The sequence below is a fragment of the Arthrobacter sp. B2060 genome, assembly GCF_059090445.1.
This window is the reverse complement of record NZ_JBNHFR010000008.1, coordinates 55,689-111,246: the sequence shown is the minus strand read 5'-3', so window position 1 is coordinate 111,246 and position 55,558 is coordinate 55,689. Positions and strand designations below refer to the sequence as shown.

General features: G+C 66.6%; 56 protein-coding genes (2 of these 56 only partly in view). 33 read left to right on the top strand and 23 right to left on the bottom strand.

What is annotated here, in order from left to right:
- Window positions 1-933 carry the start of an acetate--CoA ligase gene (acs, locus tag AC5RUM_RS14840; protein WP_494035733.1) on the bottom strand. 1,107 nt of this gene lie to the left of the window's left edge, so 933 of the gene's 2,040 nt are visible here — the first part of the coding sequence; it begins with the start codon at window positions 931-933; the stop codon falls past the left edge of the window.
- Between the two features lie 411 nt (window positions 934-1,344).
- Between acs and AC5RUM_RS14835 the strand changes: the two genes are divergently transcribed.
- The 3 genes from AC5RUM_RS14835 to AC5RUM_RS14825 are packed head-to-tail and all read left to right on the top strand — an operon-like array spanning window position 1,345 to window position 4,532.
- Window positions 1,345-2,868, top strand: a complete 1,524-nt coding sequence (locus tag AC5RUM_RS14835; protein WP_494035636.1) for a hypothetical protein — start codon at window positions 1,345-1,347, stop codon at window positions 2,866-2,868.
- Between the two features lie 9 nt (window positions 2,869-2,877).
- A complete protein-coding gene (nth, locus tag AC5RUM_RS14830; protein ID WP_494035635.1) occupies window positions 2,878-3,858 on the top strand; it encodes an endonuclease III in 981 nt (326 codons plus the stop codon).
- Window positions 3,855-4,532: an NUDIX hydrolase gene (locus AC5RUM_RS14825; RefSeq protein ID WP_494035634.1), complete on the top strand. Its 678-nt coding sequence runs from the start codon at window positions 3,855-3,857 to the stop codon at window positions 4,530-4,532. The genes nth and AC5RUM_RS14825 overlap by 4 nt, the downstream gene beginning before the upstream one ends.
- Before the next feature lie 25 nt (window positions 4,533-4,557).
- Here AC5RUM_RS14825 and AC5RUM_RS14820 read toward each other — a convergent pair whose 3' ends face one another.
- Window positions 4,558-4,755, bottom strand: a complete 198-nt coding sequence (locus tag AC5RUM_RS14820) for a YegP family protein (protein WP_494035633.1) — start codon at window positions 4,753-4,755, stop codon at window positions 4,558-4,560.
- 214 nt (window positions 4,756-4,969) lie between these two features.
- Window positions 4,970-6,835 (bottom strand): bifunctional 3'-5' exonuclease/DNA polymerase, encoded by a 1,866-nt coding sequence (locus tag AC5RUM_RS14815; RefSeq protein WP_494035632.1) that lies wholly within the window; start codon window positions 6,833-6,835, stop codon window positions 4,970-4,972.
- Between the two features lie 157 nt (window positions 6,836-6,992).
- Between AC5RUM_RS14815 and ssd the strand changes: the two genes are divergently transcribed.
- The 7 genes from ssd to AC5RUM_RS14780 all read left to right on the top strand — a co-directional run bounded on the left by ssd (window position 6,993) and on the right by AC5RUM_RS14780 (window position 12,392).
- Entirely contained in the window at window positions 6,993-8,207 is a 1,215-nt protein-coding gene (gene ssd / locus AC5RUM_RS14810) for a septum site-determining protein Ssd (protein WP_494035631.1), read from the top strand.
- 86 nt (window positions 8,208-8,293) lie between these two features.
- On the top strand, window positions 8,294-9,514 hold the full coding sequence (locus tag AC5RUM_RS14805; RefSeq protein ID WP_494035630.1) for a TadA family conjugal transfer-associated ATPase: 1,221 nt from the start codon (window positions 8,294-8,296) through the stop codon (window positions 9,512-9,514).
- Window positions 9,511-10,377 (top strand): hypothetical protein, encoded by an 867-nt coding sequence (locus tag AC5RUM_RS14800; protein WP_494035629.1) that lies wholly within the window; start codon window positions 9,511-9,513, stop codon window positions 10,375-10,377. The genes AC5RUM_RS14805 and AC5RUM_RS14800 overlap by 4 nt, the downstream gene beginning before the upstream one ends.
- A 214-nt stretch (window positions 10,378-10,591) precedes the next feature.
- On the top strand, window positions 10,592-11,071 hold the full coding sequence (locus AC5RUM_RS14795; RefSeq protein ID WP_494035732.1) for a type II secretion system F family protein: 480 nt from the start codon (window positions 10,592-10,594) through the stop codon (window positions 11,069-11,071).
- 165 nt (window positions 11,072-11,236) lie between these two features.
- Window positions 11,237-11,521 (top strand): DUF4244 domain-containing protein, encoded by a 285-nt coding sequence (locus AC5RUM_RS14790; RefSeq protein ID WP_494035628.1) that lies wholly within the window; start codon window positions 11,237-11,239, stop codon window positions 11,519-11,521.
- 77 nt (window positions 11,522-11,598) lie between these two features.
- Window positions 11,599-11,994: a TadE family type IV pilus minor pilin gene (locus AC5RUM_RS14785; RefSeq protein WP_494035627.1), complete on the top strand. Its 396-nt coding sequence runs from the start codon at window positions 11,599-11,601 to the stop codon at window positions 11,992-11,994.
- Complete coding sequence (locus AC5RUM_RS14780) at window positions 11,991-12,392, top strand: Rv3654c family TadE-like protein (RefSeq protein ID WP_494035626.1); 402 nt, start codon at window positions 11,991-11,993, stop codon at window positions 12,390-12,392. The genes AC5RUM_RS14785 and AC5RUM_RS14780 overlap by 4 nt, the downstream gene beginning before the upstream one ends.
- 41 nt (window positions 12,393-12,433) lie before the next feature.
- On the opposite strand, the gene AC5RUM_RS14775 is transcribed toward AC5RUM_RS14780, so the two are convergent.
- Together AC5RUM_RS14775 and AC5RUM_RS14770 are read right to left on the bottom strand one after the other, a co-directional pair.
- A complete protein-coding gene (locus AC5RUM_RS14775; protein ID WP_494035625.1) occupies window positions 12,434-14,830 on the bottom strand; it encodes a DEAD/DEAH box helicase in 2,397 nt (798 codons plus the stop codon).
- 74 nt (window positions 14,831-14,904) lie between these two features.
- On the bottom strand, window positions 14,905-15,597 hold the full coding sequence (locus tag AC5RUM_RS14770; RefSeq protein WP_494035624.1) for a GNAT family N-acetyltransferase: 693 nt from the start codon (window positions 15,595-15,597) through the stop codon (window positions 14,905-14,907).
- Between the two features lie 170 nt (window positions 15,598-15,767).
- Here AC5RUM_RS14770 and trhO point away from each other — a divergent pair, with 170 nt between their 5' ends.
- The gene (gene trhO, locus AC5RUM_RS14765) at window positions 15,768-16,661 is read left to right on the top strand and encodes an oxygen-dependent tRNA uridine(34) hydroxylase TrhO (protein ID WP_494035623.1); all 894 of its coding nucleotides are present in this window, start codon (window positions 15,768-15,770) and stop codon (window positions 16,659-16,661) included.
- 46 nt (window positions 16,662-16,707) lie between these two features.
- Here the strand turns inward: trhO and AC5RUM_RS14760 are convergent, their stop codons facing one another.
- The 3 genes from AC5RUM_RS14760 to AC5RUM_RS14750 form a co-directional block, all read right to left on the bottom strand.
- Window positions 16,708-17,277 (bottom strand): hypothetical protein, encoded by a 570-nt coding sequence (locus AC5RUM_RS14760; RefSeq protein ID WP_494035622.1) that lies wholly within the window; start codon window positions 17,275-17,277, stop codon window positions 16,708-16,710.
- Window positions 17,278-17,428: 151 nt separating this feature from the next.
- A complete protein-coding gene (locus AC5RUM_RS14755) occupies window positions 17,429-17,872 on the bottom strand; it encodes a DUF6023 family protein (protein ID WP_494035621.1) in 444 nt (147 codons plus the stop codon).
- 57 nt (window positions 17,873-17,929) lie between these two features.
- Entirely contained in the window at window positions 17,930-18,454 is a 525-nt protein-coding gene (locus tag AC5RUM_RS14750) for a hypothetical protein (RefSeq protein WP_494035620.1), read from the bottom strand.
- A gap of 55 nt (window positions 18,455-18,509) precedes the next feature.
- On the opposite strand from AC5RUM_RS14750, the gene AC5RUM_RS14745 reads away from it, so the two are divergent.
- The 6 genes from AC5RUM_RS14745 (at window position 18,510) to proC (ending at window position 26,678) form a co-directional block, all read left to right on the top strand.
- Window positions 18,510-20,141, top strand: a complete 1,632-nt coding sequence (locus tag AC5RUM_RS14745) for a DUF7059 domain-containing protein (RefSeq protein WP_494035731.1) — start codon at window positions 18,510-18,512, stop codon at window positions 20,139-20,141.
- Window positions 20,142-20,286: 145 nt separating this feature from the next.
- On the top strand, window positions 20,287-20,886 hold the full coding sequence (locus AC5RUM_RS14740) for an ArsR/SmtB family transcription factor (RefSeq protein ID WP_494035619.1): 600 nt from the start codon (window positions 20,287-20,289) through the stop codon (window positions 20,884-20,886).
- A gap of 125 nt (window positions 20,887-21,011) precedes the next feature.
- Complete coding sequence (gene topA, locus AC5RUM_RS14735) at window positions 21,012-23,735, top strand: type I DNA topoisomerase (RefSeq protein ID WP_494035618.1); 2,724 nt, start codon at window positions 21,012-21,014, stop codon at window positions 23,733-23,735.
- A gap of 76 nt (window positions 23,736-23,811) precedes the next feature.
- Window positions 23,812-24,261, top strand: a complete 450-nt coding sequence (locus AC5RUM_RS14730; RefSeq protein WP_494035617.1) for an SseB family protein — start codon at window positions 23,812-23,814, stop codon at window positions 24,259-24,261.
- Between the two features lie 73 nt (window positions 24,262-24,334).
- Window positions 24,335-25,345: a Ppx/GppA family phosphatase gene (locus AC5RUM_RS14725; RefSeq protein ID WP_494035616.1), complete on the top strand. Its 1,011-nt coding sequence runs from the start codon at window positions 24,335-24,337 to the stop codon at window positions 25,343-25,345.
- Between the two features lie 499 nt (window positions 25,346-25,844).
- The gene (gene proC / locus AC5RUM_RS14720; protein WP_494035615.1) at window positions 25,845-26,678 is read left to right on the top strand and encodes a pyrroline-5-carboxylate reductase; all 834 of its coding nucleotides are present in this window, start codon (window positions 25,845-25,847) and stop codon (window positions 26,676-26,678) included.
- Between the two features lie 78 nt (window positions 26,679-26,756).
- Here the strand turns inward: proC and AC5RUM_RS14715 are convergent, their stop codons facing one another.
- Entirely contained in the window at window positions 26,757-27,443 is a 687-nt protein-coding gene (locus AC5RUM_RS14715) for a potassium channel family protein (protein ID WP_400579318.1), read from the bottom strand.
- Window positions 27,436-28,869: a TrkH family potassium uptake protein gene (locus AC5RUM_RS14710; RefSeq protein WP_494035614.1), complete on the bottom strand. Its 1,434-nt coding sequence runs from the start codon at window positions 28,867-28,869 to the stop codon at window positions 27,436-27,438. Before AC5RUM_RS14710 ends, AC5RUM_RS14715 begins: the two co-directional genes overlap by 8 nt.
- A gap of 119 nt (window positions 28,870-28,988) precedes the next feature.
- On the opposite strand from AC5RUM_RS14710, the gene AC5RUM_RS14705 reads away from it, so the two are divergent.
- Together AC5RUM_RS14705 and AC5RUM_RS14700 are read left to right on the top strand one after the other, a co-directional pair.
- Complete coding sequence (locus AC5RUM_RS14705; protein WP_494035613.1) at window positions 28,989-30,200, top strand: acetoin utilization protein AcuC; 1,212 nt, start codon at window positions 28,989-28,991, stop codon at window positions 30,198-30,200.
- Between the two features lie 91 nt (window positions 30,201-30,291).
- Window positions 30,292-30,930 carry an ArsR/SmtB family transcription factor gene (locus AC5RUM_RS14700; protein WP_494035612.1) on the top strand — a complete coding sequence of 213 codons (639 nt, stop codon included), beginning with the start codon at window positions 30,292-30,294 and terminating at the stop codon, window positions 30,928-30,930.
- Between the two features lie 22 nt (window positions 30,931-30,952).
- Here AC5RUM_RS14700 and AC5RUM_RS14695 read toward each other — a convergent pair whose 3' ends face one another.
- On the bottom strand, window positions 30,953-32,284 hold the full coding sequence (locus tag AC5RUM_RS14695) for an alpha-hydroxy acid oxidase (RefSeq protein ID WP_494035611.1): 1,332 nt from the start codon (window positions 32,282-32,284) through the stop codon (window positions 30,953-30,955).
- Between the two features lie 80 nt (window positions 32,285-32,364).
- Between AC5RUM_RS14695 and AC5RUM_RS14690 the strand changes: the two genes are divergently transcribed.
- Together AC5RUM_RS14690 and AC5RUM_RS14685 are read left to right on the top strand one after the other, a co-directional pair.
- Window positions 32,365-33,060, top strand: coding sequence for a FadR/GntR family transcriptional regulator (locus AC5RUM_RS14690; RefSeq protein ID WP_494035610.1), 696 nt, complete (start codon window positions 32,365-32,367; stop codon window positions 33,058-33,060).
- Window positions 33,061-33,133: 73 nt separating this feature from the next.
- Window positions 33,134-33,733, top strand: coding sequence for a TetR/AcrR family transcriptional regulator (locus AC5RUM_RS14685; RefSeq protein WP_494035609.1), 600 nt, complete (start codon window positions 33,134-33,136; stop codon window positions 33,731-33,733).
- Between the two features lie 135 nt (window positions 33,734-33,868).
- Here the strand turns inward: AC5RUM_RS14685 and AC5RUM_RS14680 are convergent, their stop codons facing one another.
- Window positions 33,869-36,199 (bottom strand): SulP family inorganic anion transporter, encoded by a 2,331-nt coding sequence (locus tag AC5RUM_RS14680; protein WP_494035608.1) that lies wholly within the window; start codon window positions 36,197-36,199, stop codon window positions 33,869-33,871.
- A 651-nt stretch (window positions 36,200-36,850) separates the two neighbouring features.
- Here AC5RUM_RS14680 and AC5RUM_RS14675 point away from each other — a divergent pair.
- The 3 genes from AC5RUM_RS14675 (at window position 36,851) to AC5RUM_RS14665 (ending at window position 38,656) form a co-directional block, all read left to right on the top strand.
- Window positions 36,851-38,014 (top strand): 3-deoxy-7-phosphoheptulonate synthase, encoded by a 1,164-nt coding sequence (locus tag AC5RUM_RS14675; RefSeq protein ID WP_494035607.1) that lies wholly within the window; start codon window positions 36,851-36,853, stop codon window positions 38,012-38,014.
- 104 nt (window positions 38,015-38,118) lie between these two features.
- On the top strand, window positions 38,119-38,331 hold the full coding sequence (locus AC5RUM_RS14670) for a helix-turn-helix domain-containing protein (protein ID WP_400579309.1): 213 nt from the start codon (window positions 38,119-38,121) through the stop codon (window positions 38,329-38,331).
- A gap of 226 nt (window positions 38,332-38,557) precedes the next feature.
- Window positions 38,558-38,656 (top strand): 30S ribosomal protein bS22, encoded by a 99-nt coding sequence (locus tag AC5RUM_RS14665; protein WP_003792170.1) that lies wholly within the window; start codon window positions 38,558-38,560, stop codon window positions 38,654-38,656.
- A 171-nt stretch (window positions 38,657-38,827) separates the two neighbouring features.
- Here the strand turns inward: AC5RUM_RS14665 and AC5RUM_RS14660 are convergent, their stop codons facing one another.
- Window positions 38,828-39,646, bottom strand: a complete 819-nt coding sequence (locus tag AC5RUM_RS14660; protein ID WP_494035606.1) for an HAD family hydrolase — start codon at window positions 39,644-39,646, stop codon at window positions 38,828-38,830.
- Between the two features lie 120 nt (window positions 39,647-39,766).
- On the opposite strand from AC5RUM_RS14660, the gene AC5RUM_RS14655 reads away from it, so the two are divergent.
- Both AC5RUM_RS14655 and AC5RUM_RS14650 read left to right on the top strand, forming a co-directional pair.
- Window positions 39,767-40,021, top strand: coding sequence for a glutaredoxin family protein (locus tag AC5RUM_RS14655; RefSeq protein WP_494035605.1), 255 nt, complete (start codon window positions 39,767-39,769; stop codon window positions 40,019-40,021).
- Between the two features lie 89 nt (window positions 40,022-40,110).
- Window positions 40,111-40,806, top strand: coding sequence for a redox-sensing transcriptional repressor Rex (locus AC5RUM_RS14650; protein WP_400579306.1), 696 nt, complete (start codon window positions 40,111-40,113; stop codon window positions 40,804-40,806).
- A 98-nt stretch (window positions 40,807-40,904) separates the two neighbouring features.
- Here AC5RUM_RS14650 and AC5RUM_RS14645 read toward each other — a convergent pair whose 3' ends face one another.
- The 3 genes from AC5RUM_RS14645 to AC5RUM_RS14635 form a co-directional block, all read right to left on the bottom strand.
- Window positions 40,905-41,705 carry a hypothetical protein gene (locus AC5RUM_RS14645; RefSeq protein WP_494035604.1) on the bottom strand — a complete coding sequence of 267 codons (801 nt, stop codon included), beginning with the start codon at window positions 41,703-41,705 and terminating at the stop codon, window positions 40,905-40,907.
- Between the two features lie 109 nt (window positions 41,706-41,814).
- The gene (locus tag AC5RUM_RS14640; RefSeq protein ID WP_494035603.1) at window positions 41,815-42,381 is read right to left on the bottom strand and encodes a hypothetical protein; all 567 of its coding nucleotides are present in this window, start codon (window positions 42,379-42,381) and stop codon (window positions 41,815-41,817) included.
- A gap of 176 nt (window positions 42,382-42,557) precedes the next feature.
- The gene (locus AC5RUM_RS14635) at window positions 42,558-43,106 is read right to left on the bottom strand and encodes a YceI family protein (RefSeq protein ID WP_400579303.1); all 549 of its coding nucleotides are present in this window, start codon (window positions 43,104-43,106) and stop codon (window positions 42,558-42,560) included.
- A 206-nt stretch (window positions 43,107-43,312) separates the two neighbouring features.
- Between AC5RUM_RS14635 and AC5RUM_RS14630 the strand changes: the two genes are divergently transcribed.
- From AC5RUM_RS14630 to ccsB, 5 genes are read left to right on the top strand one after another with little or no spacing between them, the layout of a single operon-like run.
- Window positions 43,313-43,978 carry a histidine phosphatase family protein gene (locus AC5RUM_RS14630; protein WP_494035602.1) on the top strand — a complete coding sequence of 222 codons (666 nt, stop codon included), beginning with the start codon at window positions 43,313-43,315 and terminating at the stop codon, window positions 43,976-43,978.
- 2 nt (window positions 43,979-43,980) lie between these two features.
- Complete coding sequence (locus tag AC5RUM_RS14625; protein ID WP_494035601.1) at window positions 43,981-44,592, top strand: TlpA family protein disulfide reductase; 612 nt, start codon at window positions 43,981-43,983, stop codon at window positions 44,590-44,592.
- A gap of 15 nt (window positions 44,593-44,607) precedes the next feature.
- Window positions 44,608-45,363: a cytochrome c biogenesis CcdA family protein gene (locus AC5RUM_RS14620; protein ID WP_494035600.1), complete on the top strand. Its 756-nt coding sequence runs from the start codon at window positions 44,608-44,610 to the stop codon at window positions 45,361-45,363.
- Window positions 45,363-47,102: a cytochrome c biogenesis protein ResB gene (gene resB / locus AC5RUM_RS14615; protein ID WP_494035599.1), complete on the top strand. Its 1,740-nt coding sequence runs from the start codon at window positions 45,363-45,365 to the stop codon at window positions 47,100-47,102. Before AC5RUM_RS14620 ends, resB begins: the two co-directional genes overlap by 1 nt.
- Window positions 47,102-48,241 carry a c-type cytochrome biogenesis protein CcsB gene (gene ccsB, locus AC5RUM_RS14610; protein ID WP_494035598.1) on the top strand — a complete coding sequence of 380 codons (1,140 nt, stop codon included), beginning with the start codon at window positions 47,102-47,104 and terminating at the stop codon, window positions 48,239-48,241. The genes resB and ccsB overlap by 1 nt, the downstream gene beginning before the upstream one ends.
- A gap of 88 nt (window positions 48,242-48,329) precedes the next feature.
- Here the strand turns inward: ccsB and AC5RUM_RS14605 are convergent, their stop codons facing one another.
- On the bottom strand, window positions 48,330-49,283 hold the full coding sequence (locus AC5RUM_RS14605; protein ID WP_494035597.1) for a hypothetical protein: 954 nt from the start codon (window positions 49,281-49,283) through the stop codon (window positions 48,330-48,332).
- 211 nt (window positions 49,284-49,494) lie between these two features.
- Complete coding sequence (locus AC5RUM_RS14600) at window positions 49,495-49,911, bottom strand: PLD nuclease N-terminal domain-containing protein (protein ID WP_400579289.1); 417 nt, start codon at window positions 49,909-49,911, stop codon at window positions 49,495-49,497.
- Between the two features lie 146 nt (window positions 49,912-50,057).
- Here AC5RUM_RS14600 and AC5RUM_RS14595 point away from each other — a divergent pair, with 146 nt between their 5' ends.
- Window positions 50,058-50,426: a DUF4229 domain-containing protein gene (locus AC5RUM_RS14595; RefSeq protein WP_494035596.1), complete on the top strand. Its 369-nt coding sequence runs from the start codon at window positions 50,058-50,060 to the stop codon at window positions 50,424-50,426.
- 15 nt (window positions 50,427-50,441) lie between these two features.
- Here the strand turns inward: AC5RUM_RS14595 and AC5RUM_RS14590 are convergent, their stop codons facing one another.
- The 5 genes from AC5RUM_RS14590 to AC5RUM_RS14570 all read right to left on the bottom strand — a co-directional run bounded on the left by AC5RUM_RS14590 (window position 50,442) and on the right by AC5RUM_RS14570 (window position 54,985).
- Entirely contained in the window at window positions 50,442-51,323 is an 882-nt protein-coding gene (locus AC5RUM_RS14590) for a 1,4-dihydroxy-2-naphthoate polyprenyltransferase (protein WP_494035595.1), read from the bottom strand.
- A 109-nt stretch (window positions 51,324-51,432) separates the two neighbouring features.
- Entirely contained in the window at window positions 51,433-52,581 is a 1,149-nt protein-coding gene (locus tag AC5RUM_RS14585; protein ID WP_494035594.1) for an AMP-binding protein, read from the bottom strand.
- 86 nt (window positions 52,582-52,667) lie between these two features.
- Window positions 52,668-53,621, bottom strand: a complete 954-nt coding sequence (locus tag AC5RUM_RS14580; RefSeq protein ID WP_494035593.1) for a 1,4-dihydroxy-2-naphthoyl-CoA synthase — start codon at window positions 53,619-53,621, stop codon at window positions 52,668-52,670.
- Window positions 53,622-53,642: 21 nt separating this feature from the next.
- Window positions 53,643-54,083 carry a VOC family protein gene (locus AC5RUM_RS14575; protein WP_494035592.1) on the bottom strand — a complete coding sequence of 147 codons (441 nt, stop codon included), beginning with the start codon at window positions 54,081-54,083 and terminating at the stop codon, window positions 53,643-53,645.
- Window positions 54,084-54,223: 140 nt separating this feature from the next.
- A complete protein-coding gene (locus AC5RUM_RS14570; protein WP_494035591.1) occupies window positions 54,224-54,985 on the bottom strand; it encodes a CPBP family intramembrane glutamic endopeptidase in 762 nt (253 codons plus the stop codon).
- A 356-nt stretch (window positions 54,986-55,341) separates the two neighbouring features.
- On the opposite strand from AC5RUM_RS14570, the gene AC5RUM_RS14565 reads away from it, so the two are divergent.
- On the top strand, window positions 55,342-55,558 hold the 5' portion of the coding sequence (locus tag AC5RUM_RS14565) for a metal ABC transporter substrate-binding protein (RefSeq protein WP_494035590.1). 656 nt of this gene lie beyond the right edge of the window; 217 of the gene's 873 nt are visible here — the first part of the coding sequence; it begins with the start codon at window positions 55,342-55,344; its stop codon lies off the right edge, out of view.

Genomic DNA, 55,558 nt, shown 5'->3' with positions numbered 1-55,558 from the left:
GTGCGTGAACGCGGTCTGGGTGAGGTAGCCGCCGGTGGTGTGCAGGATGCCCTTGGGCTTGCCGGTGGTGCCGGAGGTGTAAAGGATGAACAGCGGGTGCTCGGAGTCGTGGCCGACGGCGGTGTGTTCCGTGGATGCGGCTCCGACAGTGTCGGCCCACCAGTGGTCCCTGCCCTCGTGCCAGTCCACGTCCTGGCCGTTGCGTTTGACCACCACCACGTTCTGTACGGTGTGCCCGGCTCCGCTTCCCTCAAGGGACAATGCCTCGTCGACGGCGGGCTTCAGGGCGCTGGGCTTCCCCCGGCGGTAGGTGCCGTCCGCTGTGACCACGAGCTTGGCCTCGGCATCCTCGATGCGGGACCGGAGGGCGTCCGCGGAGAAACCGCCGAAGACCACCGAATGCACCGCCCCGATGCGGGCGCAGGCCAGCAGGGTGATCACGGCCTCGGGGATCATGGGCAGGTACACGGCCACGCGGTCGCCCTTGGCAACGCCGAGGGATTCAAAGGCGTTCGCGGCCTTCTTGACCTCCTCGGTCAGCTCCGCGTAGGTGTAGGCGCGGGAGTCACCGGGCTCGCCTTCGAAGTAGATGGCCACCCGGTCGCCGAGCCCGTTCTCAACGTGGCGGTCCAGGGCGTTGTACGCGGCGTTGACCTCGCCGCCGACGAACCATTTCGCGAACGGCGGGTCGGACCAGTCCAAAGCCTGCGTGAAGTCCCTGTCCCACGTCAGCAGCTCGCGCGCCTGCTTGGCCCAAAACGCCGGGCGATCGGCGTCGGCCTCGGCGTACATCTCCGCGCCAACCACCGCGTTGGCGGCGAAGTCCTCGGAGGGGGCAAACTTGCGGTTCTCATGCAGCAGGTTTTCAAGAGCGTCGCCCTGCTGGGCGGGGTTGGCGGCGGTGGCCGTCGAGCCGGGAGTGTCTTGGGACATGGTGAACCTCATCATTCATCGATCTTTGCTGCGCGGGCGGACCGCGGGCCCGCCGTTACCCGCCGCGCAGCGCGTCGCCGGGGAGCGGCCGGTCACGGACGTACCGCAAAGAGCTGTTCCGGAAAACAGCCTATCGCTTCCCGCCATTGCGGCGTGTCCCGCGTCACACGGCGAACAGTGAGCGGTGCGGATTAAGCGACGAATGGTCTCCCCAAAGGCATCCTGCTGTCGTCCGGCAGGCCCCCTCCCGCGGCCAGTCAGCTAGTGATCATGCAAGCAACTGGCTAGGCTGAGAGGGACTCGTGACAGAGGCCGGAGGCAGCCTGACCCCCGAGGTCAGGGGCGCCGGCCATCAGGTGTCGCCCTGTATTGGACAGCCGTTTAGGGTGCCGCCACGCTAAGGAGAACAGTATGAATCAGCAAAGCCACGACCAGCCGGGCCTGGCCCAGCCGGGTCCAGCCCAGCGCGACCTGGGTCATCCGGCTCCGGAAGGTCCGTCCCGGAGCGGTGGAGCGGAACTCAGGGACGCAGCCGGGGATGCGATTCAAGGCGCGGCCCAAGGTGCCGGAGCCGGCGCCCATGCGGTGACCCCGAAGACTCCGGTGAGCCCGAAAGCTGGGGAGCCTGCTGAAAACGCCTCCCGCAACTCCGATGCCCCTGCGGACAAGAGCACCGGGGTTAGGAACGAGGCCGTCGTCGGTCCGTTCACTGTCCGCGATGTAACCGTCTTTGCGGCCACACTGGTTCTTTTCGTCGCATCGCTGGTCCCGATGTTCTCCCCCAGGTACAACCTGTGGAACCTGGGCAGCCTGTTCTTCCTCGGCCTGGGAATTGTCCTGCCGCTCATTGTGTCGGCGCTGTTCGTGGCCCGCCGCCTTGCCCCGGAAACGAAGGTGCGGATCGGCTCCCTGTCCATTGACCAGTTCGGCTCTGTGGTGGCCTCCTTTTCCGTGGCCTTCTTCTTCCTGGCCACCGCCGAGGGCTTCACGCCGTTCCTGCTGGTTGCCCTGATCGGTTCGCTGGTACTGCTCGCGGCCACGGTGCTGGCGCGCTTCATCCCCTTCTTCGCCGGCGACTTCCTGGACCGTGCCGAAGTGCCCGCTCATGTCATGGCACGGGAGTCGGCGGTTCCCGTGCGGAAGCCGAGGCCGGCAAAGACCCCCAAGCCTGCCAAGCCTGCCAAGCCTGCCGATGCAAAGCCGTCACTGCAGGGCCCGACGGCGCCCGGCCACTACGCTGCCGGCCAGACCGCCGGTGGCCGGACCGCCGGCAGCGCGGCTGCTGCAGGCACTCCGGGCGCTGCCGGAGCCGCTGGGGCTGCGGGCACTGCCGGCGCTCAGGCGGCAGCAGCAACCCCCGGGGCCGGAGCCCCAGCCGGAGCCGTCGGCGCCGCATCTGCCGGGGCATGGTCCGCCTCCAGCTCAGCGGCAACGGCCCCGGCAACTGAAGCCGCCGCCGTCGTGCCTTCTGCCGCGGATACCGCGGCCGAGCGGCGGGCAGTTACGGAGCCGGCTTCGCCGGCAGAAGAGACCCAGCTGGACGGAGTCCCGGTCGCCAGCGCAGCTGCACCTGCTGACAAGGCACGTGCGGCGGCACCGGCTGAGGAGTCACGTGCGGCCTCGGCCACCCCCGCCACGGCCGTGCACCCCCAGGTGAAGGCCCACGAGCCGGTGCGGTCCCAGGAACCGATCGGCGCCACCGTGGACCCCTCCAGCCGCCCGGAGGAATCGGAGCAGCCCGTCCACGAGGCTTTCTGGTTCGCTGTGGCACAGCACCGCACGGCCGTGGACGAGCGCACCGGTGCCCCGCTGTTCGGCATCGAACCCGGCGGCTGGGTGCTTGCACTCGAAGACCGGGGCGACGAATTCCTGGTCCAGCACACGGACGGCCGGGTGGGCGTTCTGCGCGATCTCAGCAACATCGAGCGCGGCTAGCAGGCCGCCGTGCCCACCTCCCGCACGCCCCGCCGCGCCACACGGCTGAACAGCATGCCCGCCGAGGAAGGCCCGCCGGCGGATGCTGCACCCGGTGCCGGTGCCGGTGCCGGTGCCGGTGCCGGCGCTGGTGTGGGTCCGGGTGTTGCTGGTCAGGCTGTTGCTGGTCCGGCCGCGGCCGGTGCGTCCGGCGGTGCAAAGCGGCTGTCCGGTGAGTCGGCGCTGGCCCTGAAGCGGCGGGCGCGGCGAATCAACCGGGCGCTGGCCGAGCAATACCCCTACGCCCATGCCGAGCTCGATTTCCGGTCCCCTTTTGAGCTGCTCGTGGCAACGGTGCTCTCCGCGCAGACCACCGACGTGACGGTCAACCTCATCACGCCGCTGCTCTTCGCCCGGTACCCGGACGTGCGCAGCATGGCCGAGGCGGACACCGCGGAGCTTGAGGCGATCATCAAGCCGACCGGGTTCTTCCGTGCCAAGGCGAAAAACCTCATGGCGCTGGCCACCCGGCTGGTGGATGAGTTCGACGGCGTGGTGCCTGGCAGGATCGAGGATCTCGTGACTCTTCCGGGCGTCGGACGGAAGACCGCCAACGTGGTGCTGGGAAATGCCTTTGGCGTTCCGGGCATTACGGTGGACACGCACTTCGGGCGGCTCGCGCGCCGTTTCGGCTGGACGGACTCCAACGATCCCGTCCGCATCGAGTCGGACGTGGCCGAACTGTTTGAGCCCAAGGACTGGACCATGCTGTCACACCGCGTGGTCTTCCACGGCCGGCGGGTCTGCCACTCCCGGAAGCCTGCCTGCGGCGCCTGCGCTGTGGCCAACTGGTGTCCCGCCTTTGGCATGGGGGAGACAGACCCGGCGAGGGCCGCGAAGCTCCTCAAGTACGAACTCGCACCGGGCAACGAAGAGCTCCTGGGCAGGCTCCTGGCGGAGACCCATCGCGCCGCGGAGATCCGGATGGATTCGCAGCGGAGGTTGCCGTGACCGCACACCGGGACCTGGTGGGTCTGGTGGAATCCATCAGGGCGGGAAACGGACCAGCCCGCAACCCGTACTGGGAGACGCTGACAGTCGATCCGTCGGTGGCACGCAGGGCCGCCGTGCTGATCCTGTTCGGTGCGCTCGACGACGTGCCGGCGGAATCGGGAAAACCCCTGGCCCCGGCCGATCTGGACGTCCTGCTCCTTGAGCGGGCACACACGCTGGATGACCATCCCGGCCAGGTGGCATTTCCCGGAGGCGGCATCGATCCCGACGAATCACCTGTTGCCGCTGCCCTCCGCGAGGCGCAGGAAGAGACAGGCGTAGATCCCAAGGGCGTGGAGGTGCTCGGCGCCTTGCCGGAGCTGGCGCTGCCGCGCGGCAACTACCTCGTAACGCCCGTGCTGGGCTGGTGGGCCTCGCCGTCCCCGATCCGTGTGGTTGACTACGGTGAGTCCGCCCAGGTCTTCCGCGTTCCGGTGCGGGATCTGCTGGACCCCGAGAACCGGGCCATGGCCACTGTCACGAGGATGGACCGGACGTTCCAGAGTCCGGCGTTCACCGTCAAGGACGTTGTGGTCTGGGGCTTCACCGGGATGATCCTGAATGAACTCTTTGACCAGCTGGGCTGGTCGGTCCCGTGGGACCGAACGCGGCTGCATCCGCTGAAGGTGTAGGCAATCCGGTTGGTCGTGGTGCGGGCTAGCTCTGGTGCTGGGGCTGCCGCAGATCCACCACGACTCCCGTTGCGGCATTCTCCCGCATGGCATTGATGCCCGCTACTACCCCGGAAAGGCTCTTGAACCGCGGCGACTCCGCAACCACGTTTCCGTCCCCGTCTTTGAGCCGGAACTTGTAGAACTTCTCGTCGTCCTGGTGTACTTCAAATTTGCCAGCCATCGGCCGGACCCCCCTGATAATGCTTCCTTGCACTTGCCGGGCCAACTCACTGCCACTGCCCGCTTACCCAAGAGAGTAATGTGACGCGCCGCACCTGCGCGAACTACCCGCGGGTACATTACCTTCTGAAACGCTGCGTTGCGGTGCGGAGTGCATGTGACTTCAGTTCCGGCCGCCGACAGTATACTGTCCGTTCTCCGGCTTGGGGCCCCGCCTACTTCGCGTTGTCGTATGAGTCCACTATCGCCACACTGACCGGGAATTCCACCGGAATCCGGCCGAAGAGCAATTCCTTTGCGGCGTTGGCTGCGTCTTCGATAGCCCTGACGCAGCTCTCCACCGCCGCGTCCGGGGCGTGGACCATGACTTCGTCGTGGAGGAAGAAGACGAGCTCACCGGAAGCTGAACCGCCGGCACGCAGGGCGCGCAGCCGCCGTCGTAATTCCGCAAGCCAGCAGGCCGCCCAGTCCGCTGCAGAGCCCTGCACCACGAAGTTGCGCGTGAAGCGGCCGCGTGAGCGGGCGGTCGAGTCGGCGCGGCGCTGCTCCTCAGCCGAGGTGGACTGCTGGCTGCGGAACCATAGTTCGGACGGCGGCGGGCTGCTGCGGCCGAGCCGGGAGGTGACGGTTTTTCCCGCCTCGCCCGCGCGGGCGGCCTGTTCCACAAAACCGACGGCGCGCGGATAGGTGCGCGCCAGCTGCGGCATCAGCCGGCCTGCTTCGCCCGAGGTGGCGCCGTACATGGCGCCGAGCAGGGCAATCTTGGCCTTGGCGCGGTCGCCTCCGAATCCCTTGGCCGCGATGCCCGCATATAAGTCCTGGTCCCGCGCGGCCTCGGCCATCGTGGAATCCTGTGCAAGCGCCACAAGCACCCGCGGTTCCAGCTGCGAGGCGTCCGCGACGATCAGCTTGTGCCCCGGGTCGGCGTGTACCGCGCCGCGGACCTGGCGCGGGATCTGCAGCGCGCCGCCTCCGCGCGACGCCCACCGGCCCGAGACCACGCCACCCACCACGTATTCCGGCTGGAAACGCCCGTTCCTGACCCAGGCGTCCAGCCATGCCCAGCCGTTTGCCGCGTGGAGCCGCGCCAGTTTCTTATATGTCAGCAGCGGTTCAATGGCGGGGTGGGTGGACTCCTTCAGTTCCCATTGCCGTGTCGACTTCACCTCTATGCCGTTCCGGTGGAGGGCACGCATCAGCTCCTGCGGCGAATCGGGATTCAATGCGGGGGAGTGCAGCAGCCTGCGGAGTTCGGTGTTGAGTGCCTCCAGTTTGGCGGGGCGGTGACCTGCCGGCGGGCGGGGACCCAGATGATCGGCGAGGATCTGTTCATGCAGCTCTTCACGCCAAGGCACGCCCGCATGCTGCATCTCGGCCGCGATCATGGCGCCGGCGGATTCTGCGGCGAGAAGCAGCTGGAGGCGCTGCCGGCGGTTGCCGTCCGTGGCGGCACCGGTCAAGGCCTCCTGCTGGGCGGCGTATTCGGCGCGCAGGTCTTCAATGTCGGGCAACTGCTCTGCGCGCAATCCGGGATCGTCGAAGAGCGCTCCCTGATCGGCTGGCGGCGGGGGCGGCTGGAGCACCCGCGGGGGTTGGTGGAGGTCGTCGTCCTGCGTCACTTTCTCCGCGTGCTGGGCATAGGGTGTGTGCGCGGTGAACTCGGAATGAGCCAGGATCGCGCCGCACAGCGAGAGGTCGTAGCACCGCTCCAGCTCGACGCCCGCCGCCAGCAGCGCCGGATACCAGTCCTGCGTCCGGTGCCAGATCCAGCGCGGACGCTGCTGTTCGAGTTCACGCACGACGGCGGGAAGCTCGGTTGCGCTTCCCTCAGGGGATCCGTCGGGGTTTCTGCCCGGGGCTCCGGGCGCTCCTGCCCGGAGCGCTGCCGCCGGGGCCGCTGCGGTGGCGGCCGCTGCCGGGCCCGCTGCCGCCGGGGCCGCTGCCGGGCCCGCTGCCGTGGCGGACGCCATGGCGGCGCGGCTGATGATCCGCGGGTGGGGATTGCGCGGGCTCGGCAGGCCGTCGGCCGTCAGCTCCTGCAGGGCCGCTCCGTCAGCGTGGGCAGCCAGCAACAGAAACATGGCTATATTCTGCCCTGATTTTGGCGCTGCCCCGTGCGGGAGGCATGTTTCACGTGCCGTGCCCGACTTCCCCTCCACATGGTTGCATCCTTGGAGGTTGTCCACATAGCGTCGTGGGCGGCTGCCGGGCGGGACGGGTTCCCGCCAGAGTTGCAGCATGAGCAGGCACCATGCACGTAACCCAGGAACTTCGTCGGGACCGGAAGAGGCCGCGTCGGCGGGCTTTCCTTTGCCAGAGACTCCCATGCGGGCCGCGCCGTTGCGGCCTCCGGAACCGGGCCCGGCGGAACCGGGCCAGGGCGCGTGGCTTCCGGCGGGAGCCGACGATGTGCTGCTGGTAACTGGCTTTGATTTTCTCCAAGGGGAGGTGGAACGGATTGTGGCCGCGGCCGGCGGAGTGCTGCGAGTTGCCGCCGACATTTCAGAGGCCGCGCCGTACTGGGATTCCGCCGCTGCCGTCCTGGTCGGAAGCGACATCCGTGAGCTGCCCCCGCGCCGCCGGGCACCCGCGGTTCTGGTGGGTCTTAGCGGGGAAGGGGACAGCCTTTGGCATTTGGGGGCGGCGATTGGCGCGCAGCGGGTCGCCGTTCTTCCCGATGCCGCGGCCTGGCTGGCAGAATACCTCAGCCGTTCCCGCTCACCGGAGGCGGGCGGGGCGGTGCTGGGTATAACCGGCGGCTGCGGGGGTGCCGGTGCCACCACGGCCGGCGTCTGGATTGCGCAGGCGGCCGCGAACCTTGGCGTGCGGGTCCTGCTTGTGGACGCCGACCCGTGGGGAGGAGGACTCGAACTCGCCCTGGCGGCGGAAGAATCGCCGGGTCTCCGCTGGCCGGATCTCGCTGACGCGAGCGGCAGCATCGATCCCGGCCAGCTCGCGGATGCCTTGCCCGTGGCTGGCGGCTTCTCGTTCCTGTCCTGGCCGGGAAGCAGGGAACGGCCGCCTGCCGTGGACTCGGCCACCGTCGGCGGCGTGCTCGATGCCGCACGGCGTGGCTATGAGCTTGTTGTCGTAGATATTGGCCGAAACGCCGAACCACTGCGGACGTTCGCCTGGGACTGCGACCGCCTGCTTGTCGTGGTCCCCGCCCAGTTGAAGGCGGCAGTGGCCTCCGCCCGCCTGCTTCAGGAGCTTCCGCCCGTGGATTCAGCGCTCGTCATCCGGGGCAGGGCAGGTGCTGCCCTGGACGGGACGCTGATCGCAGAGTCCGTGGGCCTTCCGTTGCATGGCGTCATGCCCGAAGTGCGCGGCACAGCCGGGGCAGCCGAGCTGGGCCGCCTCCTGGAGCAGGGCAAGCGGAGGAGCGTTCGCCGGTTCGCCGCGTCAGTCCTCGAGCTGCTCGACGGCGAGCTGCCGGCCAGGGATGCGCAGTGAGCGGGCATTCAGGCGTCCCGGGACGAGGCCCCTTCTCCGGTCCCGCGTTTTCCGGTTCCGGGCCGGCAGCTGGCAGGGCGGCTCCCATGGAGGGCAGCAGCGGACGGCGGCGCGCACCCAGGGCGCTGGATTCCGGGCTCCTCGAGACTGTGCGGGAATCTGTCATGGCAGATGCCGGCCCGGTGACGCCCTCACGTGTGGCAGCGGCCGTGCAGGCAACCGGAAAGCTGCTCGGGACGGCCGGCTCGCTTGCGGCTGTTGAACGCATCAGCGCTGAACTGAATGGTCTGGGGCCGCTGCAGCAACTTGTCAGGGATCCCTCGGTCACCGACATCTTCGTCAATGCGCCGGATGCCGTATGGCTCGACCGGGGACGGGGAATAGAACGGGCGCCCGTGACTTTTGCGGGAGAGACGCAGCTCCGCGCCCTCGCATCACGGCTTGTGGCCGCAGGCGGACGCCGCCTGGACGACGGTTCACCCTGCGTCGACGTGCGGCTCGACGGCGGCTACCGGGTTCACGCGGTCCTGCCGCCCATCTCCACGGCCGGGACCCTGCTGAGCATCCGGATCCGCCGTGAGCAGGTCTTCTCCATGGACGAACTCAGGAACGGCGGGATGTTCGGGCCGCTGATCCAGTCGGTTCTGGAGCAGATGGTGGACCGTCGGCTGAGCTTCCTGATCAGCGGCGCCACCGGATCCGGCAAGACCACCCTGCTGTCCACGCTGCTCGGGCTGTGCCATACGGGCGAGCGGCTCGTCCTGATCGAGGATGCCTCGGAACTGAACCCGGTGCACACGCATGTCGTCGCCCTTGAATCGCGGCATGGCAACGTGGAAGGAGGCGGCGCGGTGGATCTGGGCGAGCTCGTACGTCAGGCCTTGAGGATGAGGCCAGACCGGCTGGTCGTGGGGGAATGCCGGGGCGCCGAGGTGCGGGAACTCCTGACGGCCATGAACACCGGACACACCGGCGGCGGCGGGACGATCCACGCCAACACCGCCGGTGCCGTGCCAGCGCGCCTCACGGCCTTGGGTGCCCTTGCAGGGCTCGGGCCGGATGCCGTGCGGCTCCAGGTTGCCAGTGCCCTGGACGTTGTCGTCCATGTCGCCAGGCACCGGGAAGGGCGGCATGTGGCCTGCATAGGAATGATGCAGCAGACTGCCGGGACCCTTGGCGTTTCCACTGCCTTGGAGGTCGCAGGTGGTCAGCTGGTCACCGGCCCGGCCTGGGAGGCACTTGCCGGGAGGCTCGGCCTGGATCCTGCGCTGACCCGGCCGCAGCATCCCTCCGGAGCCGCGGCATGATCGCCGTTCTGGTGGTGGCGCTGGGCCTGGCGCTGTGGTTGATTCTGCGGCCGCCGCGCGGCGTGAGCGGCAGGGTGCGGAGGGCCTTTCACGGGAGCACGCGCAGTACGCGCGGCACGCGCGGCCACGGGTCCGGCACGCGCGGCCAGGGGTCCGGCACGCGCGGCCAAGGGGCCGGCGACGGCGGAGTGGGTCGGTATCGCAGCCGTCCCTTCCTGCGTGGACGCCAGCCCGCCAGGCGCGGCAAGGACGGGGCGGTGCCGCTCACCGTGGTGGTCCAGCAGCTTGCTGCCCTGCTGAAGGGCGGCCGGACACCGTCCCGGCTCTGGGACGAACTGTGGCTCGTGTACGCGGGATCCGGGCAGTCTGTGGGGACGGCCGATGGCCAGCGCCTCAGCACGGCCTCGACGGCGATTCTGGCGGCAGCACGAGGGGCTGCATTGCGTGGTTCCCCGGTGGCTGAAGCGATACGTCTGGCCGCACGGTCCTCAGGCCACAGAACGAACGGTCACGAACCGCGGATCTGGGCGGAACTTGCCGCCTGCTTCGATATTGCAGAAGCCAGCGGCTGCCCTCTGGCGGACGTCCTGACCCGGTTCGCCACGCAGCTGGAAGTTGAGGACGACGCCGAAGCAGCACGCCAAACCGCCCTCGCTGGCCCCAAAGCGACGGTCACCCTGCTGACATGGCTGCCCCTGCTCGGACTCGGGCTGGGAATATGCCTCGGCGTGGACCCTTTGGCGATGCTGGTCGGAACGCCGGTCGGTGTCGCGGCCCTGATCGCCGGCGTCCTGCTGACAATCGTCGGCCGGATCTGGTCCGCCAGGCTCGTGCGGTCGGCCGCCGGCGCGGCAGTGGCGTGAGCGTCCTTGGAGATGATGTGAGCGGCCTTCGATGTGAAGCGGGGCGGCATGACCTGACCGGGCGCAGGGGTGCGGCACGGACATGATGGAGCCGATACTGTCCGCTGTGCTGATTGCGACGTTGTTGGCGTTGGCGGCGTCACTAGCCTTGTCTGGACGCTCACGCATGCGAAGGCGCCTGTTGGCCAAGGTCGGCGTGCTGCTCGACGACAACATGACTGACGACGAGGGGAGGTCGGGTCCAGCCTGCCAGGCAGCCGGTCTGCGAGATCCGGCAATGATGCTCGAGCTCGTCGCGGCCATGCTGGACGCAGGATGCGGAATCGGCCGCTCCCTGGAGCTTGTCGCGGCCGCCGCCTCACCTTCGTACCGCAATGCGTTGAGACCCGTGGTGGCCGCCTTGGCCATCGGGGCTGATTGGGAAACGTCCTGGCGGAGTTCCGAGGGGCACTCCGCCGAAGTGCTGGCACTGAGGGACGCATTGGGCTTCGCCGCGCTGACGGGTGCACCGTCGTCCGCCATCCTTTACGCCCAGGCTGCCAGGATGCGTCGTGAACGGTTCCGCGCCGCGGAAAAGCGCGCCGCATCCCTCAGCGTGAAGCTGGTGATTCCGCTCGGCCTCTGCTCCCTGCCGGCGTTTATCTGTCTGGGCGTCGTCCCGGTGCTCCTCGCCCTGGTGCCCTCTGGATCGTGAGCGCGAAGGGCCGCTGGCCTCACGATTCCGGGGGCACCTTTCCTCCACATCGTGGAGCAGGCGCCGGTTTTCCACTTAGGCCAACGCATCACTTACCGTCCGGTGCGGCAGGCAGGAAAGTCGAAGTAGCCCGGCAACACCGCCGGCTGATCAGAAAGGAAAACCATGTCCCTGAATCAAAACAGCCTCGGCGATGCCCTGCCTGCACGGCAGGAAAGCGACGATGCAGCAGTGCGGGAAATCTATCCGGGGGCGAGCATGGCTCCCCGTGTAAAGGTGCGGCAGAGGAGGCGGCTGACGGGATCCGAGGCCGGGATGGCGACTGCAGAATATGCCATCGCCACCCTGGCGGCCGTGGGCTTTGCCGGGATTCTCGTGTTCATCCTGCGCAGCGACGAAGTCCGTGGTTTCCTGCTGAACCTGATCCGTACGGCGCTGGCCCTACCGTGACTCCCGTGCTGCAGATTCCGACGTCCCGCGGAAGGACGAACTCCCCAAGGGGCCGCACAACTGACAGCCGCGGCGCCGTGACGGCTGAATTTGCGGTCGCACTGCCTGCAGTCCTCATGCTGTTGGTCATGCTCTTGGCGGGGTCTGCAGCAGGGATCACCCAGCTCCGGCTGGAGGAAGCTGCCCGCGCCGGCGCCAGAGCCCTTGCACGCGGCGAAGAACCGGCCACCATTGACGGCATTGTCCGCAAGCTGGCCGGCGCCTCGGCCACATCCGTGGTGGTAAGCGACGGCGAATGGCTGAGCGTCACCGTGACGGACCGCACGGCCGGTCCCCTCGGAGCCGTGGTGCCGTGGACACTGACCGCGAAGGCCGAAGCCCGGGGGGAAGCGGCGGCGTTCCGGATTCCCGGGATCCGCAACGCCAGCGCCGCCAGTCTGCAGAACAAGCCTCGATCAAGGACACCGGTGTGAACGGGGGCCGGTGCCGGGTCGGTCGGCATCCGTCTCAGCGGCGTCGGTCTGAGCGGCGTCAGTCTGAGCGGGGATCTGGCACAGTCCTTGCTGCCGGTCTGGGGATGGTGGTCATTCTGGCGATGTCCATGAGCCTCCTGCTTGCGCAGTCGGCCGTAATGGCTTCCCAGGCCGCAGCGGCAGCGGACCTTGCTGCGCTCGCCGCAGCGGACGCGCTCCGCGGCGTTTCAGTGGGTGAACCATGCGCTGTTGCCGCCGCGGTCGCCGCCCGGCACGACGCGCGGCTCCTCACGTGCACGGAGGGAGGTGATCAGACCGTGGAAGTGCGCACTCAACTTGTGGCCCGTACGCTCCTGGGGGCCGCCGCCGGCCACGCGCGGGCGGGACCTCCTCCCTAGCCGGCGGGCCCAGCCGGCATCGGACCTAGCCGGTGCCAGAGCTAGCCAGCGTCGGGGACAACGGCGGCTGCCGCAAACTCCGCGGACGGTCGGGCGGTCTCGGTGGCATCCTTCAACAGCACGTCGATCAACGTCACGGCTGCGTCCTTGTCCAGCGGGTTGTTCTTGTTGCCGCACTTGGGCGACTGGACACAGGACGGGCATCCGGAGTCGCACTCACAGGCCTTGATGGCATCACGTGTGGCCGTCAGCCATACCTTGGCCTTTTCGAAGCCGCGTTCGGCAAAGCCCGCACCGCCGGGGTGCCCATCGTAGACAAATATGGTGGGCACCCCAGTGTCGGCGTGGATCGCCGTCGAGACGCCGCCGATGTCCCAGCGGTCACTGGACGCCACGAGCGGCAGCAGCCCGATGGCCGCGTGCTCCGCTGCGTGAAGGGCACCGGGGAACTGGGCCTCGACCAGGCCGGCACCCGTGAGGGACCGGTTATCCATGACGAACCAGACAGCCTTCGTGAACAGGTCTCGGGCCCCCAGTTCGAGGGGCTCTTCACCCAGGACCTCGTTTGAAATGAGGGCTTTGCGCTGAAAGGAAACCACTTGAGTCGTCACCTTCACATCACCGAAATGGACGGCAACGTCACCCCACTGCGCCGTGCGGTCGGTCTCCAGCACATCGATCTGCGTTATGTCCCGGGCGGTGGTGTAGTAGTCCGGATTCGCGCGGCGAACCACCACGCAGTGCTCGTCCTCGTTCAGGTCCTCAACCACATAGCTGTCACCTTGGTGGACGTAGACCGCGCCGGTGTGCGCCTGGTAGTGGGTTTGCGGGGAGCCCATGGTGCCCAGGAGGGACCCGGTGTCGGCATCCACGATGCTCACCGGACCGCCCCCGTCGGCCCGGAGGTTCACCATGGCTGCCGCACTTTGGGGATGGGTCCAGAACCAGCCGGCAGGGCGCCGCCGCAAATACCCCCGCTCTACAAGCTGGCCGAGCAGTTTCTCCGCGGTGCCGCCAAACAGTGGAAGTTCGGCAGGGCCCAGGGGAAGTTCGGCGGCTGCGGCGCACAGGTGCGGGCCGAGAACGTAGGGATTCGAGGGATCGAAGACAGTTGCCTCCACCGATACATCGAAGATCGCCTCAGGGTGGTTCACCAGATACGTATCCAAAGGGTCATCGCTGGCTACGAAGGCCGCAATGGCATCCTGCCCGGCTCGCCCGGCCCTGCCTATTTGCTGGAACAGGGAAGCCCTCGTCCCGGGCCAGCCGGCAACCAGCACAGCATCGAGGCCGGAGATATCGATGCCCAATTCCAAGGCTGAGGTGCTCGAAATGCCCAGCAGCTGGCCCGTCCGCAGAGCCTTTTCCAATGCGCGCCGCTCCTCGGGGAGGTATCCGGAGCGGTAGGCGGCAACCCGCTGGGGCAGGCTGGGGTCAACCTCATCGAGCAGGCGCTTCGTGATGGACGAAATGGTTTCCGCGCCCCGCCGGGACTTAATGAAGGCGATCGTCCGGGTCCGTGATGAGACGAGGTTGGCCAGCAGGTCCGCTGTTTCGGCCACCGCCGTCCGGCGTTCCTTGGCACCGTTCTCGCCGCGCACCTCGGTCAGCGCAGGTTCCCAGAAGGCCACTGTGGTGGAACCGTGCGGGGAGGAATCTTCTGCGACGGACTGGACGGGGGCCCCGATGAGCCGCCCGAAGGACTTTTCCGGGTCCGACGCGGTGGCGGAGGCTGCAATAAAGACGGGGCCGGGGGAGGAGGGACCCGCGTAGTAGGCGCAGATCCGACGGAGCCTGCGCATCAGGTTGGCCACGTGGGAGCCGAAGACGCCGCGGTAGCTGTGTGCCTCGTCCACAACCACGTACCGCAGACGCCGGAAGAAACCAGCCCACCAGGCGTGGTTGGGCAGGATCCCGAAGTGCAACATGTCGGGGTTGGCCAGGATGACGTTGGCGTGGTCCCTGATCCAGCGCCGGGACGCCTGGTCAGTGTCGCCGTCGTAGGTTTCTGCCCGGACCGTGGGCAGCCTCAGCGAGCGGATCGCGGCTAGCTGGTCCGCTGCGAGCGCCTTGGTCGGAGACAGGTACAGCGCTACAGCACCGTCTTCGTGTATCTTGCCCGGCTCGGAGAGTACCCGCAGCTCTGAGCGGTGGATCGCGTCCAAGGCAGGAAGCTGGTAGGCCAGCGACTTTCCGGACGCCGTGCCGGTAGCCACCACAACGTGCCCGCCGGAGTGGGCGATGTTGGCTGCCTGAACCTGGTGCCGGTATGGCTGCTGGATGCCCAGCTCGCCGTACGCGGCCACGAGGTCGGGATGGGCCCATGCAGGCCACGGGTCGTGCACCGCCTCGCGCGCCGGGATGGTCCGCACATGGCGCAGCTGCTCCGGGTTCGGGCCGCGGCCCAACAAGGAAATCAGCGAGTCATGGGGGTTCACCCCAACATTCTTTCACCTGCCCAAGCGCCGGCGGACATCGCGGCGGTGGAAGTACTCAGCCGGAGGGAAGCGCGTCAGGCGACAGAGAGGTCCGAGCCTTCGTCCGACGCGGAGAGCATCAGGACATGGCACACCGAGGTCCAGCCCAGGTGCGAATAGAGTTTTTGTCCGTCGAGCGAGGCAAGCAGCAGGCCGTCCTCCACGTCGTGCTCAAACGCCTGGGCGGCCAGGGCCTTCATGATGAAGCTGCCCAGCCCGCGCCGCTGGAAATCCGGCTCGGTCACGATCTTGTCGAACACGGCCGTCCCGTTGATCACGAGCACCTGTCCGCTGGCAGCGAGGGCATCTCCGGACCGCACGACCGCATGATGCACGCCGTTGGATTCGGACAGTTCGAGCGTCAGTTCGTCGTCGGAAAGCCACGGGTCCTCGGCGTCCTGTGTCTCCATGTCCACGACCATCATGGTTTGGGACGCTGATGTGACATTAAGCCCGTGCTGCTGCGCGAGAACCGTGTACCGGTCAACATCGTTGGTCAAGATGGTCAGCACGCGCGATGGCGCCTCGGCCGTCTTCTCTGCAAGGTCGGCAAACTCAGCGTCGGAAGGATCGGAAGCAAAATACTCCCATTCCCCGGTTGTGTCGGCGCGGAGGGCGGCAGGGAACCGTCCCTCAGTGCGCGTCTCATAGCCCCGGCAGCCGGCCCAGCCGGCTACCCAGACTTCCAGCAGATGCGTGATGTCTCCAACCATGGCTTCTGGCGTCATGTGATGAGACTATTCCAGCACTGTCACAAGTAACAGAGCTTTGGCACTTGCTTATTCAATTGTGATGGGGTTCAGCCACACCTCCACGCGCGCTTTTAGCGCCTCCGAAGGCTTCGCGGCCGCGCCTGCGGGATTCCGGTGCCTTCTCTACAGCCAGTACCCTTAAATACGTGGCTTTGAACCGAATCGTCCTTTTTTATGGCTTTACCCCCATCGCAGACCCTGACGCCGTCAGGCTCTGGCAGCGCGCCCTGTGCGAGAAACTGGGCCTGACCGGGCGCATCCTGATCTCCAAAGACGGCATCAACGCCACGGTCGGCGGTGAGCTCAACGCCGTCAAGCAGTACGTCAAGACTACCCGCGAATACAGGGGCTTTCATGGCATTGACGTGAAGTGGTCGGAGGGCGGCGCCGAGGACTTCCCCCGTCTCAGCGTCAAAGTCCGGGACGAGATCGTCTCCTTCGGCGCCCCGGGCGAGCTGAAGGTGGACGAGAACGGCGTCGTGGGCGGCGGCAAACACCTGAAGCCTGAGGAACTCCACCAGCTGGTGGACGCCAAGAAGGAGGGCGGCGAGGAAGTCGTGTTCTTTGACGGGCGCAACGCCTTCGAGGCGCAGATCGGCAAGTTCAAGGACGCGGTTGTCCCGGATGTTGCCACAACGCATGACTTCATCAAGGAACTCGAGTCCGGCAAATACGATGCACTGAAGGATAAGCCGGTGGTCACGTACTGCACGGGCGGCATCCGCTGTGAGGTGCTCTCCAGCCTCATGGTGAACCGGGGCTTTAAAGAGGTGTACCAGCTCGACGGCGGGATCGTGCGCTACGGCGAAACCTTCAAGGACCAGGGACTCTGGGAAGGTTCGCTGTACGTCTTCGACAAGCGCATGCACCTTGAGTTCAGCGAAGACGCGAAAACCATCGGCGAATGCGTCCGCTGCGCGTCGCCGACAAGTAAATTCGAGAACTGCTCCAACCTAAGCTGCCGCACCCTGACGCTGTACTGCGCCGAGTGTGCCGCCAGCCCGGAAACCCTGCGCTGCCCGCAGGGTTGTGCCGCCTGACGGCACGGGCCAGGTGGGCAGGCCTGCCCGCCGTGTAAGCGGCCGTTCAGAGCCGGCTTATCTTGAGGGCGAAGTTGGCATCCCTTCTCGCCTCCACCGTTATCCGCAGTGCCGAGGCCTTTGAGAGGTGCACGACATTCACCCTGGAGGTGCCGCAGCGCAGGCTCAGATCCACCAGGGCGAACTCGGAATCGCGGACCGTGAACGAGACCCGCCGTTCGCTGCGGCAGGCAAGGGTCAGGGCGTAGGTGCCGCTGCCCAGCTTCCCGGTGGACGTTTTCTCTTCTTCGTCCCCTTCGACGGTCCCGTAATCGGTGTAAACGACCTCACCGGCGGAGTCGGGCAGTACCTCGCGCGCCCATTCGTCGAGCTCTGGGCCCGATACGGGGAGGTCCTGCAGTGGATCCCGGGGCAGCGCCGCATCGGTCACGGGAGGTGAGGTGTCGGCGGGAAGTGCGCCACGGCCGTCGTCATAGTCGTACTCGCAGCCGGTCAGGACAGCGCCGGAAGTAAGCGCAAGGAAAAGCACGACGCCGGCTGCCCGGATCCGCAGAGGCGGAACCCGCGGTGCCCGCCTGGAGAGATTGCGCACGGAGGTCATCCGCACTGTGGGCATACACCGACTTTAAGCCCGGCGGACGCAGGGGACCAGAGCCAATGCAAGGCAACCGGCGCGCCGCGCAAGCGCTATTTGCACCACCCCGGCCGGTTCCGGCATTAGCCCCGCTGAGCGCCTTTGGACGGAGCCTGTCTTCCTCGTCGACGGGCTACCTGGCCGGAACCAGCTGGTAGGCATAAATGAGCGGTGCATCGACGCTGGAGGTGCTGATTTCCAAGGCCCCGGGTGTGGCGACGGTGATCTTCGTTATCTCCCGGCTCCCGTTACAGGCCGCCCCGGCATCGGCAAGCTGCCGCCCGTCGAGCGACACTTCAAAGAAGGCCTTGCCGCCACCTTCACACGTTGCGGTCAAGGTGTAGCGGCCCGCCGGCACGCTGGCTGCTTCCCGGATGATCCTGTCGCGGTTGAGGATCTTGCCCGCGTCCTCCAGAACCGAGTCCCTGGCAGAGGGCAATGCCGTGGCTTTCCACGCGGGAACGTCGGCATTTTCGATGGACACCACAGGAGAACAGGCCGGAAGGACGAGCAGGATGCAGGCAACGGCCGCTGCCCCCGAGAGGGCGCGGAGCATCGCCGGGAAACGTTCAGCCATACCTACAACTTACCCGTTGCAGGAGGGCCGACCGTCGGCGGAAGGGGCCCGCACCCGTCAGGGGCCGCGGTGCCGCGCCGCCGCGAAAACGACAAGCCTGTCTGCCTCCACGAACGCCTGCGCCATGCCGGGCGAGGCGGCAAAGACCCGCTCGCCGCGGGAGCCGAGATCCACGGGGATAAGGTCGACCCGGGCCGAGGGCGGCTGCTTCGGCGGTGCCGGCGACTGCTGCATGTCCCGTTCTGCGCTCTCCTCGGACAGTGTGAGGGCATCGATCTTGGCGCCGCCGATCTTGTCCAGCATCTCGTAGTCCTCGGCGGTGCAAAGGTCGCTCCCGGCCAGGTGCCTGAGCGTAATGAGGCCCACCACTGCCCGGCTGAAATCGCGGTCCATCGCCAGGTCGATAGCCCACTGGGTGCGCTGCCACCACTGGTCCCGGCGGTCCGCTTCGCGCCGTTGGGCGAGCGTCCGCCAAGCGATCCAGCCGGCGATCACAGCCGCCGCCAGCGTGCTGAGGGGAGCGAATGCCGCGACATACTGCAGCCACTCCGGGCCTGCCGCCGCTGCTTGGGTGCCGAGCATGGCCCCCACTCTAGTCTTCCCTTCCGACAAATAGACTGGCCCGGTGACCGAATCGATGCTCTTCGCTGCCGGCAATACCCCCGACGCACCCCGCAGCGACCTGCCGGACCTCCTGCAGGCATTGGCCACTGACCTGCGGGAGCTGGACTACACCGTGGACGGCGTCGCCGGACTGCTGGGCCCCTCGGCATATTCGGCGCTGGAGCGTGACCAGGTCATCCCCGCGCTGATCGTTACCGAGGAAGCCTCCCATGGCGGGCCGAGCACCGCGGCCCTGGCCGCCGTCGTGCGTTTCTGGCTGCTGGCCGTCCCGCAGGAGGCTGCAGCCCTCGATGCCGCCCTGCCGCGGACCCGGGCAGAGGGCCTGGTCTCACTCGGGCTTGCGGAGGTTGCGGCGGCCGGGGTGACGGCAATAGCCGACCTCCGGCCCTATGCCTGGGACGCTGCCGCAGGGGAAGGCGCATCTGGCAGCGGCGGCGCGGAACTCTGGGTGGCCAGTGACCTCGCCGCTCATCAGCGCCCCGGCGTGCTCCGGCACGACCACGTCCTCGGCATCGGGCAGGCCTCTACAACTCTGGTGCAAACCACCATCCGGCGGCAGGCCCGCCGCGCCCTGGATCTGGGCACGGGCTGCGGCATCCAGACCTTCCACCTGCTGCACCACTGCGAGCACGTCACCGCCACGGACATCTCGGAGCGGGCCCTGGCCTTCACGCGCTTCAACATCCTGCTCAATGCCGAGGCGCTCCATGTGGACCCGTCGAGGCCCGAGGAGCGGGTGAGCCTCCTGCTCGGCTCGCTGCTGGAGCCCGTGGCCGGACAGGAATTCGACCTCGTGGTCTCCAACCCGCCCTTCGTCATCACACCCCGCAGCGCCGGGCAGGCAGCCAAAGACCAGTTCACCTACCGCGACGGCGGCCTGCCCGGGGATGAGATCGTGGCTTCGCTGGTCAAATCACTGCCGGAGGTGCTGGCGCCTGGCGGAACAGCCCAGCTTTTGGGCAACTGGGAGATCACCGCGGGGGAGTCGTGGGAGGAGCGGCCGCAAAGCTGGGCCAATCCGGACATCGATGCGTGGTTTATCCAGCGGGAGCAGGTCGGGCCGGAGCAGTACGCTGAGACCTGGCTGCAGGATGCCTCGGAAACCAGGGACCGGGCGCACTACCAGGAGGCCTACGCCGCCTATCTGGATGACTTCGCCTCACGGAACGTGGGTGGAATCGGCTTCGGCATGATTTGGCTGCGGCGGCCCACGGCAGGATCGCGCAGGATCCACCGGTTCGAGGAAATCACGTACCCGATCGAGCAACCTGTCGGTCCCCATCTCGGCGCTGCAGTTGACCGCATCGACTGGCTGGCCGCGAACGACCTGTCCGCCGCGCACCTGCTCGTTGCTGACGACGTCACCGAAGAACGCCACCAACGCCCGGGCGCCGAACACCCCGGGGTGATCCTGTTGCGCCAGGGTGCCGGGCTGCGCCGCACGAACCTGCTGAGCACGGAGCTTGCCGGGTTCGTCTCGGCGTGCGACGGAGACCTTTCGGCCGGGCAGATCATCGGCGCCCTGGAGGCCCTGCTGGGCGGATACGAAGGTTTCGACAGCGAAGCCTTCCACAGCGGCATGCTCGCGGAAGTCGGCAACCTCGTCCGGGACGGGTTCCTGCTGCCGGCCAAGAAGGAACAGTGAATGTCAAGCATTTCTTTCACAACTGCCGGGGGCTGACTAAACTTAAGGGGTGAGTACAGACACGCCCCGCGCGCAATCTGCCACCGGCACGGCACCCCGTGAGGAGGACATACAGCCAAGGGGCAGGCGCCGGCCGGAAAAGAAAGTGGAGATCACAGACCCCAAGGCAATCCGGGCGCTCGCCCATGCCGCGCGGCTGGAAGTCATTTCCGAGCTGTACTCCACCCAGTCGAGCCGAACGGCCACCGAGCTTGCCCAGCAGACCGGCCTCACGCCGAGCGCGATGAGCTACCATCTGAGGGCGCTGCAGAAATGGGGGATCGTGGCGCCCGCGGAGACTGCCGGAGATGCGCGGGAACGGCGCTGGAAGGCGGCCGGCACTGACTTCACCATCAATTCCGGCGGCGGGGTGGCCAGCCCTGACTTCGCCGTTGTCGACCTCGAACTGCAGGCCTTCCGCCGCCGCGCCAACGCCTACGCGAGGACCCGGGATGAGCGGCGGAAGCGGGGCGAGTCTGCCGAGCCGCCGACAGCGGTCGTGCTCGCCACTGACCTCTTGTATCTGACCCCGGCGCAGCAGCGGGAACTCACCGACAAGGTCTTCGGACTGCTGCGGAACTACGAGCTCGAGGACCCCCGCAACGTACCGCCCGAGGCCGAGAGGATCGCCACCATGTGGTCCATGATTCCGGATGACCGGTCGCCGGAAGGTCCGCGGCGGAAGGACACCGCCGACCGCGCCTAGATAAGCTGCCTGGCAGTGACTGTGCCCACGTGTTTTCCACATGACTGCGCAGGATTCTGCAAAATATGGTGAACTAGGCCAATATGGGCTGATCTGCCCGAGCAATCTTTTTCTGTAGGAGCACAGTGCCAAGCAAGGCCAAAACCGGCAAGAAACTCGTGATTGTGGAGTCTCCGGCCAAGAGCAAGACCATCGCCAAGTACCTGGGCGAGGGCTTCATCGTTGAGGCCTCCATTGGTCATATCCGCGACCTGCCGCAGCCGTCCGAGCTGCCCGCGGACCTGAAGAAAACCTCCCTGGGCAAGTTCGCCGTCGACGTCGAAAATGGCTTCAAGCCCTACTACGTCGTCTCGCCGGACAAGAAGAAAAAGGTCGCCGAACTCAAGGCCCAGCTCAAAGACGCCGACGCGCTCTATCTCGCAACCGATGGGGACCGCGAGGGCGAGGCCATCGCGTGGCACCTGCTGGAAGTGCTCAAGCCCAAGGTTCCGGTGTACCGGATGACCTTCGGCGAAATCACCAAGGAAGCCATTCACCGCGCCATGGACAACCTGCGCGATGTGGACGCCGCTCTGGTGGACGCCCAGGAAACCCGCCGCATCCTGGACCGCCTCTACGGCTACGAGATTTCCCCGGTGCTGTGGCGCAAGGTGGCCCGCGGCCTGTCCGCCGGCCGCGTGCAGTCTGTGGTGACCCGCATGGTGGTGGACCGTGAACGGGAACGCATGGCCTTCAAGGCTGCGTCCTACTGGGACCTGACCGGCCAGTTCGGTGCCGAGTCCGGTTCGTTCAAGGCCAAGCTCGCCGCGGTTGACGGAGCCAAGGTTGCCAGCGGCAGGGACTTTAACGACGACGGCGTGCTCACCGCCCGCAACGCGGTCCACCTTAACGAGGAACTCGCCACGTCGTTGGCGGCCGGTCTGGAAAACGCAGACTTCCGGGTCCGTTCCGTCGATACGAAGCCGTACACCCGCCGGCCGGCGGCCCCGTTCACCACGTCCACGCTCCAGCAGGAAGCCGGCCGCAAGCTGCGCTTCTCGTCCAAGAGCACCATGCAGATCGCCCAGCGGCTGTACGAAAACGGCTACATCACCTATATGCGTACGGACTCCTCGGCGCTGAGCGACGAAGCCGTCACGGCAGCCCGCCGGCAGGCCTCCGAACTGTACGGTCCCGAGTACATTCCGCAGTCGCCCCGCGTCTACTCCAGCAAGGCAGCCAACGCGCAGGAGGCCCACGAGGCCATCCGCCCCGCCGGCGACTCCTTCCGCACCCCCGCCCAGGTGGCGCAGCAGCTCAGCGGCGACGAATTCCGTCTTTACGAGCTGATCTGGAAGCGCACCGTCGCCTCCCAGATGGGCGACGCCAAGGGTTCCACTGCCACTATTCGCCTCGGCGCAGTGGCAGCCGACGGCCGCGACGCCGAGTTCTCGGCCTCCGGCACGGTCATCACCTTCCCCGGCTTCCTGGCCGCCTATGAGGAAGGGAAAGACGAAACCCGGGGGGACGAGGACTCTGAGGAGGCCCGCCGCCTGCCGAACGTGGCAAAGGACGACTCCCTCACCGCCTCCGACATCATCGCCGTGGGCCACGAGACGTCCCCGCCGCCTCGCTACACGGAAGCGTCCCTCACCGCCGAACTGGAAAAGAAGGGCATCGGACGCCCGTCCACCTATGCCTCCACGATTTCCACGATCCAGGACCGCGGCTACGTGCGTAAGCAGGGCTCGGCGCTGGTACCCAGCTGGATTGCCTTCTCCGTGGTGCGGCTCCTCGAGCAGCACTTTACGGATTACGTGGACTACGAATTCACGGCGGACATGGAAGGCGACCTGGATAAGATCGCCAACGGACAGGCCGTGGGCGCGGCCTGGCTCAAACACTTCTACTACGGCGAGGACGCGGACCCCGGTCTGCTGAGCATCGTCAACAACCTGGGCGAGATCGACGCTCGGGAGATCAACTCCGTGCCCATCGCGGACGGGATCACGCTGCGCGTCGGCAAATTTGGCCCGTACCTGGAGAGCTCCGTCCCCACCGTGGATCCGAAAACGGGTGAGGTCGTGGAGGCCGCCCGTGCCAACGTCCCCGAGGACCTGGCTCCGGATGAACTCACTGCCGCCAAGGCCGTGGAGCTGATGGAGACAGCCGCCCCGGAGGAGCGGGTCCTCGGCAAGGATCCCCACACAGGTCACACTGTTGTCGCCAAGAACGGGCGGTACGGCGCATACGTCACCGAGATCATCCCCGAGATGACCGAGGAACAGCTGGCCAACCTGCCCGTGGAATACTACAAGAACGGCAAGCCCAAGCCGCCGAAGAAACCGGTCAAGGCCAAGCCGCGCACCGGTTCCCTGTTCAAGTCCATGACGGTCGAATCCATCACCCTGGATGAGGCACTGCAGCTCATGAGCCTCCCGCGGGTCCTCGGCGAAGACGCTGAGGGCAACGTGATCACGGTCCAGAACGGCCGGTTCGGCCCGTACCTGAAAAAGGGTACGGACTCGCGGTCCATTGGTTCGGAAGAGGAAATCTTCACCATCACGCTGGAACAGGCCCTGGAGATCTACTCCCAGCCCAAGCAGCGCGGAGCCCGTGCGGCGGTGCCCCCGCTGGCGGAGTTCGGTCCGGACCCCGTCTCGGAGAAGAACATCGTGGTGAAGGAAGGCCGCTTCGGACCCTACATCACCGACGGCATCACCAATATCACCGTGCCGCGCAGCACTTCACTGGAAGAACTGACCAGGGAACGCGCCGTCGAACTGCTGGCAGAGAAGCGGGCCAAGGGGCCGGTCAAGCGGACCACCACCCGCAAGGCCCCGGCCAAGAAGGCCGCGGCAAAGAAGTAGGTGGGGGCCCCACCCATCCGGCAGGCGGGTGATGAGAGGAATTGCGCCTCGCACCTCAACGTGGTCGAGTAGAGACATGACTGAACAGCCCGGACCCGCAGACACCACGCCGCTGAACGACCTCGAGGAGAAGCTGGCTCAAGGGGACCGGCCGGACGCCAACCCGGTGGACGTCATCCTGTCGTTCCTCAACAACGAGGTCTACATCATCAGTGCGGACACCCTTGAGGGCGAGGACTCGCAGGTTGAACCGCTGGTGCTGGGCAACGCGGAGGGGCAGCCGGTACTTGCCGTGTTCTCGCACCCCAGCCGTGTGGACCAGGAATACCTCGACGCGGCCCCGAACGTTCTCGGGACCCAGGGCGCAGCCATCATCGCGAACATCGGGGACGAGCTCGGCATGGTCATCAACCCTGGTGCCGCCTACGGATTTGAAATCAACCCGGAGGGCATCGCCAACATCAAGCGCGACTTCAAGCGCGCTGACGACGTCGACGCCAACCCCGCGGGACTCGAAGGCGAATAGCGCCCCTTCGGCCTGACCGAAATGTGGCCGCTCGGATTGCTCCTGCCAACGTTCCTCGGGGAATAATGGCAGGATGCGGCTAGGCGTCCTCGATATCGGGTCCAATACTGTCCATCTCCTGCTGGTGGATGCACACCCTGGCGCGCGCCCCGTGCCTTTCGCCTCCCACAAGCGGCCGCTGTCCCTGGTGCAGTATCTCGACGGCGACGGCAACATCACCGACGCCGGCCAGCATGAGCTGGCAGAGTTCGTCCTTGAGGCGTGGGAATTTGCGGCGAGGCACAAGGCTGATGACCTGCTGGCCTTCTGTACGTCGGCCATCCGCGAGGCCACCAACGGACCGGCGGTGCTGGCCCGGATCAAGCACGAGACGACGGTGACGCTGCAGGAACTGACAGGCAGCGAAGAGGCGTCCATGACGTTCTTTGCCGTCCGCCGCTGGTACGGCTGGGGCGCTGGCCCCATCCTGAACCTGGACATCGGCGGCGGCTCCTTTGAGATGGCGTCCGGGCAGGACGAGCTTCCGGAGCTGGCCACGTCCGTGCCCCTCGGTGCCAGCCGCCTCACCCGGGACTGGCTGCACGAGGATCCGCCCTCAGCCAAAAGCGTCAAGGAGCTGCGGCGGTACATCCGGGAAACGCTCAAGCCGGCAGTCCGAAGCTTCGACCCGATCGGCAGGGCCAACGTCGTGGCCGGTACATCCAAGACCTTCCGCTCGCTGGCCCGCATCGCAGGCTCGGCACCGAGTGGTGCCGGACCCTACGTGAAGCGCGAGCTGAACGCCGCCGACCTGGGCATCTGGGCGCAGCGCATCTCTGCGATGAAGAGCGAGGACAGGCTGCATCTTCCGGGCGTCTCGGAGGCGCGCGCCAACCAGCTCCTTGCGGGCGCCCTGGTGGCGGAGGCCGCCCTTGAACTGTTCGCGTTCAAAAAGATTAAGATCTGCCCTTGGGCCCTGCGTGAAGGCCTCATCCTGCGGCGCCTCGACCAGTTGGTTTTTGACGGCCCGCTGGAGCCGGCCCCGCATGTCGGCGGCGTTCAGCGTGAATCCGCCCAGCCTACGGAGTCCTTGGCCGCCGGATAAGCCAGCGAGCCCCTGCGTCGGACGAAGTGTTCCACCTGACCGTGCCTGTTGAAGACGTGCCTACTTGAGAACTGCTTAAATGTGAAGCGCCGGACGGTTTCGCAGAAGGAGTTGGGGGAACACTCCTGCAACCGACCGGCGCCGCGCCGATCCCGAAGGACCGGCTCCATCACTCGCACCTTGTGAGGCACTAGAAACACTAGCGAGCCAATATGGGTGTTTGGCGGATTTTTCCTGAACGACAGCTGGGAAGGGCCGCAGCCAGCTTTTTAAACCAAAGCACCGACGGTCTGCTGCGGAAAACGGGTAAACCGCCGCAGGCCGTCGGTGCCCGGCAAGCATCCCCATGCTTGCCCATCACTCGCACCCTCAATGAGGTAATAGCAACGCTATTGCCCCAGGTTGTGAGCAAGCTCGGATAAACATGTGAGCTTCCTGTGAGTGCCGTTATGACGCAGGCCGGCCTGCATCCGCGGCGGTGAACTGCAATGATGGAGCAATGAGCAACCGAATCGCATTCCTTGGCTGTGGATCAATGAACGAGGCCATCCTGGGCGGTCTCCTCGAGGCGGGTACCAGCCCCACGGACGTGGTGGCCACCGTGCGGCGCGCTGAACGCGCTGCCGAACTGGCGGAGCGCCATCACGGGATTACCGCCATTGCCGGTTCCGAAGAGCCGGACAACAATAAGCAGGCGGCTAAGGGATCCAACGTGGTCATCCTCGGCGTCAAGCCCGTAGGGATTACCGACCTGGCCCGCGAAATCAGTGGTTCTCTTTCTCCGGACACCATTGTCATCAGCGTTGCTGCTGCCGTCTCAATCGCCCAGCTGGAAGCCGCCCTGCCGCAGGGGCAGCCGGTGATCCGGACAATGCCCAACACACCGTCGAAGCTGGGCCGCGGCGTCGTGTCGGTTTCTGGAGGCACCCACTGCACGCCCGAGCAGCTCCAGCAGGCCAAAGACATCCTCTCCGCCGTGGGGACCGTCGTCGAAATTCCGGAAGAGCAGGTGGACGCCCTCGGTGCCATCAGCGGTTCCGGGCCCGCATACGCGTTCTACCTCGCGGAAGCCATGGCGGCTGCCGGAGTCGAGCTGGGACTTGATGAGGAGCTGGCCTTGCTGCTGGCACGAGAGACCGTGGCAGGCGCCGGTCTGATGCTGGCAGAGCCCGGTGCCGAGCCGGCCGCCTTGCGCAAGGCAGTGACCAGCCCCAACGGCACCACCGAACGCGCCATCGCCACCTTCGATGAGCGCGGCATGCCGGCGATCATCGCGGCGGCGGCGCGTGCCGCCGCGGACCGCGCCGCCGAGATCACCAAACAGCTGGGCTAGTCCCCACCTGCGCCCTTACCTCGCAAGCTCGGTCAGGGAACCCTGCGGGCGTGGGCCCACCACCCGCGCCACCACCCGCTAGGGCCTGGCGGCGAAGCGCTCCAGCAGGTCCACGTGCCCTGACACGATCAGCATGTCGCGGGAGGACACCTTGGTCTCCGGGCGGGCATAGGTGAAGTCCTCGCCCGGGGATTTCACTCCCACGATGGTCACGCCGTACTTGGAGCGCACCTTGGATTCGTCCAGGGTGAAGCCCACGGTTTCACGCGGCGGATACATCTTGACGATCGCAAAATCGTCGTCGAATTCGATGAAGTCCAGCATGCGGCCGGACACCAGGTGCGCGGCGCGGACCCCGGCGTCGGCCTCGGGGTAGATGACGTGGTTGGCGCCGATCCGGGTAAGGATCTTGCCGTGCGACGGCGTGATGGCCTTGACCCACAAGTGTTCGATGCCCAGGTCCACCAGATTCACCGTGATCAGCACTGAAGATTCAATGGACGTGCCCACGCCCACGACCGCAGAGCTGAACTCCTGTGCGCCGAGCTGGCGGAGCGCGTCGATATTGGTGGCGTCCGCCTCCACGACGTGCGTGAGCACCGGCGCCCACTTTTGCACGAGGGTCCGGTCGCGCTCGATTGCCAGCACCTCGCGGCCCTGCTTGACGAGTTGTTCGGCGGTAGAGGAGCCGAAGCGGCCCAGCCCGATCACCAGGACGGGAGCATTATGGGCGGGGCGGTTGACGGCCCCAGACGTACTAGCCAATGATCGGCCTCTCTTCCGGGTAGTGGTACAACTGGCTGCGCTGGCGCAGGGCCAGGGCAGCGGCAAGCGTGACGGTGCCGACGCGGCCGGCGAACATCAGGGCGGAAAGGACGTACACGCCCGACGGCGGCAGTTCGGCGCTGAGGTTCGTGCTGAGGCCCACGGTGGCGAAGGCGGATATCGTTTCGAACAGCACCCGGTCCAGCGAAGCGCCGCTGATATGCAACAGCATGAAGGCTGAGACGGACACGAGCGTCGCGCCGGCGACGATGACCGAGATGGCCACGCGCATGGTGCCCTCCGGGATGGTCCGACCGTAGACCTTGACGTCCGCGTCGCCGCGGGCTTCGGCGACGATGGCCAGGAACATCACTGCAATCGTGGTCACCTTGATGCCGCCAGCCGTCGAGGCGGAGCCGCCGCCGGCGAACATCAGCGCGTCCGTGAGCAGCATCGTGGTGGACTCCATCTCGTTCTGGTCCACGAGGTTGAAGCCGCCGGAGCGTGTCATGACAGAGGCAAACAGCGAGTGCGTGAATTTGTCACCCAGATCCATGCCGCCCAGGGTCCGAGGGTTTTCCCACTCCATGAGCCCCCACAGCACCGTTCCGGCCACGAGCAGGATGAAAGACACCTGGATGGTCAGCTTGGTGTGCAGGTTCCATTTCTGCCAGTTGAGGCCGTTCTGCTGCAGAACCATAACCACCGGGAACCCGAGGCTGCCCAGGAACACTCCGAGCATCAGCGGAATGAGGATCCACAGGTCGGTTTCGTAGGGAACGATGCCGTCGGAATGCGGTGTGAAGCCGGCATTGTTGAATGACGAGATGGCGTAGAAAATGCCGTGCCACACCGACTGCCAGAAGGGTTCACCGAGGGTCAGGAATCTGGGAATCAGGGCCAGCGCCAGCACGCTCTCGATGATCACGGAGGTGGTGATGACGATCCGCAGCAGCGTACCCACTTCGCCCAGTCGCCCTGCGTTGCTCATGGCCTCCTGGGCGATGAGCTTGCCCCGCACACCCAGTTTCTTGCTCACCATCAGGGCCAGCAGGGACGCCAGGGTCAGCGTGCCGAGGCCGCCCACGAAGATGCCGATAAGAATGATCAGCTGGCCGAAGAATGACCAGTGGACCGCCGTGGACACCACGGTCAGGCCGGTGACGCACACTGCCGAGACCGCCGTGAACAAGGCCTGGTGCAACGGCGTGAAGTCTCCGGTGGCGGAGGACGCCGGCAGGGACAGCAGCGCAGTGAAGACGACGATCACCACGACGAACGCGCTGAGGGCCAGTCGTGCCGGTGACGTGTTGGCGATATCGTCGATGAAGTCCCGAAGCCGCGTGAATATCCAGAGGCCTTCACGCTCGGGGACGTTTGGCTGCCAGCTCGTCGGGTTCTTGGACCTCGACTGGCTTTGCGTCATGGGTGGCTGTTCCTTGGTTGAATCTGCTTCCTTCAGTAGTAAACCACTAAAGTCCGCCGCATGGCCGGGGCAGTCATGCTACGCAGGCAGGAGGACCACGCTCAGGTAGCCTGTCAGTAATGACATTCCTGCCCGGACTCAGCCTTCCCGCACTGCCAACGACGGTGGTGTGGGACGCTGCCATGACGGCGTACAACTTCGGCCCGGGCCACCCGATGGCACCGGAGCGTCTCGACCTCACCGCACGGCTGGCCCGGAGCCTGGGGCTGCTGGACCTCGGGCACGTCAGCCTGGCGGCGCCGACGGTGGCGGATGATATCGAACTGACCACCGTCCACAGCCCCGAATTCGTGGCTGCCGTCCGTCGCATCAGCGACGACCCCACGTCCGCCGACGAGGCCCACGGGCTCGGAACCGAGGACGATCCGGCATTCGCCGGCATGCACACGGCCGCCGCCCGCATCGCCGGAGGATCCCTGCTTGCTGCCCGCGCCATCCTGGACGGTTCGGCGGTGCGTGCCGTGAACTTCGGCGGCGGGCTGCACCATGCCGCCCGCGACCGTGCCAGCGGATTCTGCATTTATAACGACGCCGCGCTGGCCATCCGGGCGCTGCTGGACGGGGGCGTGCAGCGCGTCGCCTACATTGATGTCGATGCGCATCACGGGGACGGGACCCAGAGCATTTTCTGGGACGATCCCCGCGTCCTCACCATCTCCCTGCACGAGACCGGCCTCGCCCTGTTCCCGGGCACGGGTTTCGCCAACGAGACCGGCGGGGCGGGCGCTCCGGGCAGTGCCGTCAACGTGGCCCTGCCGGTGGGCACCGGGGACGCCGGCTGGCTGCGCGCATTCCACGCTGTGGTTCCGCAGCTAATAGGTGCCTTTGAACCGGACGTGATCGTCAGCCAGCACGGCTGCGACTCGCATCGGCTGGATCCGCTGACACACCTCAATGTCAGCGTGGACGGCCAGCGCGAGGCGGCCACTGCCGTCGCGAATCTCGCGGCACGGCACTGTGACAACCGCTGGATCGCCACCGGCGGCGGCGGCTACCACATCACCGGAGTCGTGCCGCGGGCATGGAGCCACCTGATCGGGATCGTGGCGGGCCGGCCCGTGCCGCTGCGCACTCCCGTGCCGGAAGCCTGGAGGAGCTACGTGCATGAGCGCTACGGCATCGCGGCACCCACGCTCATGGGCGACGATGCGGACGTCTGGTGGCGCTCCTGGGAGGTCGGGTTCGACCCCAATGACGACGTCGACCGCACGGTGATGGCCACCCGCAAGGAAGTTTTCCCCCTGCACGGACTGGATCCCTGGTTCGACTGAACCGCTCCGACAGAGGACCCCGGCGGCGTCGGGTTTCGCACCAGCGAAATAGTAGATGCCATTCGGCGTATATGTCGCTAGGGTTGGTCCCATGGTGACAGACGACGTATTTGCCGTCATTGCTGAGGCAACGCGGCGCGACATTCTCGTTTCCCTCCAAAAAGGGGACAAAGCAGTGGGGGAGCTGGTCGAGGAGCTCGCCGCGAGCCAGCCCACCATCTCCAAGCACCTGAAGGTGCTCCGTGAAGCCGACCTCGTGAGCATGCGCGCGCAGGGACAGAAGCGCTACTACGCCCTTAATCCCAAGCCGCTGGCCGGCGTCGCCAGCTGGCTGGGGACGTTCGACGTCGGCCCGGCGGCTGCCGGTGCCGGGTCACCGGACCCCGCGGGCCACGCCGAGGCCGCCGCAGACCAGCAGCGTCCGACCCGGGCACAAGCGGCAGGTTCCGTTCCCCGTGACGCAGCTCCCAGCGGCGCAGCTCTTGGCGGCCCAGCGTCGCCAGCCGCCCCGGATACAGAGGTTCCCGAGGCGTTCGCCGCCGCCGGCGCTGCAGGTGCTTTAGGCGCTTCCGGGCGTCCCGACGGTGCACCGCTGAGTCCCGCCGTCGTCGTTCCAGGAGGCCTGCAGGACGACACCGTTCCGCAGCAAATCGGACGCACGGTGGGCCGCGGCGCGAAGAAGGCCGCGGACCTGCTCGCGAACCTGCCGAAGTTCGGGCGCAAGAAGTAGCCCGGGTGGCCCGCCGGCGGGTCTACCTGCCAAGGATCCGCACGTGGTCAGGTGTCAGCTCGGAGAGCTTACTGACGCCCAGGAGTGCCATGGTGCGGGTCATGTCCTTTTCGAGGATCTGGAGGGCACGGTCCACACCGGCCCGTCCGCCGGCCATCAGCCCGTACAGGTAGGCGCGGCCAATCAGCGTGAAGTCCGCGCCGAGGGCCAGTGCCGCGATGATATCCGCCCCGCTCATGATGCCCGTGTCCAGGATGATCGCGGTGTCCGAGTTGTCCGCTTTGAACGCTTGCGAGACCTCCGGCAGCAGGTGGAGCGGAATGGGCGCGCGGTCCAGCTGGCGTCCGCCGTGGTTGGAGAGCACCACACCGTCCGCGCCATGGTCCACCACCTTGCGGGCGTCGTCCACGGTCTGGATGCCCTTGACCACCAGGTTGCCCTTCCAGGTTTCGCGCAGCCAGTCCAGGTCATCGAAAGTCAGTGTGGGGTCGAACATGGAGTTGATCAGGTCCGCCACGGTTCCGGTGTAGCGCGAGAGTGAGGCGAACGTCAGCGGCTCGTGCGTGAGGAAGTTGAACCACCAGGCCGGCCGGTAGGACGCATCCAGCACGGTCTTCAGGGTCAGCGCCGGTGGGATGGTCATGCCGTTGCGGACGTCGCGGAGGCGGGCGCCGGCCACCGCCGTGTCCACCGTAACCATGAGGGTGTCGTTTCCTGCCTTGGCGGCCCGTTCGATCAGCTCCAGGGAACGGTCCCGGTCCGTCCAGAGATACAGCTGGAACCAGTTGCGGCCATGGGGTGCCGCCTCGGCGACGTCCTCGATGGACGCTGTTCCCATGGTGGAGAGCGTGTAGGGGATGCCGGCGGCCTCGGCGGCCTGTGACCCGGCATATTCGCCCTCGGACTGCATCATCCGGGTGAAACCGGTGGGGGCGATGCCGACCGGCAGCCGGGACGGCCTGCCCAGGATGTCGGTGCCCAGGTCCACGCTGGATACATCGCGGAGGATGCCCGGGCGGAACTCGATGTCGACGAAGGCCTCACGGGCGCGGCGCAGGGTGATCTCGGCTTCAGCGGCGCCGTCGGTGTAGTCGAAGGGTGCCTGCGGCGTGCGCCGCTTGGCCATGTCCCGCAGTTCCCAGATGGTGCTGGCCCGCTGCAGTTTGGCGGCCCGGCTGAAGTCGGGCTTCTTGAACTGCATCAGCGGAGCGACGTCCGAATACTTCGGGATCCGGCGCTTCAGGGCAGCGGGGATGCGTGCGGGGGCAGAGATGCCGGGCTCCCGGTCCGCCGGAGCGGTGTCACGGGGTGTGGTGGGGGCTTCCGGGTTGTTCGATTCAACTGTCTGCGTCATTGCTGCCTCCGAATGCGGAATCGTGTGGTTGGACCACACTGTAGCCCATGTGGTCCAACCACATCAACTAAGATGGCCACATGCGTACGCACCAACTTGTCCTGCAGTGGATCGAGGACCAGCTTGCAGGCGGCCAGCTCTCGGTGGGCGGCCGGCTGCCCGCCGAGCGCAGCCTGGCGGAGCAGCTCTCCGTCTCGCGCACCTCGGTCCGCGAAGCCATCCGCATCCTCGAGGCCATGGGCATCGTGCGTGCCGGCGTAGGGTCGGGCCCGGACGCCGGGACGGTGGTGATTTCCGATCCGACGGCTGCTCTGGGCTCGGCACTGCGCCTGCATGTTGCCACCCAGCACCTGCCCGTGGCGGACATCGTTGAAACGCGGGTACTGCTGGAATCCTGGGCCGTGGCCCGGGCCAAGCCGGACGCCCCCGAACTCAAGCGTGCGTCGGAGCTGCTGGACGATATGGACGCCGGTCCGGAGGTTGATGATTTCCTGGCCCTGGACGTGCGGTTCCACCTCGCCCTGGCCGATGCCGCCGGGAATGCCGTGGTCAGCGCGATGATGGGATCCCTGCGCGAGGCCATCCAGGGCTACGCCGAAAAGCTGACGGCCAACTTTCCGGACTGGGAGGCCACGGCAGCGCGGCTGCGTTCGGAGCACCGGGAGATTCTGGAGGCCATCCGGAATGACGACGGCGGCCGCGCGGCTCAGCTGGTCGCGGCCCATATCGAGGGCTACTACAGGGAGGCCGGCCTGGGCCACGACACCGGCAGATGACAGTTGGCGGCAATGCTCCCGATGGACACTGCCGCCAACTGTCATGTCGCGGGGTGTGAAATACACTGGCGGAATGTCTACTGTGAAGCCTCGCGGACGCTACGCCAAGGGCGCCGAACGCCGTGAGCAGATCATCCAAACGGCCACTGATGTGTTTGCCACGGAGGGCTTCGAGGGAACCGCCCTGAAGCGTGTGGCCGAGCAGGTGGGCGTGAAGGAAGCCACCCTGTTCCACTACTTCAGCGGCAAGCAGGAGCTGCTGACAGCTGTTCTCGCCGAGCGGGACCGCCGCGGCAGGGAGCTGGGGGGAGCAGTGGAACCTGGCCTCCCGGGGCTGGTCCCGGTGGCTGAGCGCAACATGCAGGAGCCTGGGCTGACCACGCTGTATGCGGTGGCGTCAGCAACAGCAAACGACCCCGGACATGCTTCGCACACCTACTTCCAGTCCCGGTATTCCGAACTCGTCGAAGAGCTGGGGCAGGACATTCGGCGCCGCCAGGGCGCGAACGAAGTCCGGACCGATGCCTCTGCGGAGTCGCTGGCGCGGCTTGTTATTGCGGCGTTTGACGGCCTGCAGCTGCAATGGCTCTACGACAAAAACGTGGACATCGCGGCAGGCCTCGGGGAGCTGGTCGAGGTCCTGCTGGCACCTCCGGGAATCGGGGCTGAATAACGCCGGCATCCCCTTACCGGGACCTGCCCGGGTCGGCCCCGGTCCTGCCTGCACAGCCGCGCCGGTCCCGCCTGCACGCCGGCACCCGGTCCCGCCGCGCAGCGGCGGCGGGACCGGCCCGGGATCGGAGCCTGCCTACACGGCAGCGGCGACAGAGCCGGCGTCGGCCGCGGCCCGCGGCAGCGGATCCAGGTGGCTGATGCCGTCCGGCGTGACCTGCAGGACCTGGGCCGTGGCAATGTCATAGAACAGGCCGGTTAGGTGCAGCCGGCCCGACTGGAGGGCCTCGCGGACACCGGGATGACGCTGCAGCCGTTCCAGCTGGACGGCGACGTTGACCATCGCCAGCTGGTCCACTTCCCCGTATCCCTCCTCTGCTGCAGCGGTCCGCACTCGGTGCCCTGAGCGGAACGCGGCGAGGCTGGGCCGGGCATGGTCCAGCCAGGCCTCGACCGCATTGCGCCCGGCTGCTGCTTTCTGGGGCGAGTCCTTCACCGGGTCTGCGGTCAGGGCAGTCATGGCACCGCAGCCGGAGTGGCCGCAGATGACCACCGACCTGATCGAAAGCTTATGGAGCGCGAAGTCCAGCGCTGCTTCGACCGAGGGGTCGAGCCGGCCGTTCCCCACCACGTTGCCCACGTTCCGGACGGTGAACAGGTCGCCCGGGCCGCTGCTCGTGATCAGGTTCGGCACCAGCCGTGAATCCGAGCAGGTGAGGAACAGTGTGTCCGGGTTCTGGGCGGCGGACAGTTCCTGCACATGGGGGCGAAGCAGGTGGGCGTGGCGGCGGTGGTAGTTTTCCACCCCGGCGAGCACCGTCTGCAGCGGAGCCGGTAGGTGGGTCCCGGCCTCCGTCCCAGGCCGGAGATCCCGCTGCCAGCTGCGCCACGGGGCAAAGCCGCCCCGCAGGGCGGAACGCGAGCTGCCGCGCGCCGGCGGGCCGGCCTTTGCACCGTGAAGGGTGGCGGTGCCGCTTTCTTCTATCTGCACGGTGCCGCCGTTGCTGATGTGCCGGCGGCGCCACGCGTCCAGCGTGTCGTGTACGGGATGATCCAGGAAGTCCACCTCAAGCTCGACGGTGACGTGCGAGCCGGACGGGACGGAGGCGAGGACGTGGCTGAGGCGGGGGAGTGACAGGAAGCTGCAGGATCCGTCGATCACTACCCGCCAGCGCTGGTCGTCCGGGTCTCCGAGGGGTTCCGCATGGATGCCGGCGCGGACCACGCGCCACAGCACCAGCACCACGGCCAGGGCCAGGCCCGTGAGCACTCCTGCCAGCAGGTTCACGAACACCACGGTCAGCAGCGTGACGGCATATACCGCCAGGTCCCCGGTTACGCGGGCAGTGTGGAAATCGGCCACTTTCACGAGCCGGACGCCGATGATGATCAGCAGCCCGGCGAGGACGGCAACGGGAACCAGTTCGATCACCGCCGCAAGCAGAAGTGAAAAGACCAGCACCCAGACGCCGTGCAGGATTGCTGATTTTCGCGTTCGCGCCCCTGCTTCCAGGTTGGTCGCGCTGCGCACGATCACGCCGGTGACGGGAAGGCCGCCCAGCATGCCGGAGGTCATGTTGGCGGCTCCCTGGCCCACGAGTTCCCGGTTGAAGTCCGTCCGTTCGCCGTGGTGCATCCTGTCCACGGCCACGGCGGAGAGGAGGGATTCAACGCTGGCCACCAGCGCGATGGTGATGATGCCGATCGCAACGGCGCTCCAGTGCCCCTGCGGCAGTTGCGGGAGGGACAGCGCGTCGAGGAGGGACCCGTCGAAGGTGATCCGGTCGACGTCGGACTTGAAGGGAAGGGAAAGCGCGGTGGCGGCGACCACTGCCGCGAGCGGCGCCGGGATTCGGCGGACGGCGGCCGGCATGTATTTCCAGCCGAGCAGCGTCAGGATCACCAAGACGCCCAGAGCCGCTGCCTGGTGGTCCACGGAGGTGATGGTGGCCGGAAGGGCCTTGACGTTGTGCCAGGCCGATTCGCCGGCCTCGGCGCCGAGCATCACGTGGGTCTGCTGCAGGACAATGATGACGCCGATTCCGGCGAGCATGGCGTGGACCACCACGGGGGCGATGGCCAGGGCCACGCGGCCAACCCGTGCGAAGCCCAGCAGCGTCTGGAGGACACCGGCCGCGGCCGTGATGGCGCAGGTCGCCGGCCAGCCGAACTGCTCGATCAGGCCGGCAACGATGACGGTCAGGCCTGCGGCGGGGCCGCTGACCTGCAGAGGTGAGCCGCCAAGCGTGCCGGCCACGATGCCGCCGACTGCTGCAGCGATAAGGCCTGCCATGACGGGTGCTCCGGAGGCAGCCGCGATCCCCAGAGAGAGGGGCACCGCCACGAGAAACACGACAAGGGATGCGGGCACGTCCCAGCGAAGCCCGGAGGTCAGGGCAGCCGGGAAAGGTATCCGGTTTGCTGTGCCGGGTGGGGAGATTGGATCCGTAGCGGCTGGTGAGGGCATTTTCAGTCCTTGGCTCGTTTGGCGGGTCCTTGCCCACGCTATTGACGCCGCCAGCACGGCTGCAAGGGTGTCGGTCGTGAGAAACAACACCTGCGGGCCGCCGTAAAATCCGCTTAACACAGGCCTGGATTTTCGTCGTCTGGCGGTTCCGGGCCGGTCGTTGGCAAAAGCCCCGGCGGGTTGCCGGAAAGCCGAAATCCCAGCCGCACCCCCAAGAATCCGGGGCAGGCGCGGCGGGCGCGGGATCCCGGGTCAAGAGCCCGGGCACGGCCCCGGAAAAGAAGCGATTAATCAAGTCACATTAGAAATTTGGGGCAGGTCAGGCGGTTTCTGCGCAAAAAATTTCCTTGCAGCTGCAGCGTCAGCGGCCTCGCGATGCCGTTTCGCCACCCGGCACGGGGCATCGAAGCGGACCCCACCCTGTCCGTTCGCCCAGGGCTCGAATTTGCGGATCAAACAACGCCGAGGTTAGGGTGTCCCTATGACTAACCGTTGGTATGCGTATTTTTCGTTGGCTCTGGAGGGGCCCGCGTCTAACTGACACGCATCCAACTACCTTCAGAGCCAACAGGGCAGAGATCATTCTCTGCCCTTCGCCATTTCTCCGGCGGGTTCTGATCTGGGCCCGCTCCGCACCCGGAACAGGACCCCATGAGCACCGCAGCAGCAACCGAAACCCAGCAGGCGGCGTCGAACCGCAGCACGACGCACGCCGCCTCGAAGCAGTCCACCTCGAATTTGCGCGTCAGCGGGATCACCGCCCTGCCGACGCCCCAGGAGATGATCGCCGAACTGCCGCTCGACGCCCGGACGGCAGACGTCGTCGAACGCGGCCGGGACGAAGTCCGGGCTGTCATGGACGGTGTGGACGACCGCCTGCTCGTGATCGTCGGGCCGTGCTCCATCCATGATCCCAAGGCCGGCCTCGAATACGCCCGCCGCCTCGTCAGCCAGGCCGAGAAGCACAAGGAAGACCTGCTCATCGTCATGCGGGCATACTTCGAAAAGCCGCGCACCACGGTCGGCTGGAAGGGCCTGATCAACGACCCGCGGCTTGACGGCACCCACGACATCGCCACGGGCCTGCGCGAGGCGCGCCGCTTCCTGCAGCAGGTGACAGCACTCGGACTGCCCGCCGCCACGGAGTTCCTTGAACCGATCAGCCCCCAGTACATGGCCGACCTCGTCTCCTGGGGCGCCATCGGTGCACGCACCACTGAAAGCCAGATCCACCGCCAGCTCGCCTCCGGGCTCTCCATGCCCATCGGCTTCAAAAACGGGACCGACGGCGACCTTCAGGTCGCGGTTGATGCCTGCAGCGCGGCCGCGGCGGCCCAGGCTTTCCTGGGGATCGACGACGACGGCCGGGCTGCGCTTGTCTCCACCGCCGGCAACCCTGACACACACGTCATTCTGCGCGGCGGCCGGAAGGGCCCCAACTACTCCGCCGCCGACGTTGAAGCTGCGTCATCGAGGCTCGCGGCAAAGAACCTCAACCCGCGGCTCATCGTGGACGCCAGCCATGCCAACAGCGGCAAGAGCCACCACCGCCAGGCTGAGGTTGCCCTTGAAATCGGTGCGCAGCTGGAAGATGCAGGCGCCGCCGCAAACGCCGTGGCCGGGGTCATGCTCGAGAGCTTCCTCGTGGGCGGCGCCCAGAACCTGGACGTGGCCGAGCACGCCGCCGGGAAGGACGAGCTCGTATACGGCCAGAGCGTCACCGACGCGTGCATGGAGTGGGATGTGACGGCCTCAGTCTTGGAGCAGCTGGCGGCCTCGTCGCGGAAACGCCGGGCTTTCACAATGGCCACGTGAGCATCTAGAGTAACTAGGACACGGTTGTTCGATGGCTCAGCATCGGCGCACCGCAGACAAAAATGGGATGCCGCAATGTTGCTGAGAGCAAAGGAATATGGGAAATGTCCGCAGAGTCGAACTTCTCGAACGCCAAGTTCTTGACCGTGGCCGAAGTGGCTGAGGTCATGCGCGTCTCCAAAATGACCGTGTACCGGCTGGTCCATTCCGGGGAGATGCCGGCCGTTCGGTTCGGCCGCTCGTACCGGGTTCCGGAGACCGCCGTCGAGCAGTACCTTAAGGGTGCTGTTGTGGACGGACAGTCGGACACCGCGTGATTCTTGGCGCTCAACTGGCCGTTCGGATTCCCGTGACGGCTGCAGCTTCCTTGGGGGCGGCTGGAGGTCATGGGAAGGCCGGCGGTCAGGAGGCGCCCGGATAAGCGGTACCCTGTTAAGGAACGTTTTACGTCATTGTAAGAATCTGTCAGTTGTTCAGTCTGTTGCTTAGTCCACGGACCTTCTCCATCAGACAGGTACTGCATCTAGTTTGTAAGGAACTTTCGTGGGTTCAGTTATTAAGAAGCGTCGCAAGCGTATGGCCAAGAAGAAGCACCGCAAGTTGCTTCGTAAGACCCGCCACCAGCGCCGCAACAAGAAGTAGAGATACTTTCAGTGCGTGGATGCCCGCCGCCTTTCGAGGTGGCGGGCATTTTCTTTGCCTCCTGGCGACGCGGAAGCGGTCTCAGGACGCGGATACGGTCTGAGGACACGGATATTTGGGTGTCGCCAGACCGTTTGCGTGTCCTGGGGGCATTAGCGCGTCCGGAGCGCGTCAGACCCGCGGGCCGCGGAAGCGGGAGTAGCCCCTCCAGAGGCCGTAGACCGCCCCTCCGGCGGTTGCGGCCTTGAGCCCAAGGGTCGCGGCGCGCCGGCCCGAGCGGAAGTCATAGACCGGCCAGTTGTGCTCCCGGGCGTGCTTGCGCAGCCGGGCGTCCGGGTTGATGGCGACGGGGTGGCCCACCAGGGTCAGCAGCGGGATGTCGTTGTAGGAGTCGCTGTACGCCCAGCAGCGCTTGAGGTCGAGGCCTTCGGCATCGGCGAGGCCCTGGACGGCCACCGCCTTCGCCGAACCGTGCAGGATGTCGCCGACTAACCGCCCGGTGTACAGCCCCTCACTGATTTCTCCCACGGTGCCCAGCGCCCCCGTGAGCCCCAGCCGGGTGGAGATGACCGTGGCCACCTCGATCGGCGTGGCGGTCACGAGCCAGACCTGGCGCCCCACGCGCAGGTGCTGCTGGGCCAGGGCCTTGGTACCGGGCCAGATCCGGGAGGCGATCATCTCGTCGTAGACCTCTTCGCCGAGCGCCTTGATGTCTTCCACGGTGATGCCGGAGGCGAGGGTCAGGGCGGAGTCACGCACCGCGTGGACGTCGTCAATGTTTTCGCCACGGAGCACGAACTTGAACTGTTGCCATGCCATGCCCGCCGCCTGCGGGAGGGTAAAGGCTCCCCGCTGATGCATTTTCCGGGCCACGTGGAAAAGGCTGGCGCCCCTCATCAGGGTGTTATCGACGTCGAAAAACGCGGCCTCGCCTTGTTGCCGCGTTGCAACGGGCTGCCTGGCCACAGCGACATACTTCTCCTCAGGCATGCCACTGAGTCTAGTCAACGCGGGGAAGCCCATCCTCCGCGGACGCAGAATCGGGCCACGCACCGGCGTTCTGCCGACGCCGGCATCGCTCAGCGCCGGGAACGGCGCTACGGTTGAGCCATGGCAAATCCCGACGTCGTTCTCCTCACCAAAGCTGACTGTCACCTGTGCGCTGCCGCGCGCGACGCCGTCGGACGGGTTGCCGCAGGGCTGGGGCTTGGGTGGACGGAACAGTCGGTGGACGGCGATGAAGCCCTCCGGGACCGCTACGCCGAAGAAATCCCGGTAGTGCTGGTGGACGGGATCCAGCGCGACTTCTGGAAGATCGACGAGGCAAGGCTCGAGCGCGTCCTGCGCCAGGCGATGGCGCGCTAGCCGCGTATCCCGCACAGAGGCACCGGCTTTGTTGACATAAGTGATGGGGATTTAGAGTGGACTCACAACGCGACGCAATGGAGCAATTAGTGACTTCGCTCGATTCACCACCCCAGGCCGTGCCAGGGCACACCGGTGCTGCCGGCAAGCAGATCCCGCCAGCCGCCGTGGCCCGGCTGACCATCTACCTGCGCGCCCTGAACTCCCTCCTCGCCGAAGGAATTGAACGCGTCTCATCCGAGTCCCTGGCTGAGGCCTCCGGGGTCAGCTCCTCCACCCTCCGCAAGGACCTTTCCCACGTGGGATCGTATGGCACCCGCGGTGTGGGCTACGAGGTCCAGTACCTCAGCCGCCACATTGCCGCCACGCTCGGACTTACGCACGACTGGAAGGTCGCCATCGTCGGCGCCGGTAACCTGGGCAAAGCGCTGGCCAGGTACGGCGGGTTCGAGTCCCGCGGCTTCGACGTGGTGGCCATTTTCGACGCCGACCAGATGGTGGTCGGCAACGAGGTGGGCTGGCTGCGGGTGAGCGATGTGGCGGACCTTGAAACGGTGCTGGAGCGGACGGGCACGAACATGGTGGTCCTCGCCTTGCCGGCGGCTGTGGCCCAGAGCGTTTGCGACCGCGTGGTGGCCGCGGGGGTACGCAGCATCCTCAGCTTCGCCCCGGTGATGCTACAGGTTCCCGACGACGTGAACCTCCGCAAGGTGGACATGGCCACCGAGCTGCAGATCCTGGCCTACCACGCGCAACGGGCGCAGACCCCGGGGCAACCGCACTAACTTCCGGCTCCGGTTAAGCGCGAGCGCACACTTGTGGCCCCTGACTCCGCGGGGAGTGAGGGGCCACAAGGTAGGTGAACAACAGGCAGTTGGCGTGGTCAGCGGCCGTACGGGCCCGCGTACGGGTTGGCGAAGGGTTGCGGCTTCTGGAAATACGGTGAAGCCGCAGGCATGTACAGCATCACGATCGCGGCGATCCCCAGAATCACAGCGACAGTGTTGATGCCCAGCGGCGCAATGGAGAAGATGGACAGCGCCGCAAAGACAGTGCCCAAGATCCGGGCCCAGTTCTTACCCTTGCGGACGTTGAACGCCACCAGCGCGTAGAGCCCGGCAATGATCAGCGCAAAGACCACGATCGTGCCAATGAGGAAGCCCTTGATGTCTTCGAAGGGGATGCTCTGGCCGCTGCCCTGAATCTGGTCCTCGAAGGTCTGGCGCACCGCGGGGTCGTCGAGGGTGCCAATGCCCAACAAGGTGGACAGGAACGTCAGGACGCCGGCCGCCAGGATCATCCAGAACGCCCGCTGCACCGACTGGGGTGCGACGGCGGATCCGCCCATGGCCTGCTCTGAGGGGTACTGGGCATACGGTGACTGGCCATATGGCGACGGGCCCTGAGGCGGCTGGCCGTACGGCTGTTGCCCGTACTGCGGCTGTCCATACTGCGGCGGGTTCTGGCCGTACTGCGGCTGCTGGGGAGCGTTTTGGCCATACTGCGGGGCATTTTGGCCGAACTGGGGTGCATTCTGACCATACTGGGGGGCATTTTGGCCGTATTGCGGAGCGTTCTGGCCGTACTGCGGCTGCCCGCTGCTGTCCCGTCCAGACTCATCGGAATCATGGCGGCCGGAATCCGGATCGTTAGGGTTGCGAGGCGGGACTGGAGGAGTGCTCATGAGCGTTCCTTTGCGTTGTGACGTAGGGACCGGCCGCCGGGTTCAGACGCATTGCCCTGCCCCCAGCATGGCTTAACTCCACCGTACCCCTCACCGGTCGTGTCGAGGCTCATCCCCGAGGGGTATTCGCGGCAAACCAGGCCTGCGAGTTGGGAACCCACATCAGCACGGTTGCGGCCAGCGCTGCCAGAAAGCCCAGCCCGTTGCCGGCGCGGCCGTCAGTGAAGGCGAGGCTTATGACAGCGAGAAGCAGTGAGGCACCGGCAACAGCCGTCAGTGCCAGCAGGCCCCACTCCCGGCCTTCCTTCATATTCATGGCCAGGACAATCTGCAGCGCGGACAGCGCCGCGCCGCAGACCGCGAGCAGCAACACAAGGATCGCGATGCCGGGCGAAAACGCAAAGAGAACCAACGCGCCGAACAGCACGATCACCCCGCCGAGCAGCCCGAGCAGGCCACTGAGCACCCAGATCCAGTACGAGATCTTCAGTTCCGTCGGCAGCCCGATCACGCTGAAGAGCCCGGCGAAGCCGCCTGGCGGCATGGCCTCATAGAAACTGCGGGGGCGGTCCGCGGGCAGGTGGAACGGGAGGCGTCCTGCACGCCGCTGTTGTGGACGGTCACCGGAAGGGGGTTCGCTGCCTGGTTCCTGCGGTGGATCGTTGGGGTTGCTCATGGCTCTCACTTATAGAAGGCGGTGTGGCCAATTATAGAAAGCGTCCGGGCCCGGACGGCCACGGTCGGCAGTAGCTGCAGGCGACGCAAAAGCCCCGCTCCGTGGAGCCGGCTTGAGCCGGACCATGGGCGGGGCGTTTGCGGTGCACGGCCCGTCATGCGGGCCCTGGTGTGCGGTTACGCGGCAGGGGCGATGAAGGCCAGTTCGAGGTTGATGGCAACCTTGTCGCTGACCAGCACGCCGCCGGCTTCCAGGACAGCGTTCCAGGTCAGGCCGAAGTCCTTGCGGCTGATGGTGGTTTCAGCGGAAACGCCGGCGCGGGTGTTGCCGAACGGGTCCACGGCCACGCCGTTGAGCTCGGTCTCGAGGGCCACCGGACGGGTCACGCCCTTGATGGTGAGGTCGCCCTGGAGCTCGTAGCTGTCGCCCTTGGCCACGAGGCCGTTGGAAACGAAGGAGATCTCCGGGAACTTCTCGACGTCGAAGAAGTCTTCGCCGCGGACGTGGCCGTCGCGGTTGACGTCGCCCGAGTCGAAGCTGGCGGTCTGGATGGTGGCGCTGACCTTGGAGTCGGCCACGTTCTCGGCCAGGTCCAGGGTTGCGGTGGCTTCCTTGAACTGGCCGCGGACCTTGCTGATGCCCGCGTGGCGGACGGTGAATCCGATTTCGCTGTGCGAGGTGTCCAGGGTCCAGGTGCCGGTGGTGACGTTAGCGGGAAGTGCCATGATGGTTCTCCTTGGTTCGGTGGTGCGTCGGATGAATCGTGGGGTTGAAGCTTCATTGGTTGAAGTCTCAACTAACTGCTGCATCCAGTATAAACATGCAAATGCATCTTTTATTCCAGCCCCCGGGAACATTTCGTAATTTTCTTGAGTTCTACTAGATGTAGAAGATTTCGTCATTACCCCTGCCCTTTGAGAAACTGGTAGACATGCCCCAAGCCACTGTTCATTTGCTCCGCCACGGCGAAGTCCACAATCCTGCGGGCGTCCTGTACGGCAGACTGCCGGAATTTCACCTTTCCGAGCTTGGCCAGCAGATGGCGCAGACGCTGGCGGAACACTTCCGCGACCGCGCCGCCCAGGGCGCAAAGATCGTCTACCTCGTGGCCTCCCCGCTGACCCGCGCCCAGGAGACCGCAGTTCCCACGTCCCAGGCGCTGGGGCTGGAGATCCATACGGACAAGCGCATCATCGAGGCAGAGAACCATTTTGAAGGGCTGAGGGTCACCAAGGCCGAGCTGAGGAAGCCCAAGCATTGGCCGAAGCTCGTGAACCCGATGCGGCCCTCGTGGGGCGAGCCGTACAAGGATCAGGCAGCCCGCGTGCAGGCGGCCGTCCAGGATGCCCGCGCCAAGGCGATTGAACTCGGCGGCGACGGCGCCGAAGCCATCATGGTCAGCCACCAGCTTCCCATCTGGGCCACGCGCCTCAGCGCAGAGGGAAAGCCGCTGTGGCACGATCCCCGCAAGCGCGAGTGCACCCTTACCTCCCTGACGTCCCTCGTGTTCGACGACGACGGCACCCTCGTGCGCGTTGTGTACACCGAGCCGGCCGCTGCCCTTCTTCCCGGTGCCTCCAGCACCCCCGGAGCCTAACCATGACCAACCCCCCTGTAAGCTCCCGCCGCGGCGTCCTCGCTGCCGGAGGCCTGGCGTTGACTGCGCTCACGCTGGGTCTGTCCGGCTGCGCGCAGGAAGATGCGTTGGCCAAACAGGCGAAGGCGGGCGACAACAAGAACTACGTCGCCGGGGACGGCTCGGTGACGGAATTCGCGGCGGCGGACCGCAAGGCGCCCGTCGATATCCAGGGAACGCTCTTCAACGGCACCGCGGTCACGCCCAAGGACTTCCTGGGCAAGGTGACTGTCCTGAACTTCTGGTTCGCCGCGTGCGCGCCGTGCCGGGTGGAAGCCCCGTTGCTTGAAGCACTCCACCAGGAGTTCAAGCCCAAGGGCGTGCAGTTCCTCGGCGTGAACCTGCGGGATGAGAAAGCCACCGCGGAAGCCTTCGACAAGACGTTCGGCCTCACCTACCCGAGCTTCAACGACAAGGACGGCGGCGTGCTGCTGTCCGTGTCTGGCCTGGTGCCGCCGGGGGCCGTCCCCACAACACTCGTCCTGGACAAGCAGGGCCGTGTGGCATCGCGAGTGCTGGGGGAGATCCAGAAGGGCACCCTCAAGGCCCTCATCGATTCCGCCGTGGCAGAGTAGCGGGCGGACCGTACCGTGAACAGCCCCTTCGCCGAAGCCATCCTGAACGGCTCGCTGCTCCTTGCCATCCCAGTGGCGCTCCTGGCCGGACTGGTGTCCTTCCTCTCGCCCTGCGTCCTGCCGCTGGTGCCCGGATATCTGGGCTACGTCACGGGACTGACCGGCGTGGACCTCCAGAAACAGAAGCGCGGGCGCATGCTGGCCGGCATCGGCCTCTTCGTGCTCGGGTTCTCGGTGATCTTCGTGCTGCTCGGCGGTGCGTTCGGCCAGCTGGGCACCCTGCTCGCCGCCGGCCAGAACGCCTGGATCACCCAGCTGCTCGGAATCCTGGTGATCATCATGGGCGTAGTCTTCATGGGCGGATTCAGCTGGCTCCAGCGCGACGCCAAAATCCATGCGAAACCGCCCGCAGGACTGTGGGGCGCCCCGCTGCTGGGGATCACGTTCGGCCTCGGCTGGGCGCCGTGCATCGGCCCCACCTACTCCGCCGTCCAGCTGCTGAGCCTCTCCGGCGGTTCGTCCGCGGCGAAGGGGGCCTTCCTGGCGTTTGTTTACAGCCTCGGCCTGGGCATTCCGTTCCTGCTGATAGCGCTGGCAGTGCGCCGCGGCGCCGGCGTGATGTCCTTCTTCCGCAAGCACCGGCTCGCCATCCAGCGGACCGGCGGGGGAGTCCTGATCGTCCTGGGGATCCTGATGGCCACAGGACTGTGGGGCGCCTGGGTCACCCAATTGCAGTACTGGTTCCAAACCGACGTTAAGTTGCCGATCTGATGAGCGAGCGTGTGAAGTCCACCAAGAACCGTCCGGCCGAGGAATCCCCCAAGGATCACGCACCCAAGGTTGCCGCCCCGAAGGACGCCCTGGGGGAGGCCAAAGCCAACGCGGCGCTGCCTGCCCTGGGCGCCGGCGGCATGCTCCGCTGGGCCTGGACGCAGCTGACCAGCATGCGAACGGCGCTGTTCCTGCTGCTGCTGCTGGCCGTGGCTGCGGTGCCTGGCTCGCTGTTCCCGCAGCGTCCGGCCAACCCGTCGGTGGTCACGCAGTACATCAAGGACAACCCGGACTACGGCAAGATCCTCGATTCGCTGCAGCTGTACGACGTGTACTCCTCGGCCTGGTTCTCGGCCATTTACATCCTGCTCTTCATCTCGCTGATCGGCTGCGTGGTGCCGCGCGCCATAGCCCACTACCGGGCCATGCGCTCGGAGCCGCCGCGGACCCCGAAGCGGCTGTCCCGCCTGCCGGAGTACGGCACACTGGTGGTGCCCGCGGAAGCCGGCATCCCGGCGTCGGACGCTGTTGAAAAAGCAGCGGCGCTGCTCAAGAAACGCGGATACCGCGTTGCGGTAAGGCACGACGGCGAGCGGCCGTCGTTGGGGGCGGAGCGCGGCTTCCTGAAGGAAGTGGGAAACCTTGTCTTCCACACCTCACTGATCGGCGTGCTGGTCTCCGTGGCGGTCGGCGGACTGTTCGGCTACAGCGGCCAGCGGATCCTCGTGGAGGGCGACACCTTCGTCAACACCCTCGTGGGCTACGACCAGTTCACCCCGGGGACCAACTTCCAGAGCAGCCAGCTCCAGCCGTACTCCATCCAGCTCGACAAATTCCAGATCAAGTTCGACCGCGAGTCCCAGGGCAAGTTCGGCCAGCCCATCGACTTCACGGCAGACGTCACCACGAAGGAAAACCCCGGGGCACCGGCCAAGAAAGAAGTCCTCAAGGTCAACGAACCGGTGACGCTTGGCGGCACCAGCATTTACCTGACGGGCAACGGCTACGCCCCTGTGGTCACAGTGCGCGACGGCAAGGGCAATGTCGCCATGCAGGGGCCGGTTGTCGCCAAACTGCAGGGCGACAACTACTACTCCTCCGTCGTGATCAAGGTTCCGGACGCGAAGCCGGACCAGCTGGGCTTCGCCGGGTTCTTCCTGCCCACGGCCTTCGTCACCGATGAGGGTATTTCCTTCAGCGGCGATCCGGAACTGATAAACCCGCAGCTGAGCCTGAACTCGTACTACGGCGACCTCGGCCTCGACAAGGGCGCCCCGCAGAACGTGTTTGAACTCGACGTCAAGGACCTGACGCCACTGAATGCCCGCAACCTGGCGACCAAGGGCATCACACTCGCCCCGGGCAGCACGTACACCCTGCCGGACGGCAAGGGCTCCATCAGCTTCGACGGCGTGAAGCGCTACGTCGGCGTCGATATCCACCACAATCCGGGCCAGCTGTCGGCGCTGATTTTCGCGCTGCTTGCAGTGGCCGGCCTGGTGATCTCCCTCTACGTCAACCGGCGCCGCGTCTGGGTGCGGACGGGCAGGCACGAGGACGGGCGCACCATGGTGGAATACGGCCTGCTGGCCCGCGGCGAGGACCACCGGTTGGCCGGCGAGGCCGCGGCGATCCGCGGGCTGCTGCAGCGCGAGTGGGGCCTCGACCCGGACGGGCCCGGCACACCATCCTCCAATTCCTCGCCAGCAGGCTCGGCTGAGCCGAAGAAGGACCGGTAATGTTCCCTATCAACGAAACCATGGGCCAGTACAGCGAGTTGTTCATGCTCCTCGCGGCTGGCACCTACACGGTGGCGTTCATCGCCTTCGCGTGGGACCTGGCTAAGAGCAGCAGGGCCCTCCGTGCCGTCGATCTGAAGGCGGCCGCCGCGGCGTCCCCTGAGACCTCGTCCGACGCCGGCGCGAAGGTTCCGGTGGCAGCAGGCGCCGCGGGCGCGGGCGGCGCCTCCGGAACCGTCGATGCCGGCCGTACCGAGGGGCACCTTGCCGGACCGGCCGGGCGTGCCGAGCGGCCGTCGTCGTCCGTTTCCGCCAAGGCGCAGGCCGCCGGCGGCGCGGCAGGGCAGACTGCGGATGCCAGCATGAGCTACGGCGGCGAGCGCCGTGCCCCCGCACGTGTGGCTGTCGCCCTGACCATCCTGGGCGCCGCCATTCACGCAGCGGGCGTGGTGACCCGTGCCATCGGCTCCGGGCGCGTGCCGTGGGGCAACATGTATGAGTTCCTGACCACCGGCGCGTTCGTGGCCGTGGCTGTGTTCCTCGTCGTGCTGATCCGGCGCGACCTGCGGTTCCTGGGCACCTTTGTGGTGGGCCTGGTGATCATCATGCTGGTTGCTGCCTCCGTGGCCTACTGGACCCCCGTGGGTCACCTCGTGCCGGCACTGCAGAGTTACTGGCTGATCATCCACGTCTCGATTGCCGTGCTTTCCTCGGCGCTGTTCACCCTGACGTTCGCGATGTCCGCGCTGCAGCTCGTGCAGTCACACCGGCAAAGGACCATCGCGGCAGGCGGGGCGGACAAGCTGGGCTTCATGCGCCTGGTGCCGTCCGCGCTGAGCCTGGAGAACCTCTCCTACCGCATCAACGCGATCGCCTTCATCGGGTGGACCTTCACGCTCATGTTCGGGGCCATCTGGGCTGAGAAGGCCTGGGGGCGCTTCTGGGGCTGGGACACCAAGGAAGTGTGGACCTTCGTGATCTGGGTGGTCTACGCCGGCTACCTGCACGCCCGCGCCACCCGCGGCTGGACCGGTACCCGCGCGGCCTGGCTGTCGATCGTGGGCTACCTGTGCGTGGTTTTCAACTTCACCATCGTGAACCAGTTCTTCAACGGCCTGCACTCCTACTCGGGGCTGTAGGGCCGCCCGCCTTCGCCCGCGTTCGCCGTTTGCCATAAAGGGCCGCTCAGCTTGCTGCTGGGCGGCCCTTTCCGGCAAACGGGCGGGACTACCGTGGGGGCGGCTTGGTCCTGCCGGGCTTCCACCCCCGTTCCGTCAGCGCCGCCCGCACCCGGGTCACAGCGTTGGGCTCCATCCCTGGGGAGAACGGGTCCAGATCCCACTGGGTCAGGACGACGACGAGCCAGCCGAGTCCGCGGGCATTCTCGTCCCGGAAGATGTCGCTGCGCCGCTGTGCGGGAGTTGCGTGGTGGCCTCCGTCGTACTGAATGGCGATCCTGAATTCCTCGTAGGACATGTCCGGATCCTGAATCCACCCGCCGGTTTCATCGAGCATGGGCACGTTGATGGCAGGCTCGGGCAGGCCGGAGCGCACCAGCAGGAGGCGGAGCTCGGTCTCCTTGGGCGAATCCGTGTCCGTACGCATCAGTGCCCTGGCCTGCGTCGCCTTCTGGTATCCCGGCCGGCCCGCCTTCGTGGCGAGATACGCGTCCAGCACAGCCGGAGTGGACAGGGCTCCTCTGCGCCAGAACAGGAAATCGCCGGCAATGACCAGTTCATCCAGGCTCAGGACGCCGGCAAGGTCGAACCAGGTGCGCAGCGGAGACGTGCAGGCTATTTGCCGGCCTGCCGTAATTTCATCGGGCGCAAGGACGGATTGGTGCCCCACCACGTCCTTGCGCCTCACGGCCCGGGTTCCGGGCTGGCACGACAGATGGATGGCAGGCTTGCTGTGAGCGGGGGAGATGAGGCCACGTGGCAATGGAAAGCCCCACAGCACCGCGGCCGTGAGATGGCTGGCGACGGCGCCCGTGGCCAAAGCGAGCGCCCGGGCCCGGACCCTCAGCGTCATGTCGGTCGCAGCCGGAACCCGGACGCCGTGGCACGGGCTGGCCAGGTCCTGGGCCCGGGAGCGCCGGCGTGTCAGGCCGGCGGCCTGTGCCTGTTTCACGGTGAACGGCTGGCCGGACAGGGCTTGGGGGAGCGGCGCGGGGCGGGGCATGACTGCATTCTCGTACCCCGGGGAGACCGGTAAGGCGTTATCCACAGAACAGGTGCGGTGTGGAGGAAGGGTGCTCCGACGCCGTTTGCCAGAAAGGGCCGCTCAGCAGCGTGCTAAGCGGCCCTTTCTGGCAAACGGGCACGTGCTCCGGGCAGGAGTCAAAACGTGGCAGGGCAGTGGAAGCGCCCCTGTTCTACCTGGCTTCGGGGTGCTACTTGGCTTCGGGGTTTCCCTCGGCGCTGGCATCTCCGGCACCAGACGCCCCGGACTCACCGGTGCCGCGGGACCCGTCGTCGTTCTTGGCCTTCTTGGCTTCGAGGTCGTCCTTCAGCTTGCGCAGCCGCTCCGCTTCGGCCTGCTTGCGGCGGCGCTGTTCCAGGTTGCGGAGGAAATCGGGATCGTCGTCAGGGGCCGTGGGATGGGCGTAGGCCCGCCGGATCGGCGCCTCATAGCGCGGGCGCCCGATCAGGAACCACAGGGCTGCGCCGACGATGGGAAGAAGGACAACGATGAGGATCCATGTTGTTTTGGAGAACCCTCGGGTAAGGCTCGCATCAGTCCGGATCACGTCCACCAGTCCGTAGACGTAAATGGCAAGAACGGCGACTGCAATGGCAACACGGAGCATGCATTCAGTCTAGCTGTCACATGCCCCGGCGGAGATTACAGTATGTGCACGGCCAGTGCCAGAGATTTCCGGCCATCGGACACGGGGGTTTTGGGGCGTGCGGAGGGGCGCAGGCTTCGTTCAGGGTTGGCGGCTAAACTTGGATAGTGGCTTTTGTGAAATACTCCCTGATCCGTCTTGCCCTCTTTGTGCCGCTGTTTGCACTCTTCGTGTTCCTGCAGTTGGGCTGGCTCCTGGCCGTGATCTGTGCCGGACTCATTTCCTTTGCCATCAGCTACCTTTTCTTCCAGAAGCAGCGGGATGCGGCGACGGCCTCACTGCATGCGCGGTTCTCCGGCCGGGCCAAGCCCCTGCGCACCGCCGGTGAAGTAGCCGACGCGGAGGCCGAGGACCGCCTGACCGACGCCCACCCGGACGTCGCCGTCCGAAACGAGATCCCCAAGAGCGACGCCCCCAACAGCGAAACCCGGAACGGCAACCCCCGGAACGGCAACGCCAGGAACCAGGAAGCGTAGTACCCGCCGGGCTGCCTACGTCCCGTGGCTCAGGATCAGCCCCAGCGAGAACAGCGCAGCGTAGCCCAGGTTGATGAGGCCGGTCTGCTTCAGGACCGGTATGAGGGCCTTGCGCTTCCGGCCATTGATCATCAGCCAGGCGGGCATGAGGCTGGCCGGGATGAGCAGCAGGACAATGAGCATCCAGGGCCGCGTGGGCGCCAGAATCACCACGAGCAGGATGGCGACGGCGAGCATCAGCACGTAGCTTTCGCGGGCATGCTTGTCGCCCAGCCGCACGGCCAGGGTGCGTTTTCCGGCCTGGATGTCTGACGGGATGTCGCGGACATTGTTGGCCATCAGCAGGGCGCAGGCAATGAGGCCGGTGCCGATGGCGCCGATGACGGCGGGGAGGCTCAGCTGCCCGGCCTGGGTGTACGTAGTGCCGAGGGTTGCCACGAGTCCGAAGAAGACGAACACGAAGACGTCGCCCAGGCCCATGTAGCCGTACGGGTTCTTGCCCCCGGTGTAGCCCCAGGCCGCCATCACACAGCCGACGCCGACGAGCAGCAGCCACCATGTCTGGGTGAGGATGATCAGGACCAGGCCAAACAGCATGGCCACGCCGAAGGCCCCGAAGGCAGCGTACTTGACGTGCTCCGGGGGTGCCGCGCCTGATCCGACCAGCCGCAGCGGTCCCACACGGTTTTCATCCGTGCCGCGGATCCCGTCAGAGTAGTCGTTGGCATAGTTGACACCGACCTGCAGCAGCAGCGCCACGAGGGCCGCCAGAATGGCATTGAGCGGGCGGAAGGCGCCCATCTCAAACGCCGCCGCCGTGCCGATCAGGACAGGGGCGATCGCTGCGGGCAGGGTGCGGAGCCGGGCGCCTTGGATCCATTGTGCGGCTGTGGCCACGGTGAGTACCTCGTGTTGGTTGGGTGGAACGTTGCCTCGCAGGTTGCGCGGCAGGAGTCGTGCGGAAACCGCCGCGGCGCGCATGAGCCCGCCGCGGAGCGGAACAAGTCTATTTTCCCTGATGCAGGGCGTGCAGCCGTTCAATCATGGCGAGCCTGTCGGGTTTGCCGTTGGGCAGCATGATCAGGTCGCGGGCAGGTAGGACGGTCTTGGGGGCCAGCAGGCCCAGCGTCCGGTGCCATTCCTCAGCCAACGCGGCGCCGTAAGCGCCATCCGCGGCCCCGGACGAAGAACCGGACACCGCAACATAGGCGGCCACGGCCTGCCCCCATTTCGCGGACTGGACCCCGGCCACGAAGGCCGCCTTCACGCCGTCGAACTTCTCCAGCTCTTCCTGCACGTGGGCGGCGGAGACCTTGATGCCTCCGGTAATGATGACGTCGTCGGCGCGGCCCAGAACCGTGAGCCGGCCGTCGGCGTCCAGCGTTCCGAGATCGTTGGTCCGGTACCAGCGGACGCCCTCCTCGTCGGTGAAGGCCTCCGCCGTCAGCCCGGGGGCATTGAGGTAGCCGGCCGCCAGGGTGGCCCCGCCGAGGTGGATGCGCCCGTCTTCCGCCAGCCGGACCGCGGCACCTTCGAGCGGAAAGCCGTCATACACGCAGCCGCCGCAGGTTTCCGCGGCGCCGTAGGTGGTGATCACCCTGATGCCGGCGTCGCGGGCCGCGTCCAGGAGGGCCGCCGGAGCCGGACCGCCGCCGAGCAGGATGCCGTTGAAGCGGCGCAGGACTGCGAGGGTGGCCGCCGTCGGATTGGCCAGCAGCCGCTGCAACTGCGTGGGCACCAGGGACGTGAAGCGGATGTTGTCCGTCAGTTCCTGTGCCGCGGCCGTGAAGCCGTCCACGGTGAACCCGTTGGACAGGTCCATGGCCCACGGCCTGGTCCCGGCGAACAGCGAACGCACCAGCACCTGCACGCCCGCGACGTACTGCACGGGTAGGGCCAGCAGCCATTGGCCTTCGCCCTTGAGCGCGAAAGCCGTGGCCATCGACGAGGCCGCGAGGGCGTCCACCGTCAGGACCGTGGCTTTGGGGGTGCCCGTGGAACCGGAGGTGCGGACCACCACGGCTGCGCCCTCCACGCCGGTGTTCTCCACCAGGGACACCATCGGATCGCCATCGGGTCCCACGGAAAGCTCGACGGCGGGGCCCTCACCGTGGAGGGCGGCAGCAAGAGCCTTCAGGGCTGGTTCGATGTTCACGGGGTCCGCCTTGGTGAAGTGTGTGGGGCTGGGGTCATGGGGCTGCCTTAACGTCGTGCCGAGCCGGGCTCAGCAGTCCTGCCGGCTCAGAAGTAGTACGGGAACCTGGACCACTCCGGATCCCGTTTCTCGAGGAACGCCTCTTTGCCTTCCACCGCTTCGTCGGTCATGTAGGCCAGGCGGGTGGCTTCACCCGCGAAGACCTGCTGGCCGGCCAGGCCGTCGTCGGCAAGGTTGAATGCGAACTTGAGCATGCGGATGGCCTGCGGCGACTGCCTGGCGATGTCCGCGGCGTATTCGAGCGCCACGTCCTCGAGCCTTTCGTGGTCCACTGCCTCGTTCACGGCCCCCATCCGGACCATGTCGTCGGCGGAGTACTCCCGGGCCAGGAAGAAGATCTCGCGGGCTGCCTTCTGCCCGATCTGGCGGGCCAGCAGCGCGGAGCCGTAGCCGGCGTCGAAACTGCCCACCGTGGCATCGGTCTGTTTGAACTTGCCGAACTGGCGCGAGGCGATGGTGAGGTCCGCGACCACATGCAGTGAGTGGCCCCCGCCGGCTGCCCAACCGTTGACGACGGCGATGACCACCTTGGGCATGGTCCGCATCAGCCGCTGGACTTCCAGGATGTGGAGGCGCCCGGCGCGGGCCGGGTCGATGGTTTCCTTGGTGTCGCCAGCCGCATAGCGGTACCCGTCCCTGCCCCGGATCCGCTGGTCCCCGCCGGAGCAGAACGAGTGCCCGCCGTCCCTGGAGGAGGGGCCGTTGCCCGTGAGCAGTACAGTAGCCACGTCCGGGGTCATCCGGGCGTGGTCCATGGCGCGGTAGAGCTCGTCAACCGTGGCCGGGCGGAACGCGTTGCGGACCTCGGGGCGGTTGAAGGCGATGCGCACGGTGGGCAGATCCCGCACCACGCCGCCGGATGCATCCCGCTCCACCTGCCGGTGGTACGTCATGTCCTGGAAGTCGTCGAAACCTGACACGGTGCGCCAGCGCGACGGGTCGAACACATCGGATACCTTGGCGGGGATTTCGTTGCTCACCGTCCAAGTCTAGTAATCGTGTCAGCTGATGCAGAACTCGTTGCCCTCGGGGTCCGCCATGGTGTGCCACGAATGCGGCCCCTGGCTGGCGGTCCACAGGAAGGTGGCGCCACGGGCCTCAAGCTCCCGGCGGACCTCGTCCTTGTCCCGGTCCCCGATCCTCACATCCCAATGAATGCGGTTCTTGAGCGTCTTCTGTTCCGGAACGGTCTGGAAGAGGATGCGCCGCTCGGGCGCCTTGGCCTCGAGTTCCTCGACGGGCCGGATCGCCGCCCCGTCCTTCCAGACCAGCCTGCCGTTGTGGGTGACGGTGTCGGGGTCGGTGGCGAAGCCCTGCTCGATCATTGAGCGGATGAAGCCCTCGTCCTGCGGCTCCACCGCCCACTCAAGCGTCTCAGCCCACCAGTCGGCGAGGTCATGCGGATTTTTGCAGTCGACGGCGATCTGAATGTTGAGTCCCATGGGACAAAACTACGACGGCGGCCGGACCGTCCGATAGGGGGCAATGTGCGCTTGCTACGGGAGCGAGTTGGCACTTCGCGGCAGTGCTGCCGGGCAACAGTGCCGCCAACTGCCATCTCGACGGCCGGCCCGGCAGGAGGCTAGCCCTGCAGCTGCTGCATCTGGTCAAGCAGTTCCGGCGGGATGCTGTACAGGAAGATGGCGGCCAGCAGGTTCTTGGCGGCGTGGACAAAGTAGGAGAACATCAGGTTCCGGCCTGTCCACACATAGACGAACACGAGCGTCGCGCCCATGGCCAGATACGGCATCAGGGCCGTCAGCGTGAGTGCCTCCTGACCCACGATGTGGAGGGCGGCGAACAGCACGACGGACAGGGCGCAGCAGATCCAGATGTTGACGCGGCGGCTGAGCTTGCCGATGAGCAGGTGCCGGAAGATGTACTCCTCCACAAACGGGCCCACGACGACGATAAGCGGCACCATGAGCCATGCCGGAACCTGCTGCATGAGCTCCTGGAGCCCGGCCTGGTTCACGGACGTCTCCGTGGTCCCGCCAAGAACCACGAGAATTGCGGTGAAAATCATCATGGCGATGACAGCCAGCGGCACCATCGCGGCCGTAAACCACGGCCTGGTGGCCAGCACCTTGAGGTCGCGCGCCACGACCTGCCGGGCGGCGAGGAGCGCCAGGATGCCGACGCAGCCATAGAACACAAGGTTCACCGCGTACGAGGCGACGGCGGGCGTCGGGGCGAGCAGCCGGAGCAGCGGCAGGAGCAATTCCCCGGCTACTGCGAAGAAGACGGCAATGGCCACATAGAGCCCCACGGTGGTGTAGTCGAGCGGCGAAAACCGGTAAAGTTCCGGGCGCGGAGCGGGAAGGGTGCGTCGGGTTGTCACCATGCCTCCAGCCTAGTCCCGCGGCCCGCGCTTCGGACCCGTCGTCGGCCCGAACGGCGTGCACGCCTTCTCCCAGCCCCTTCGCCCAGCCCCTTCGCACCCGCCCTACGGCACCGGCGCCCGGCCCCCTGCCCCCGCGTTGCAGTGGCCAAGACGCTCCCGTTAGAATATTCGGTATGCCTAACTTTCTGTTTCGGTGCGCCAAAGTAGTCCGCCGAACCGTTGCCCTCCGGAGCGCTTCCACACGCCCGGGATCCGGCACGTCTGTTTCCCGTCCAACTCAGCGCACCAGCTCCGCAAATTCCCGCGTAAAGCGGGCCGGCCTTCTGAAGTCCGCAGCCGCCGTCGTGCTTCTTGCCGTGTCACTTACCGCGTGCGGCGGCAATGCCGCCGGCAATGGCGACGACGGCCGGCCGGTGGTGCTGACCACGTTTACGGTGCTGGCTGATGTGGCAAAGAACGTTGCCGGTGACAAGCTCCGGGTGGAGTCCATCACCAAGGCCGGGGCGGAGATCCATGGCTACGAGCCGACGCCGGGGGACATCCGCAAGGCATCGCAGGCCGACCTCATCCTGG

Bases quoted from the DNA above. Each gene is read 5' to 3' on its own strand.
- AC5RUM_RS14835 (WP_494035636.1), top strand. From the start codon at position 1,345: ATGAATCAGCAAAGCCACGACCAGCCGGGCCTGGCCCAGCCGGGTCCA.
- AC5RUM_RS14820 (WP_494035633.1), bottom strand. From the start codon at position 4,755: ATGGCTGGCAAATTTGAAGTACACCAGGACGACGAGAAGTTCTACAAG.
- AC5RUM_RS14815 (WP_494035632.1), bottom strand. From the start codon at position 6,835: ATGTTTCTGTTGCTGGCTGCCCACGCTGACGGAGCGGCCCTGCAGGAG.
- ssd (WP_494035631.1), top strand. From the start codon at position 6,993: ATGAGCAGGCACCATGCACGTAACCCAGGAACTTCGTCGGGACCGGAA.
- AC5RUM_RS14805 (WP_494035630.1), top strand. From the start codon at position 8,294: ATGGAGGGCAGCAGCGGACGGCGGCGCGCACCCAGGGCGCTGGATTCC.
- AC5RUM_RS14800 (WP_494035629.1), top strand. From the start codon at position 9,511: ATGATCGCCGTTCTGGTGGTGGCGCTGGGCCTGGCGCTGTGGTTGATT.
- AC5RUM_RS14795 (WP_494035732.1), top strand. From the start codon at position 10,592: ATGACTGACGACGAGGGGAGGTCGGGTCCAGCCTGCCAGGCAGCCGGT.
- AC5RUM_RS14790 (WP_494035628.1), top strand. From the start codon at position 11,237: ATGTCCCTGAATCAAAACAGCCTCGGCGATGCCCTGCCTGCACGGCAG.
- AC5RUM_RS14770 (WP_494035624.1), bottom strand. From the start codon at position 15,597: ATGACGCCAGAAGCCATGGTTGGAGACATCACGCATCTGCTGGAAGTC.
- AC5RUM_RS14760 (WP_494035622.1), bottom strand. From the start codon at position 17,277: ATGCCCACAGTGCGGATGACCTCCGTGCGCAATCTCTCCAGGCGGGCA.
- AC5RUM_RS14755 (WP_494035621.1), bottom strand. From the start codon at position 17,872: ATGGCTGAACGTTTCCCGGCGATGCTCCGCGCCCTCTCGGGGGCAGCG.
- AC5RUM_RS14750 (WP_494035620.1), bottom strand. From the start codon at position 18,454: ATGCTCGGCACCCAAGCAGCGGCGGCAGGCCCGGAGTGGCTGCAGTAT.
- AC5RUM_RS14745 (WP_494035731.1), top strand. From the start codon at position 18,510: ATGCTCTTCGCTGCCGGCAATACCCCCGACGCACCCCGCAGCGACCTG.
- AC5RUM_RS14730 (WP_494035617.1), top strand. From the start codon at position 23,812: ATGACTGAACAGCCCGGACCCGCAGACACCACGCCGCTGAACGACCTC.
- AC5RUM_RS14725 (WP_494035616.1), top strand. From the start codon at position 24,335: ATGCGGCTAGGCGTCCTCGATATCGGGTCCAATACTGTCCATCTCCTG.
- proC (WP_494035615.1), top strand. From the start codon at position 25,845: ATGAGCAACCGAATCGCATTCCTTGGCTGTGGATCAATGAACGAGGCC.
- AC5RUM_RS14710 (WP_494035614.1), bottom strand. From the start codon at position 28,869: ATGACGCAAAGCCAGTCGAGGTCCAAGAACCCGACGAGCTGGCAGCCA.
- AC5RUM_RS14705 (WP_494035613.1), top strand. From the start codon at position 28,989: ATGACATTCCTGCCCGGACTCAGCCTTCCCGCACTGCCAACGACGGTG.
- AC5RUM_RS14700 (WP_494035612.1), top strand. From the start codon at position 30,292: ATGGTGACAGACGACGTATTTGCCGTCATTGCTGAGGCAACGCGGCGC.
- AC5RUM_RS14695 (WP_494035611.1), bottom strand. From the start codon at position 32,284: ATGACGCAGACAGTTGAATCGAACAACCCGGAAGCCCCCACCACACCC.
- AC5RUM_RS14690 (WP_494035610.1), top strand. From the start codon at position 32,365: ATGCGTACGCACCAACTTGTCCTGCAGTGGATCGAGGACCAGCTTGCA.
- AC5RUM_RS14685 (WP_494035609.1), top strand. From the start codon at position 33,134: ATGTCTACTGTGAAGCCTCGCGGACGCTACGCCAAGGGCGCCGAACGC.
- AC5RUM_RS14680 (WP_494035608.1), bottom strand. From the start codon at position 36,199: ATGCCCTCACCAGCCGCTACGGATCCAATCTCCCCACCCGGCACAGCA.
- AC5RUM_RS14675 (WP_494035607.1), top strand. From the start codon at position 36,851: ATGAGCACCGCAGCAGCAACCGAAACCCAGCAGGCGGCGTCGAACCGC.
- AC5RUM_RS14670 (WP_400579309.1), top strand. From the start codon at position 38,119: ATGTCCGCAGAGTCGAACTTCTCGAACGCCAAGTTCTTGACCGTGGCC.
- AC5RUM_RS14660 (WP_494035606.1), bottom strand. From the start codon at position 39,646: ATGCCTGAGGAGAAGTATGTCGCTGTGGCCAGGCAGCCCGTTGCAACG.
- AC5RUM_RS14655 (WP_494035605.1), top strand. From the start codon at position 39,767: ATGGCAAATCCCGACGTCGTTCTCCTCACCAAAGCTGACTGTCACCTG.
- AC5RUM_RS14645 (WP_494035604.1), bottom strand. From the start codon at position 41,705: ATGAGCACTCCTCCAGTCCCGCCTCGCAACCCTAACGATCCGGATTCC.
- AC5RUM_RS14640 (WP_494035603.1), bottom strand. From the start codon at position 42,381: ATGAGCAACCCCAACGATCCACCGCAGGAACCAGGCAGCGAACCCCCT.
- AC5RUM_RS14635 (WP_400579303.1), bottom strand. From the start codon at position 43,106: ATGGCACTTCCCGCTAACGTCACCACCGGCACCTGGACCCTGGACACC.
- AC5RUM_RS14630 (WP_494035602.1), top strand. From the start codon at position 43,313: ATGCCCCAAGCCACTGTTCATTTGCTCCGCCACGGCGAAGTCCACAAT.
- AC5RUM_RS14625 (WP_494035601.1), top strand. From the start codon at position 43,981: ATGACCAACCCCCCTGTAAGCTCCCGCCGCGGCGTCCTCGCTGCCGGA.
- resB (WP_494035599.1), top strand. From the start codon at position 45,363: ATGAGCGAGCGTGTGAAGTCCACCAAGAACCGTCCGGCCGAGGAATCC.
- ccsB (WP_494035598.1), top strand. From the start codon at position 47,102: ATGTTCCCTATCAACGAAACCATGGGCCAGTACAGCGAGTTGTTCATG.
- AC5RUM_RS14605 (WP_494035597.1), bottom strand. From the start codon at position 49,283: ATGCCCCGCCCCGCGCCGCTCCCCCAAGCCCTGTCCGGCCAGCCGTTC.
- AC5RUM_RS14600 (WP_400579289.1), bottom strand. From the start codon at position 49,911: ATGCTCCGTGTTGCCATTGCAGTCGCCGTTCTTGCCATTTACGTCTAC.
- AC5RUM_RS14575 (WP_494035592.1), bottom strand. From the start codon at position 54,083: ATGGGACTCAACATTCAGATCGCCGTCGACTGCAAAAATCCGCATGAC.
- AC5RUM_RS14570 (WP_494035591.1), bottom strand. From the start codon at position 54,985: ATGGTGACAACCCGACGCACCCTTCCCGCTCCGCGCCCGGAACTTTAC.